Genomic DNA, 55,635 nt, shown 5'->3' with positions numbered 1-55,635 from the left:
ACCGCGTGTCTGGGAGTGTAGGGGGTCGTGCGCGCGGGGGCGGCACGTGCGGCCGGAGCCCGCTGACAGGGGGCGGGGCGGGGAGGGCCTTCGGGCAGCCCGGGGCAGGGCCGAGGACCGCACGGCCGGGATGAGCCGTGCCGGCGGGTCCTCGCCCTCAAGGTTCGCGTCGTCGGCCGCGCACCCGGGCGGTTTGCCGCCGTCACCGGGCCTGCGTACCCGGTCGTCGTTGGCGACGAGGAGCAGGACACGCCCATGGAACGGGTGCGCCCTTCCGCGAGGGCACCCCGGGCCGAGAGCCGGGTGCTCCGCTCCCCCGGTGCGCACCGCGTGTCGCGTGGAACCGGGCCGACGCATCCACCCGGCCGGAGGAATCGGCGTCGGCCCGCACCAGGCGCCTTCCTCCGGGAATGCGGAACCGGATCCCCGACCGGAGCCGAGACGCATCCGTGGGGTCGTCGCCCTCCTCCACTCCGCCCGCGGGCACCACGTCACCCCCGGGTCGGTCCGGCGGGCCGTCCGCGCGTACGCGGGGGCGGCCCGCCGAACCCGATGCCCCGCCGGGTCTTGGCACGCGGGCCGGGGGGAACCATCGTGGAGGAACACACGCACGCCGACCGCTGCGGCCCGAACCCGACGGACACGGAGGACTCCACCCGATGAGCGACGCAGGCGGCCCAGCCGCCGTCGACCGGCACTTCCGCGACACGGTCACCGCCCTGACCCCGGCCCGGCCGCGCCCGACAGCGGCACCGATCACGCCCGACAGCCCGGTCACCGGCGACGACCTGCTGCGGATCTTCACCGCCCAGGCGGGCAGCCGACAGCTCGACTTCACCGCCCGCGAACTGGGCGCCCGGAGACAGGGCTTCTACAGCATCGGATCCGCCGGCCACGAGGGCAACGCCGCGGTCGCCGCCGCACTGCGCCCCACCGACCCCGCGCTCCTGCACTACCGCTCCGGTGCCTTCTTCCTGTACCGCGGCGGCCAACTCCCCGGACAGCAGCCGCTGTGGGACGTCCTGCTCGGCGTCGTCGCCGCCGCGGAGGAACCGATCAGCGGCGGCCGGCACAAGGTGTTCGGCAGCAGACCCGCCGCCGTGATCCCCCAGACCTCGACCATCGCCTCGCACCTGCCGCGGGCGGTGGGCCTGGCGTTCGCCGTCGAACGCGCGGCACAACTCGGGGTGGAGACCGCATGGCCGACCGACGCCGTGGTGGTGTGCAGCTTCGGCGACGCCTCGGCCAACCACTCCACGGCCACGGGCGCGATCAACGCCGCCCTGCACTCGGCCCACCAGGGCATCCCCATGCCCGTCCTGTTCGTGTGCGAGGACAACGGCATCGGGATCAGCGTGCGCACCCCCGCGGAGTGGATCGACAGCGCCTACGGCCACCGGCCGGGCCTGCGCTACTTCGACACCGACGGCAGCGACCCCCTGGACGCGCTGACGACGGCCGCACGCGCCGCGGACTGGGTGCGCACGAACCGGGCGCCCGCGTTCCTGCGGCTGCGGACCGTCCGTCTCATGGGCCACGCCGGGTCCGACGTGGAGACCGCCTACCGGAGCCGGACCGAGATCGCGGCGGGCCTGGAGCACGACCCGCTCGTGGGCACCGCGCGCCGTCTGGTCTCCTCCGGCGTGCTCACCCCCGGGGAGGTCGTCGACCGCTACGACCGCATCCGCGACGAGGTCACCGAACTCGCCGAGAAGGCGTGCGCCCGGCCCAGGCTCCGGTCGGCGGCCGAGGTCGCCGCACCGCTCGCACCGCACAGCCCCCGGGAGGTGCGCGCCGACGCCGCGCGGACCGCGCCGGAGGCCGACCGGCGACGGGCCTTCCGAGGGGCGCCGCCCGAGGACGAGGGGCCGATGACCCTGGCCCAGGCCCTCAACGGCACGCTCGCCGACCTGCTGTGCAGGGACCGCGACGTCCTGGTGTTCGGTGAGGACGTGAGCCGCAAGGGCGGCGTGTACGGCGTCACGAAGGGGCTGCGCAAACGGTTCGGGGCGCGCCGGGTCTTCGACACGCTGCTGGACGAGCAGAGCGTCCTGGGCGCCGCCCTGGGGACGGCCCTGGCGGGCTTCGTGCCGATCCCCGAGATCCAGTACCTGGCCTACGTGCACAACGCCGAGGACCAGATCCGCGGCGAGGCCGCCACACTGTCCTTCTTCTCCCGGGGCCAGTACCGCAACCCGATGGTGGTGCGCATCGCGGGCTACGCCTACCAGAAGGGCTTCGGCGGTCACTTCCACAACGACAACTCGGTGGCCGCGCTGCGGGACATCCCCGGCGTCGTGATCGCCTCGCCCTCCCGGGCCGACGACGCCGCGCACATGCTGCGCACCTGTGTGGCGGCGGCGCGCGAGGACGGCCGGGTCTGCGTCCTCCTCGAACCGATCGCGCTCTACCACACGCGGGACCTGCACGAACCCGGCGACGGCGGATGGCTGGCGCCCTACCCGCGGCCGGAAACCTGGGACGCGCGGCACGCCGGGCTCGGCCGGGCCCGCACCTACGGCGACGGGGCCGACCTGACCCTGGTCACCTTCGCCAACGGGGTGCCCATGTGCCTGCGCGCGGCACGCCGCCTGGCCGAGCGGGGGATCCGCGCCCGGGTGCTGGACCTGCGCTGGCTCGCCCCGCTGCCCGCGGCCGACCTGCGCAGGGAGGCCGAGGCCACGGGCCGTGTGCTGGTCGTCGACGAGACCCGCCGCACGGGGGGCGTGGCCGAGGCGGTGCTGGCCGAACTCGTCGACGCGGGTTTCGGCGGCGCGATGGGCAGGGTGAACAGCATGGACAGCTTCGTCCCCCTGGGTCCGGCCGCCGACCGGGTACTGCTGAGCGAGGAGATGATCGAGGAGGCCGCCGAGCGGTTGGTGTCCGCCGACCGCAGGTGACCCCGCCCCGGGACACGAGGGGCTCCCCGAACGCGGGTGCGGCCGCACCGTGCCCCCGCGCAGGGCACGCGGGGCCCGCCCGGGCCGTCCCGGCGTCGAACGGCCCGGGCGGGGGTGACCGGCCACCGGTGTCACCGGAGTGTCGGCCCACCCGACGGTCCGGGCCCCCGCGGCACGGTACGGACGGACACCGTCACCAGGGCCACCAGGGAACGGGGTCCTCCTCCGGCGGGTCGGTGGGCTCGGGCTCCGGGCGCTCGGGTCCGGGGCGCTCGGGCTCGGGTTCCGGCTCGGACTCGGGCTCGGGCTCGGGTTCCGACTCCTCCTCGGACGGAGCGGACGGCTCGGACGGCTCCGCGGCGGGCGGGGACTCCGGAGACGGCGATGCCGAGGGCTCCCGCTCGTCGTCCTCCGCCGGGGAGGCCGAGGCGGTGGGCACGGCGCTCGGGGCCGGGGAGGCCGGGCCCGTGGCCGGGTCGGAGGGCACCTCCTCCGCCTGCCCCACACGCTGTCGGTCGTCCCCGCCGGTCTCGGGCGGGTTCTGGGAGACGAGGACGAAGACGAGCACTCCGGACATGGCGAGCACGCCCGCGGAGCAGGCGATCGCGGCTTGGAGGAGACGCTGGCGGCGCCGCTCGATACGGCGTGCCTCGCTTCGCCGGAGTCGCTTCGGATGAGGTGTGCGGGTCATCGCGTGCGTCGGCTTCTCTTGGGAGTCGGGGGCGGGCTCTGCCCCGCGGGGCGAAGAGCCCACGAAGTCCGGGCTACCTTACATAAGCAGGGCGTGAACTCGCACGTTACCCCTGGGGAACCCATGCCCTGCGGCACACGGGGGGAAGGACACCGCACGCGGTCGACACCGCGGACGAAACCGCCCCTCCGGGGCGCGGGTTCACTCCAACGCCTCCCTCGCCAGGTCGGCGGCGCCGATCAGACCCGCCTCGTTGCCCAGCGCCGCCGCGGCCACGCTCGCGGTCGGCCGGTAGCCCCGCCCGGTCAGGTTGCGTTCGAAGGCCGTCCGCGCCGGGCCGAGCAGCAGCTCACCGGCCTCCGACACTCCCCCGCCGATGATGAACAGCTCCGGGTCGAACGCGGCCGCCAGGTTGGCCAGGCCGGTCCCCAACCACGTCCCCACGTCCTCCAGGATCTCCACGCACGCCCGGTCGCCCTTGCTCGCCAGCTCGCTGACCAGGGGTCCGGTGATCTGCCTGACGTCGCCGCCCACGGCCTGGTGCAGCATCCGCGCCACGGGGGACTCGGCGCGCACCAGTTCCCGGGCCTCCCGGGTCACGGCGTTCCCGCTCGCGTACTGCTCCCAGCAGCCCCGGTTGCCGCACTCGCACCGGTGGCCTCCCGGTACCACCGCCATGTGGCCGAACTCACCGGCCAGCCCGTAGCGGCCGCGGTGCAGCCGACCGCCGAGGACCACCGCCCCGCCGATCCCGGTGCCCAGGTTCACCACCACGACGTTGTCCACGCCCCGTCCCGCCCCGGCGCGCACCTCCGCCCAGGCCGCGGCGTTGGCGTCGTTCTCCACCACGACCGGCAGACCGAGCCGGGCGGACAGGACGTCCCGCAGCGGCTCCCGGCGCCACGACAGGTGCGGGGCGAACAGGACGTTCGCGCGCTGCTCGTCGACGAACCCCGCGGCGCCCACCCCCACGGCGGCCACCGCGAACTCCCGCACCAGTTCGCGGACGACGCCGACGATCGTCTCCTCGACGACGGCCGGGCTCTTGCTCCGCTCCGGAGTCTCGGTCCGCAGGCGCGCCAGCACGCGCCCCCCGGCCGTGACCACACCTGCGGCCACCTTGGTCCCCCCGATGTCCACCCCGATCGTCAGGGTGTCCTCGGTCCGCGACTCCGCCATACGTTCCACTCCAGTGTCCCGACACGCGACGACCGGGGACCGACCACGCGGCCCCCGGTCATCACAACGCCCCCACGCCCCCGCCTCTGCCCCGCGGCCTGCTTTCTCGGAACGGTCACCCCAGGGGTCGCCGTTCGGGCCGAGGCTCAGCGGAGGCCCGGGGCACGCACCGCCTAGCCCAGCGCCGACCGCACGACGCCGGCCAGGCGCTCGGCCACGGCGGCGGCCTGCTCCTGCTCCGGAGCCTCGACCATCACCCGCACCTTCGGCTCGGTCCCGCTCGGACGGAGCAGTACGCGCCCGCTCCCGCCGAGCTCGGCCTCCGCCTCGCGCACCGCGGCGGCCAGCTCCTCGGAGTCGTGGGTCCGGGACTTGTCCACGCCGGACACGTTGATCAGCACCTGCGGCAGTCGCGTCATCACCTTGGCCAGCTCCGCCAGGCCCAGCTGGCGCCGCGCCATCGCGGCGAGCAGGTGCAGGCCGCACAGGACCCCGTCGCCGGTGGTCGCGTGGTCGAGCAGGATCACGTGCCCGGACTGCTCGCCGCCCAGGGTGAACCCGCCGCGCTTCATCTCCTCCAGGACGTACCGGTCGCCGACCGCGGTCTCCGCAACGGTGATGCCCTCGCGCTCCATCGCCAGTTTGAGCCCGAGGTTGGACATGACCGTCACCACCAGGGTGTCCTCGGCCAGACGACCCGCCTCCTTGGCCTCCACCGCCAGGATCGCGAGGATGTGGTCACCGTCGACCACCCGCCCCCCGGCGTCCACGGCCAGGCAGCGGTCGGCGTCACCGTCGTTGGCGACACCGGCGTCCGCGCCGTGCGTCAGGACCGCCTGCCGGAGCGCCTCCAGGTGCGTGGAGCCGCACCCCTCGTTGATGTTGAGCCCGTCCGGCCGGTCACCGATCGTCACGACCTCGGCGCCCGCACGGCGCAGCGCCTCGGGCGCCACCGCGGACGACGCGCCGTTGGCGCAGTCCACGACGACCTTCAGCCCGTCCAACCGGTGCGGCAGCGACGACAGCACATGCTCGACGTAGCGCTCCACCCCGTCGGTGGCGTCGGTGACCCGCCCGACCCCGTCGCCCTCGGCGGGGGTCGAGGGCACGCCGAGCATGCCCTCGATCTCCTCCTCCAGGGCGTCCTCCAGCTTCTGGCCACCGCGCGCGAAGAACTTGATCCCGTTGTCGGGGGCGGGGTTGTGGCTCGCGGAGAGCATGACGCCGAAGTCCGCGTCCAGCTCCCCGGTCAGGAACGCGACGGCGGGGGTCGGCAGGACGCCGACCCGGACGACGTCCACACCGGTGCTCGCCAGTCCGGCGACCACGGCCGCCTCCAGGAACTCACCCGAGGCCCTCGGGTCCCGGCCCACGACGGCCAGGGGGCGGCGCCCCTCCTCGCGGTCCGCGAGCACGCGGGCCGCCGCGATGGACAGCTCCAGAGCGAGCGAGGCGGTCAGGTCCCGACCGGCGACACCCCGTACACCATCTGTTCCGAACAGCCGTGCCACAGGCCACAGCCCCTTTCGAAAGCGGCGCCGCGTCCGGCGCCGGAGAAGAAGATCGACGTGGCGAGGACGCCACCGAACAAACGAAAAACCCGTACGCCGCCCCCGACTCGGGGACGACGCACGGGTGGAGACTCAGCCGAGCGAGCGTCGGCGCATGAGCACTAGCGCTTGGAGAACTGGGGAGCCTTGCGCGCCTTCTTGAGACCGGCCTTCTTCCGCTCGACCTCGCGGGAGTCGCGGGTCAGGAAGCCGGCCTTCTTCAGGGTCGGGCGGTTGTTCTCCGGGTCCAGCGACGCGAGCGCACGGGCGATGCCGTGGCGCAGCGCACCGGCCTGGCCGCTGGTGCCGCCGCCGTCCAGACGGGCGAAGACGTCGTAGGCGCCGTCGAACCCGAGGGAGACGAACGGCTCCTTGATGGTCTGCTGGTGGACCTTGTCCGGGAAGTACACCTCAAGGGGCTTCCCGTTGACCTTCCACTCACCCGCGCCGGGGGTGATGCGGACGCGGGCGACGGCCTGCTTGCGGCGGCCGGTCCCGGCGCTGGGGCCGGACGCGGTCGGAACGTAGGCGGCGGTCGCCTCGTCGGACTCGCTGGTGTACTCGGAGGGGAACTCCTCCGGGTTCTCCGCGTAGTCCTGGGCGACGTCTTCGATGCCGGTGGGCTCGGACACGGTTCTCCTCGTGCTTCCTGTCAGGTCTCGCGAACGCCTAGGCGGGCTGCTCGATCTTGCTGATTTCGAACGGCACCGGCTGCTGGGCCTGGTGCGGGTGCTCCGGCCCGGCGTACACCTTGAGCTTCTTGGCCATCTGGCGGCCGAGCGACCCCTTGGGCAGCATCCCCTTGACGGCCTTCTCGATGGCCCGCTCGGGGTTCTTCTCCAGCAGGTCGGCGTAGGCGACAGAACGCAGACCGCCCGGGTAGCCGGAGTGCCGGTAGGCACGCTTCTGGGCCAGCTTGTTGCCGGTCAGGGCGACCTTCTCGGCGTTCACGACGATCACGAAGTCGCCGGTGTCGATGTGGGGCGCGTAGTACGGCTTGTGCTTACCCCGGAGGAGCGTGGCAACCTGGCTCGCCATACGCCCGAGCACGAGATCGGTGGCGTCGACTACATGCCACTGACGCTGAACATCGCTTGGTTTGGGGCTGTATGTGCGCACGATCGTTTGCCTTCGCTCTTCAGTCGGCTGCCCCATCCCGCACTGGGATGGTGGACTCGTATTACGAAACGTCACCGCGGGTGCGGGACGTTCTTGGCCGGATGTCCCATGCCAATAAGGACGATCCGGAGGTGAGTGCGCAGACGATGGTGCGTGGATCGGCACCCGACTTCTCCGAGTCTGGGGCCCACGGCAACTCAACGCACAACGACGGAATATCCTACCTGGCCACCATGCGCAGGTCAAAGCCAGCGGCGGGGCAACCCGGCAAGACCACGCCTGGCGGGAAAGCGCCGGCACGGGGTCACATCCGTGACCTCTCCGCCTTTTATTATGCCTGTCGCCGGGAGTGCTTCGTCCTCCGTCCGCCCGCACGTTGGCTACGCTTGCACCGAAAGGCCGTCCTCCGCCCGTATCGACGGGCGTGGACGCGAATCGTGGAGACGCCCGTCACGGTAGCCCCGAGCAGGGATCCAACGGCCGTCCAGTCCCCCCTCTGAGCCTTCGGAGACACCCATCAGTACGCACCCGAACCAGCCGCAGCCCGGTCCCGACGGGTACCCCACCGGCCCGGAGAGCGGTGACGGACAGGACCTGCTCGGCCCCGCTCCGGCCCGGCCCGACGGTCAGCATCCCACATACGGCGGCCCTTCGCCGCACGGCGCGCCCGGCCAGCCGATGCCCCTCCCTCCCCACCCCGACGCGTACGGACAGCCGCACCCGCCGGCCCCGCCGACCGGCCCCCAGCCCGGATTCCCCACCGGGCACCTGGGGCCGAGCGGCCCCCAGGCACCGGCGCAGCACGGCCCGAGCGGCCCCCAAAGACCCGCACAGAACACCCCGAGCGGCCCCCAGACGCCCGGAGCGCCACGACCGTCGGCCCCGGGGGCACCGACCGGCGGCCAGCCGCCGACGGGCCCCGGAGCGCGACAGGCGCACGGCCCCGCTCCGACGGGCGGCCAACCCGGAATGGCACATCTCACTCCCGGCGGCCCGAACCCGGCTCCGGGCGCCCCCGGCCACCAGCCGCCCCAGTACCCGGGCGCGGCCCCGCAGGCCCCCGCCGGAACGCCTCCCGCACCCCAGGACCCGCGGCCCCAGCATCCCGGCACCGGCCAGCCGCCGTTCCCGCCGGGGCAGCCGGGGCAGCCGCCGTTCCCGCCGGGGCACCACGGCCACTCCGCACCGGGCGGCCCCGGGCAGCCTCCGGCGGCCCACCAGGGCACCGGAGGCCAGCCCGCCATGGCACCCCAGGCTCCGCCGCAGGGACCGCCGATCGGACCACCGCCGTACGCCCGGATGCCCGGTGCGCCCGGGCAGGGCCACCAGCCGCCGCCCGCCCCCCAGACTCCGCAACCGCCCGGATTCGCGGACCCCGTGGACACCGCCGGACCCACCCAGCACATCCAGGCGGTCCCCGCCGCTCCCGGCTCGCGCAACGACCGGCCGCTCTACCGCGACGAGGTCCCCGAGGACCCGGGAGCGGACACCGCGCAGTTCGACCTCCAGGACCTGGACGACTACGACGACTACTCCGACCGGCCGTCGGGCCGGTCCCGAGGGGCCGGCGGGGGAAGGACCAGAATCCTGCTCGTCGCGGGCTTCGTCGCGCTGCTCGTCGTCGCCGGCGGCGGCGCCTTCCTCTTCGCCCGGAACGGAGCCTCCTCCGGGGGCTCCTCCGACAGCGGCCCCGAGGGCCCGCTCGCCGCCGAGTCCCTGTTCCCCGAGACGGTCGACATCGGGGACGCCGGCACCTTCACCCGCGTGGCGGCCCAGGACACCGAGGACTGCGCGGCCGCCGCCCACGGCGGCTACGGCACCGTCCTCACCGAGCAGAGCTGCGAACAGGTCGTCCGCGCCTCCTACCTCAGCGACGACGAGACGCGCGCCGTCACGGTCGGGATCGCCACCATGGGAACGGAGGGCGAGGCGGTCACCGCCCAGGGCGAGCAGGACCTGGTCGGCGCCAGCTGGTTCGCCGGACTCGCGGGCGAGGAGGGCAGCAACGCCGAACGCCTCGGCTTCTCCGGCGGCTACGGCAGCAGCGGCCAGTGGGGCAACCACATCGTCTTCTCCCTGGCGGCCAACAGCGACGGCACCGACGCCGACGAGGACTCGGAGGTCGCGACCGAGCTCCAGACGATCGGCGAGGGCTTCCTCGACGAGGCCTTCGGCCTGCTCAGCGGAGGCGGGGACTGACGCACCGGCACAGACGGAGGGCACCCGGGATCCATCCCGGGTGCCCTCCGCGCGTCAGGGGGTTCCCGCCGCGTACGCGGGCTCGGCCGCGGCTCGGGGCGTGCAGAACCGGAACTCTTCGTCGTCGCCCCCGCCGGTCGCTCGTTCCCCGCTCGCGGCTCGGCTCCTCCCGCAGAGCCCGGTACGCCCTGCGCCCATGCGCCCTCGCGGGCTCGGCCGCGGCTCGGGGCGTGCAGAACCGGAACTCTTCGTCGTCGCCCCCGCCGGTCGCTCGTTCCTCGCTCGCGGCTCGGCTCCTCCTGCAGAGCCCGGTACGCCCTGCGCCCATGCGCCCTCGCGGGCTCGGCCGCGGCTCGGGGCGTGCAGAACCGGAACCCTTCGTCGTCGCCCCCGCCGGTCGCTCGTTCCTCGCTCGCGGCTCGGCTCCTCCTGCAGAGCCCGGTACGCCCCTCGCGGTCAGCTCGGCGGTGCCTCCCCGGGCAGCGTCCGTACCCTGCGGGTGGCGGTCGCGCGCCCGGCCAGTTCCTCGTCGGCCGGATAGCGCACCTCCTCCAGGCTGAGCCCCTCGGGACCCACCACGTGCACCGACGAGTCGCGCACTGCGGCGCCCAGAACCTCTCCCGGCCACGTGACCTCCCTGCGGCCGTCCCCGACCGCCAGGAGCGCGCCCACGAGCGCGCGGACCATGTTGTGGCAGAACGCGTCCGCCTGGATCGTCCCGCGCAGCAGGTAGCGGTCCGTGCGCTCCCACTCCAGACGCAGCAGTTCGCGGATGGTGGTGGCGCCCTCCCGCTTCCTGCAGAACGCCGCGAAGTCGTTCTCACCTACCAGGCGCGTCGCGGCCTCGTTCATCCGGTCCGCGTCCAGCGGGTTCCGGTGCCAGAGCACGTACCGCCGCAACAGCGGGTCGACCCCGTAGGGCGCGTCGCTCACCAGGTAGGCGTAGCGCCGGAACAGCGGCGAGAAGCGCGCGTCGAAACCGGGCGGCGCCAACCGCACCCCGGTCACCCGCACGTCCCTGGGCAGCACCCCGGCCAGACGGCGTGCCACCCGCTCCCCCTCGCTCTCCCAGACGGCCGCGGGGACGTCGGCCTGGGCCACCTGTCCCCTGGCGTGCACCCCGGCGTCGGTGCGCCCGGCACAGGTCAGCGAGACCGAGGGCAGCCGCAGTACCCGGGCCAGGGCGGCCTCCAACTCCCCCTGGACCGTGCGCCGGCCTGGCTGGGTCGCCCAACCGGAGAAGTCCGTGCCGTCGTAGGCGATGTCCAGCCGCAGCCGGACCGTCGTGTCGTTGTCGTCCATCGCACCCATCCCGGAGAACACGAGTGCCCGACCCCCACGGGATCGGGCACTCGACGAACGGTAGGCGCCGGGTTCGCACCCGGCAGCGCAGTCACGTCCTACTTGCTCTCGGAGCTCTCCTCGGCGGGGGCCTCGGCAGCCTCCTCGGCCGGAGCCTCGGTGGCCTCGGCGGCGGGGGCCGCGGCCGGAGCGGCCGGGGCGGCGAGCGCCTCGACGAGCTCGATGACCGCCATCGGGGCGTTGTCGCCCTTGCGCGGACCGATCTTGGTGATGCGCGTGTAACCACCGGGGCGGTTCTCGTAGCGCGGACCGATCTCGGTGAACAGCTCGTGCACGACCGACTTGTCCGTGATCTGCGTCAGGACCTGACGGCGGGCGTGGAGGTCACCGCGCTTGCCGAGGGTGATGAGCTTCTCGGCGTAGGGGCGCAGGCGCTTGGCCTTGGCCTCGGTGGTGCGGACACGGCCGTGCTCGAACAGCGCGGTGGCGAGATTCCGCAGGATGTGCCGCTCGTGAGCGGGCCCGGAACCCAGACGGGCGCCCTTGGTAGGCGTGGGCATGGTGTCGTTCTCCTAGTGATGCGGTCCGCGGCCGCACTCGGCCGGGGACCATGTGGGCGACGAAGGTCGGTTAGTACTGCTCCGTCTCGACGAAGGACTGGCCCTCGTCGTCATCGGAGCCGTAGGAGTCAGCCGCGGCGCCGGGGTCGAATCCGGGCGGGGAGTCCTTCAGGGACAGGCCCATGTCGACGAGCTTCTGCTTGACCTCGTCGATGGACTTGGCACCGAAGTTACGGATGTCCAACAGGTCCTGCTCGGAGCGGGCAACCAGCTCGCCGACGCTGTGGATGCCCTCACGCTTGAGGCAGTTGTACGACCGGACCGTGAGGTTGAGGTCCTCGATCGGCAGCGCCAGGTCCGCCGCGAGGGCGGCGTCCGTCGGCGACGGGCCCATGTCGATGCCCTCGGCGTCGACGTTGAGCTCACGCGCCAGGCCGAACAGCTCGACCAGGGTCTTGCCCGCGCTGGCGACCGCGTCCCGGGGACGGATGGCCGGCTTGGTCTCGATGTCGACGATCAGGCGGTCGAAGTCGGTGCGCTGCTCGACACGGGTGGCCTCGACCTTGTAGGTCACACGCAGGACGGGCGAGTAGATGGAGTCGATCGGGATGCGCCCGATCTCCTGGCCCGCCTGCTTGTTCTGCGTCGCCGAGACGTAACCGCGGCCGCGCTCGACCGTCAGCTCCATCTCCAGCTTGCCCTTGCCGTTCAGCGTGGCGATGTGCAGGTCGGGGTTGTGCACCTCGACACCGGCCGGCGGAGCGATGTCCGCGGCGGTCACCACACCGGGCCCCTGCTTGCGCAGGTACATCAGCACCGGCTCGTCGTGCTCGGAGCTGACGACCAGGCCCTTGAGGTTGAGGATCATCTCGGTGACGTCCTCCTTGACACCGGGCACGGTGGTGAACTCGTGCTCGACGCCCTCGATGCGGATGCTGGTGACAGCCGCGCCGGGGATGGAGGACAGCAGGGTGCGCCGAAGCGAGTTGCCGATGGTGTAGCCGAAGCCCGGCTCCAGCGGCTCGATGACGAACTTCGAGCGCAGGTCCGAGATGGCTTCCTCGGTCAGCGTGGGACGCTGTGCGATCAACATGGTCCGTGTCTTCCCTTCCACATGGCCGACCGCTATTTGACGGCCATCGGACGGACACCGCACGGGTCGGCGGTGCCCACTACTCGGATTCCTACCCAGCCCGCGCGGCCCCGACGGGGCCGTGCGGGCCAAACACCGCGTACGCCGTCCGCGCGGTAGGAGTCGCGGCGGCGGCCGGGATCAGACCCGGCGGCGCTTGGGCGGACGGCAGCCGTTGTGCGGAACCGGGGTGACGTCCTGGATGGAGCCGACCTCGAGACCGGTCGCGGTGAGCGAACGGATGGCGGTCTCCCGGCCGGAGCCCGGGCCCTTGACGAAGACGTCCACCTTGCGGACGCCGTGCTCCTGGGCACGGCGCGCGGCGGCCTCGGCGGCCATCTGCGCGGCGTACGGGGTCGACTTACGCGAACCCTTGAAGCCCACCTGTCCGGAGCTGGCCCACGAGATCACGGCACCGGTGGGGTCGGTGATGCTCACGATCGTGTTGTTGAACGTGCTCTTGATGTGAGCGTGACCGTGGACAATGTTCTTCTTTTCCTTGCGGCGCACCTTACGCGCGGCACCCTGCTGACGGCCCTTAGGCGGCATGAGCGAAACTCCCAGAGATCATCGGTCCGTGTATGTCTCGGACGCGGTCGACAGTCCGAGCGGACTACTTCTTACCGGCCTTCTTCTTACCGGCCACGGTCTTCTTCTTGCCCTTGCGGGTACGGGCGTTCGTCTGCGTGCGCTGACCGCGGACCGGGAGGCCACGACGGTGCCGGATGCCCTGGTAGCTACCGATCTCCATCTTGCGACGGATGTCGGCCTGGACCTCACGACGCAGGTCACCCTCGACCTGGTAGTTGGCGTCGATCCACTCGCGCAGCTTGACCAGGTCCTCTTCGGACAGGTTGTAGACGCGCGTGTTCCCGTCGACACCGGTGTTCTTCAGCGTTTCGAGCGCGCGGGTGCGGCCGACCCCGAAGACGTACGTGAGAGCGATCTCGACCCGCTTGTCGCGGGGGAGGTCAACGCCGGCGATACGTGCCATGTGGGCGAGACTCCATCCAATGTGTTGCGGAGGTCTGACCCGTTCCACCCTCCCGTCGCCCAACCGACGAGGCCCCGGCCTCCGACCGGGGGTGGTTCCCGAGCACTCTCGGGAATCGGAACAGGTGTTCGTTCTTGCTGGCCCAGCGGGAAACGCGTTCCCGGCCGGGCGGTCGCGACGCGGAAGCCGCGGCGAGCGAGGGTGTTAGCCCTGACGCTGCTTGTGCCGCGGGTCCGAGCAAATGACCATGATCCGGCGGTTGCGGCGGATCACGCGGCACTTCGCGCAGATCTTCTTCACGCTCGGCTTGACCTTCATGGTGACTCCGAACTCGATGTCACCCGCTCCGGGCCGTACGGCCCGCGACGGGCTACTTGTAGCGGTAAACGATACGCCCGCGCGTGAGGTCGTACGGGCTCAGCTCCACGACGACGCGGTCGTCGGGGAGAATACGGATGTAGTTCATCCGCATCTTGCCGCTGATGTGGGCAAGGACCTGGTGCCCGTTGTCGAGCTCTACCTTGAACATAGCGTTGGGTAGGGACTCGACAACGGAACCCTCGATCTCGATGGCGCCGTCCTTCTTTGCCATGTCCTCCACGCCTCGCTCATCGATTGGTTGATCAGGACAACCCGACGGGTTCCGTTGTGCCCTCGCATGACACGAGGGCCCCGACGACGGTGCAGGAAGCCAACCGTCGTCGACGCCGAAGCACACTGGAAGTTCGGGCCAACTGCGAGAGCGTACGTCGTCGGGAAGACGGGGCACGAAGAAGGCAGACTGACCCAACAGCCCGCGTATGGGCAGTGTCAGTGTATCCCCTCTGGACAAGTGCTCCTAACCGACGGGCAGAGCACCCTACACCGTCACATCCCCGGGGCGAAACGGCCGTCCCGAACCCGGGCCGAAACGAACCGGAGGCCCAGGCAGGCACCGTTCGGGCGCCGGCGGGGTGCTGCACGACGAGGCGAGCCGCCGAGCGAGGAACGAGCGACAGGCGACGCCGAGGAGGAAGCATCCCTGCCTTTCGGGGCGCCCGAACCCGGGCCGAAGCGAACCGGAGGCCCAGGCGGGCACCATCAGGCGGAGCCGTCACCGCCGTGTCCCCGCCCGGCGGCCAGCACCCCCACGGTCACCACAGCCATCACGATCCCCCACGGGCCCAGAACCCACAGGAACCACGGGTAGGTGTTCTGCCCGGTGAGGAAGAGGATGAGCCAGATGACGAAGCACAGGACGTTGACGCCGCCGTAGAGGATCCACGGCACGAGCAGTGCCGGGTCCCGCATGTTGATCGGCGGTGCCACGGCGAACTCGGCGCCCCGGGAGGCGCCGGTCAGGTCCGACAGGTCGCGCTCGGGCAGATCCCGGGTGACCTCCGCCAGCTCACCGACGGTGCGCGCCTTGTAGGCCTGTCCCAGGCGGTCGGTGAACTCCTCCTGGTCCAGCCGCCCCTGGGCGAACTGCTCCTGGAGGAGCTGGGCCACACGGTCGCGCTCCTCGTCGGACGTCCGCATCGACGGAACCGGTTCGGACACCGCGCACACCTCGCTTCTCCCCCGGAGGGCACCGCGCCGCGCACGGCGCGGAAGGCCGCTACCAGGTCGGCTGAACCAACCCCATCTCCGCGATTTTATCGCGGTTGGACTCGCGTGCGGTGAGCACCATCGGGCCCTCCGCGGTGATGGCCACCGAGTGCTCGAAGTGCGCCGCACGCCGACCGTCCTTGGTCACGACGGTCCAGTCGTCGTCGAGCGTGACCACGTCCTGCCTGCCGAGCGTGGTCATCGGCTCGATGGCCAGGCACATCCCCTCGACCAGGCGCTGGCCCTTGCCGCGCCTGCCGTAGTTGAGCACGTGCGGGTCCATGTGCATCTCGGTGCCGATTCCGTGGCCGCCGTACTCACGGACGTTGCCGTAGCCGCCGTGCTTGGAGATGTGGGCGGCGATCGCATGGCCGACGTCGCCCAGGCGCCTGCCCGGGCGCAACTCGGCGATCCCCCTCCACATGGACTCCTCGCACACCTCCATCATCCGGAGGTCCTCCGGACGGCCCTCGCCGACCGCGACGGTGATCGCGGAGTCGCCGTGCCAGCCGTCCAGGATGGCCCCGCAGTCGATCGAGATGATGTCGCCCTCGGCCAGCACCCGCTCGGCGCTGGGGATGCCGTGGACGACCTCCTCGTTGACCGAGGCGCAGATGGAGCCGGGGAAGCCGTGGTAGCCCTTGAACGAGGGGACGGCGCCCGCGTCGCGGATCACCTTCTCCGCGATCGCGTCCAGCTCCAGGGTGGACACTCCGGGCCGCACCGCGGCCCGGAGGGTGTCCAGAGCGCGGGCCACGACCTGGCCCGCCGCCCTCATCTTGGCGATCTGCTCCGGCGTCTTGATCTGCACGTCCGGTTCCGCCCTACGAAACATCAGGAGCCGGCCTTCCCGACCTTCTCCGCGATGGCGGCCTTGGCCCGGGCCGTCACGTCCTCCACCGCACCCACCGCGGCGATGGTGGCCAGCAGCCCCTCCGCCTCGTAGAACTCCACGAGCGGAGCGGTCTGGTCACGGTAGACCTTGAGGCGGTGACGGATCGTCTCCTCGCGGTCGTCCTCGCGCTGGTAGAGCTCGGCACCCTCGGTGTCGCAGCGACCCGCCGTCTTGGGCGCGTCGTACTCCACGTGGTACACCCGGCCGCACTCGGGGCAGGAACGGCGGCCCGAGAGCCGTTTGACGACCTCGTCCTCGTCGACCCTCAGCTCCAGCACGACGTCGAGCCGCGTCCTGAGCTCCCCGAGCATCTCCCGGAGCTTCTCGGCCTGGGGGACGTTGCGGGGGAAACCGTCGAGCAGGAAGCCCGGCTTCGCGTCGTCCTGAGCCAGGCGGTCCTTGACCATGGCGTTCGTGACCTCGTCCGGGACGAGGTCGCCGCGGTCCATGTACTCCTTGGCCTTCTTGCCCAGCTCGGTGCCGCCGCTGACGTTCGCCCGGAAGATGTCGCCCGTGGACACCTTGGGGACCGACAGCTCGGCCGCGAGGATCTGGGCCTGGGTGCCCTTACCGGCCCCAGGAGGTCCCACCAATACTGCACGCATTTATCGCAGAAAACCTTCGTAGTTCCTCTGCTGGAGGTGACTCTCGATCTGCTTCACCGTGTCCAGCCCGACACCGACCATGATCAGGATGCTCGTACCGCCGAAGGCGAAGTTCATCGAGGCGCCGGTGGCGCCCAGAGCCACCATCGGCAGGAGAGCGATCACGCCCAGGTACAGGGAGCCGGGAGTCGTCAGCCGCTTCAACACGTGGTCGAGGTACTCGGCGGTCGGACGCCCCGGTCGGATACCCGGGATGAACCCACCGTACTTCTTCATGTTGTCGGCGACCTCAACGGGGTTGAAGGTAATCGCCACGTAGAAGAACGCGAAGCCGACGATCATGAGGAAGAAGGTGGCCATGTACACGGGATGCGTACCGGTGAGGAAGTAGGTCTGGAGCGTCGTGATGACGACGTTGTCCGATTCCGGACCCACCAGGTTGATGATCATCTGCGGCAGGAACAGCATCGAGGAGGCGAAGATCACGGGGATGATGCCCGCCTGGTTGACCTTCAGCGGGATGTAGGTGGAGCTGCCTCCGTACATCCGGCGGCCCACCATCCGCTTGGCGTACTGCACCGGGATGCGGCGCTGCGCCTGCTCCATGAAGATCACCGCGGTCACCAGTGCCAGGGCCGCGATGCAGATGATGATGAAGGCCCAGACCGAGCGCTCCTCGTACATGCCGATGATCGACGACGGGAGCACCGCGATGACGGTGGTGAAGATCAGCAGCGACATACCGTTGCCGACGCCGCGCTCGGTGATGAGCTCACCGAACCACATGACCAGCATGGTGCCGGCGGTCATCACGAAGACCATGGTGACCAGGGTGATGATGTCCTGGTTGGGCATGTAGGCCTGCACCGGGATGACGCCCTGGAAGAGCAGGTCCGTACGCGCCATGGCCACGATGCTGCTCGACTGCAGGACCGCGAGCATCAGGGTGAGGTAGCGGGTGTACTGGGTGATCTTGGCCTGCCCGGCCTGTCCCTCCTTCTTGAGGGCCTCCAGGCGGGGGATCACCACCGTCAGCAGGTTGATGATGATGCTCGCGGTGATGTAGGGCATGACCCCGAGCGCGAACACCGCCAGACGCAACAGTGCACCGCCGCTGAACAGGTTGACGAGGTCGTACACACCTGTGGCGTCACTACCCTGCAACGCCTCCATCTGGTCCCGGATCGCGGCCGAGTTGATCCCCGGCGCGGGGATGACCGATCCCAGACGGAACAGCGTCAGGATGGACAGTGTGAACAGCAACTTGTTGCGCAGATCGGGCGTGCGGAATGCACGGACGAACGCACCTAGCACGTCTCCTCCTGCGCGATTTCGGCGGCGGAACGGGTTCCAGACATCGCGGCCGATCCTGAATCGTCGTAGATCGTCAGCACGGGGCGCGTCGCCCTGTGCTCGGAAGTATTCACATTACGTCAAGCGGGGGGTGCAAACAGATGGCACTGTAACAGTCATCACCCCCGCGCGGCGGACCGACCGTCATAACGATCGCCACTCACAACGCGCGAGGGCGCCCGCCGGCGGGTCTGTCACGGACCTGCCGGGCGGGCGCCCCTACAAACGCATCGCGGGGAAGACCCCTACAGCTCGGTGACGGAGCCACCGGCGGCGGTGATCTTCTCCTTCGCCGTGGCGGAGAGCGCGTTCACGCTCACCTGCACGGCGACGGTGATCTCACCGGTCCCCAGCACCTTGACGGGCTGGTTCTTGCGAACCGCGCCCTTGGCGACCAGGTCCTCGACCGTGACCGCGCCACCCTCGGGGTAGAGCTCGGTCAGGCGGTCCAGGTTGACGACCTGGTAGGTCGTCTTGAACCGGGCGTTGCTGAAGCCCTTCAGCTTGGGCACCCGCTTGATCAGCGGCATCTGGCCGCCCTCGAAGCCGGGGCGCACCGTGTTACGAGCCTTCGTGCCCTTGGTGCCGCGACCGGCGGTCTTGCCCTTGGACGCCTCGCCGCGGCCCTTGCGGGTCTTGGCCTTGTTGGCACCCGGGGCCGGCCGCAGGTGGTGCAGCTTGAGCAGCTCGTCGGGGTTGTAGTCGCTCATTCGGCAACCTCCTCGACAGAGACGAGGTGCGAGACGATCGTGATCTGCCCGCGAACCTCGGGGCGGTCCTCACGGACGGTGGACTTGCCGATCCGGCCCAGGCCCAGCGACTGGAGGGCAGCGTGCTGCTTCTCCTTGCCGCCGATCTTGGAACGGGTCTGCGTGATCTTGAGCTTGGCCATGGTCAGGCTCCTGCCTTCGCCTCAGCGCGGGCACGCAGGAGCGCGGCCGGGGCGACGTCCTCGATCGGCAGGCCACGGCGGGCGGCGATCTCCTCGGGCTGGTTGAGCCCCTTGAGAGCAGCCACGGTGGCGTGCACGATGTTCAGCGGGTTGGACGACCCGAGCGACTTGCTCAGGATGTCGTGGATGCCGGCGCACTCCAGGACGGCGCGCACGGGACCACCGGCGATAACACCGGTACCCGGGGCGGCCGGACGGAGCAGGACAACGCCCGCGGCGTCCTCACCCTGGACCTGGTGCACGATCGTGCCCTGGACGCGGGGAACGCGGAAGAAGTTCTTCTTCGCCTCCTCGACACCCTTGGCGATCGCGGCCGGGACCTCCTTGGCCTTGCCGTAACCGACACCGACCATGCCGTTGCCGTCACCGACGACGACCAGGGCGGTGAAGGAGAAGCGACGGCCGCCCTTGACGACCTTCGCGACCCGGTTGATGGTCACGACCTTCTCGATGTAGGAGACACCCTTGTCTGCGGCGCCGCCGCGGCGATCGTCACGGCGATCACGCCGCTCGCCACCGGCGCCGCGCCGCGGTGCTGCAGCCATCAGTGGTTCCTCTTCTCGTGGTTGATGTTGCCAAGTACAGAGGTCATCGGCTAGAACTCCAGTCCGCCCTCGCGCGCCGCCTCGGCGAGCTTGGCGATACGGCCGGCGTACTGGTTCCCGCCACGGTCGAAGACGACCTGGGTGACGCCGGCGTCCTTCGCGCGCTGCGCGAGGAGCTGGCCCACCTTGACGGACCTGTCGGACTTGGTGCCCTCAAGCCCGCGAACGTCGGCCTCGACGGACGACGCGGCGGCCAGCGTGTGGCCCTTCGTGTCGTCGATGATCTGCGCGACGATGTGCTTGGAGGAGCGGAACACGGCCAGACGCGGACGCTCGGCGGTGCCCTGCACCTTCTTGCGGACACGGAACTGGCGGCGCGCACGGGAGGTGGCGCGCTTGGCGGTCCGCTTGCGGCTCACGGTGATGCCCATGCCTACTTACCAGCCTTTCCGGCCTTGCGGCGGATGTGCTCACCCTGGTACCGCACGCCCTTGGCCTTGTACGGGTCAGGCCTGCGCAGACCGCGGATGTTCGCGGCGACCTGGCCCACCAGCTGCTTGTCGATGCCCTCGACGTGGAGGAGCGTCGGCTTCTCGACACGGAAGCTGATGCCCTCCGGCGGCTCCACCACGACGGGGTGGCTGTAGCCCAGCGAGAACTCCAGGTTGGAGCCGCGAGCCTGGACGCGGTAACCCACACCGTGGATCTCCAGCGTCTTGGAGTAGCCCTTGGAGACACCCTCGATGAGGTTGGCGATCAGCGCACGGGTCAGACCGTGCAGCGACCGGTTCTCCGGCTTGTCGTCGGGACGCACCACCGTGATGACGCCGTCCTCGTCCCTGGAGACGGTGATCGGCTCGGCGACGGTGTGCTTGAGTTCGCCCTTCGGCCCCTTGACAGTGACGTCTTGCCCGTCAATCGTGACTTCGACGCCCTTGGGGGCCGAGATCGGCAGTCGACCGATACGCGACATGCTTCAATCTCTCCCTGTTACCAGACGTAGGCGAGGACTTCGCCGCCAACGCCACGCTTCTTGGCCTGCTTGTCGGTCATCAGGCCGCCGGACGTCGAAATAATCGCCACACCGAGGCCGCCCAGCACCCGGGGCAGGTTCTCCTTCTTCGCGTACACACGCAGGCCGGGCTTGGAGACCCGGCGGATGCCCGCGATGGAGCGCTCACGGGTGGGGCCGTACTTCAGGTCCAGGACGAGGCTCTTGCCGACGGTGGCCTCCTCGGTCCGCCACCCCTGGATGAAGCCCTCCTGCTGGAGGATCTCGGCGATGTGCGCCTTGATCTTGGAATACGGCATCGTCACGGTGTCGTGGTACGCCGAATTCGCGTTACGCAGACGCGTCAGCATGTCTGCGATCGGGTCGGTCATCGTCATGGCCGACTGGCCCTTCCTCACCGCGGTTTCCGAGTGCGGGCCTTCCCAGGGCCTGTCCCCGCACGGGACGTACCCGTGGAGGTGCACAAACGGACCTACGGCGTGGTCGTGGGCACCGCGATCCCGAAGGGGACTGCCGTGCCCTGATGGTTGTTTGGTACCGGACCGCTTCCCAGGTGTGGGAACGGTCACTACTGTTGAGCCAGCGAGAGGTGGCTCCGGGGGGCGGCCCCGCGGTGCTCTCCCCTGGGGGAGGGCGGTGCGGGGCCGGCCCCACCGGGAACTACCAGCTCGACTTGGCGATACCGGGCAGCTCGCCCCGGTGGGCCATCTCGCGGAAGCAGATGCGGCAGAGGCCGAACTTCCGGTAGACGGCGCGGGGGCGGCCGCACCGCGAGCATCGAGTATACGCGCGAACGGCGAACTTCGGCTTGCGGGCCGCCTTCGCGATCAGGGACTTCTTAGCCATCTTGCGTTACCCCTCAGGCTTCCTTGAACGGGAAACCGAGCCGCTTGAGCAGGCTGCGGCCCTGGTCGTCGTTGGCCGCCGTGGTGACGACCGTGATGTCCATGCCACGCTGCCGGTCGACCTTGTCCGGGTCCACCTCGTGGAACATGACCTGCTCGGTCAGACCGAAGGTGTAGTTCCCGTTCCCGTCGAACTGCTTCGGGGACAGACCGCGGAAGTCCCGGATCCGGGGCAGAGCCAGCGAGAGCAACCGGTCGAGGAACTCCCACATCCGGTCGCCGCGCAGCGTGACGCTGGCGCCGATCGGCTGCCCCTCGCGCAGCTTGAACTGCGCGATGGAGTTCTTCGCGCGGTTGATCCGCGGCTTCTGGCCGGTGATCGCCGACAGGTCGGCGACCGCGCCCTGGATCAGCTTCGCGTCCCGCGCCGCCTCGCCGACACCCATGTTGACCACGATCTTGGTCAGACCGGGGATCTGCATGACGTTGGCGAGCTCGAACTCCTCCCTGAGGGCGGAAGCGATCTCGTTACGGTACTTCTCCTTCAGCCGCGGCATCGGAGGGACCGTGATGTCGTTGGTGACCGTCATCAGATGTCCTTACCAGTGCGGCGGGAGACCCGAACCTTGGTTCCGTCTTCCTCGAAGCGGTAGCCCGCCCGGATGGCCTTGCCGTCCTCCGCGAGCGCAACGTTGCTCACGTGGATCGGGGCCTCCTTGGTGACGACCTCGCCCTGCTGGCCGCCCGCCGGGTTGGCCTTCCTGTGCTTCTTGACCAGGTTGACGCCCTCGACGACGACACGGTCCTCACTCGGGAGGGCCTTGACGACCTTCCCGGTGGCACCCTTGTCCTTGCCGGCGATGACGATGACCTCGTCGCCAGATTTGATCTTCATCGCCTACAGCACCTCCGGCGCCAGCGAAATGATGCGCATGTACTTCTTGTCCCGCAGCTCACGGCCGACCGGGCCGAAGATACGGGTGCCTCGCGGGTCCCCACCGTCCTTGATGAGCACGGCAGCGTTCTCATCGAAGCGGATGTAGGAGCCGTCGGGCCGGCGGCGCTCCTTGACGGTGCGCACGACAACGGCCTTGACGACGTCGCCCTTCTTGACTCCAGCGCCAGGCAGGGCGTCCTTCACCGTGGCGACGATCGTGTCGCCGATCCCGGCGTAGCGCCGACCCGAGCCACCGAGAACACGGATGGTGAGGATCTCCTTGGCACCCGTGTTGTCGGCGACCTTGAGTCGCGACTCCTGCTGAATCACGTCTGCTCCTGATGTGATGCGTGCGGTCCACTGCCGCACGGCTAGGTGGTCTCACCCCTCGCGCCGGCGGCCGACACCGAGTGTCGGCCGCCGACAGGCCGGGGTTACTTAGCCTTCTCCAGGATCTCCACGACGCGCCAACGCTTCGTCGCGGAGAGCGGCCGGGTCTCCATCAAACGGACCCGGTCACCGACGCCACAGGAGTTCGCCTCGTCATGGGCCTTGTACTTGGTCGTCCGACGGATGACCTTGCCGTACAGGGCGTGCTTGACGCGGTCCTCGACCTCGACAACGACGGTCTTGTCCATCTTGTCGCTGACGACGTAGCCCTCGCGCACCTTGCGGTAGTTGCGGGTCGCGGTCTGGTTCTCACTCATTCGGCTGCTTCCTTCGTCTCCTCAGCCGACTCACCAGACAGCGGGACGATGCCCAGCTCGTGCTCCCGCAGGACCGTGTAGATCCGCGCGATCTCGCGCTTCACGGTACGCAGACGGCTGTGGTTGTCGAGCTGGCCGGTGGCGGCCTGGAAGCGGAGGTTGAAGAGCTCGGTCTTCGCTTCCTTGAGCTTCTCGACCAGGTCCTCGACGGACTGGTCGCGCAGCTCGTGGGCAGTCACGGACTTCGCCATCACTCCCCCTCCCGCTTAACAAACTTGCACTTCATCGGGAGCTTGTGCATCGCACGACGCATGGCTTCCTTGGCCACCGCCTCGGGCACGCCCGACAGCTCGAACATCACGCGCCCGGGCTTGACCGGGGCGACCCACCACTCGGGCGAACCCTTACCGGAACCCATGCGGACCTCGGCGGGCTTCTTCGTCAGCGGGCGGTCCGGGAAGATGTTGATCCACACCTTGCCGCCACGCTTGATGTGCCGCGTCATGGCGATACGAGCCGCCTCGATCTGGCGGTTCGTCACGTAGGCCGCGTCCAGCGCCTGGATGCCGTACTCACCGAAGGTCACCGAGGTGCCGCCCTTGGCCTTGCCACGAAGGTCCGGGTGGTGCTGCTTACGGTACTTGACCTTACGAGGAATAAGCACTGGTCAGCTCCCCTCGGTCTTCGCGGACTCAGCCGGGGCCTTGGACTCGGCGCCCTGCTGGCCGCCGCCACCGCCGCCACGACGGCGGCGCTGCGGACGCTCACGGCGCTGACCGCCACCGCCACCGCCGGCGGAACGCTGGGCGGCCTGGGCCGCCTCGCGCTCGGCGCGGGTCGCGGGCGCGTCGCCCTTGTAGATCCAGACCTTCACGCCGATGCGGCCGAAGGTCGTGCGGGCCTCGAAGAAGCCGTAGTCGATGTCGGCGCGCAGCGTGTGCAGCGGGACCCGACCCTCACGGTAGAACTCCGAGCGGGACATCTCGGCCCCGCCCAGACGGCCACCGCACTGGATACGGATGCCCTTGGCACCGCTCTTGACGGCGCTCTGCATGGCCTTGCGCATCGCGCGGCGGAAGGCCACGCGACTGCTCAGCTGCTCGGCGACGCCCTGGGCGACGAGCTGGGCGTCGGTCTCGGGGTTCTTGACCTCGAAGACGTTCAGCTGGACCTGCTTGCCGGTCAGCTTCTCCAGCTTCGTGCGGATCTTGTCGGCCTCCACGCCGCGGCGGCCGATGACGATGCCCGGCCGGGCGGTGTAGACGTCGACGCGGACGCGGTCACGGGTGCGCTCGATCTCGACCTTGGAGATGCCGGCGCGCTCCATGTCGCCGGTCAGCATCCGGCGGATCGCCACGTCTTCCTTGACGTAGTCCTTGTAGGCCTTGTCCGCGTACCAGCGGCTCTTGAAGTCGGTGGTGACACCGAGGCGGAACCCGTGCGGGTTAACCTTCTGCCCCACTATCGGGTCCTTTCCTTCGTCTTGGACGAGGCGCCCGAGTTCTCAGCGACGACCACGGTGATGTGGCTCGTGCGCTTGGTCACCCGGAAAGCGCGGCCGAAACCCCGCGGGCGAATGCGCTTCAGGGTCGGACCCTCGTCCACCCACGCGCGCTCGACCACCAGCGTCTCACGGTCCAGCTTGTCATTGTGCTCAGCGTTGGCGATGGCACTGGCCAGTACCTTGCCAACAGGCTCGCTCGCCGACTGGGGCGCGAACCGGAGCACCGCCTGTGCCTCGTCAGCGGGCAACCCGCGAATAAGGTCCACCACCCGGCGGGCCTTCCGGGGCGTAACACGGACGAACCGTGCCTGAGCCCTCGTTCCCATCGCTTTTCCCTCGCTCACGGAAATTCATCTCCACTCACCGTGGAGAAATGGTTCTTACTCCTGCTGCAACCGCTAACGGCGGCTACGGCGGTCTTCCTTGACGTGGCTGCGGAAAGTACGCGTGGGAGCGAACTCGCCGAGCTTGTGGCCGACCATCGACTCGGACACGAACACGGGGACGTGCTTGCGGCCGTCGTGGACGGCGATCGTGTGACCGATCATCTCCGGGATGATCATGGACCGCCGGGACCACGTCTTGATGACGTTCTTGGTCCCCTTCTCGTTCTGCGCTTCCACCTTCTTGATCAGGTGGTCGTCGACGAAGGGACCCTTCTTAAGGCTACGTGGCATCAGACGTGCTCCTTACCGCTTCTTCTTACCGCTACGCCGACGCCGCACGATGAGCTTGTCGCTGGCCTTGTTCTTGGCCCGGGTCCGGCCTTCCTTCTTACCCCAGGGGCTGACCGGGTGCCGACCACCGGAGGTCTTGCCCTCACCACCGCCGTGCGGGTGGTCGACCGGGTTCATGACCACACCGCGGACGGTCGGGCGCTTGCCCTTCCACCGCGAACGGCCGGCCTTGCCCCAGTTGATGTTGGACTGCTCGGCGTTGCCGACCTGTCCGACGGTCGCGCGGCAGGTGATCTCCACCATGCGCATCTCACCGGAGGGCATACGCAGCGTGGCGTAGCGTCCCTCCTTGGCGAGGAGCTGGATCTGGGATCCCGCGGAGCGGCCGAGCTTGGCACCGCCACCGGGCTTGAGCTCCACCGCGTGCACGAACGTACCCGTGGGGATGTTGCGCAGCGGGAGGCAGTTGCCCGGCTTGATGTCCGACTGCGGACCGTTCTCGACGCGGTCGCCCTGCTTGAGGCCGGCGGGCGCCAGGATGTAGCGCTTCTCACCGTCCACGTAGTGCAGCAGGGCGATGCGGGCCGTGCGGTTCGGGTCGTACTCGATGTGCGCGACCTTGGCCGGCACGCCGTCCTTGTCGTGGCGACGGAAGTCGATCACACGGTAGGCCCGCTTGTGACCGCCGCCCTGGTGGCGAGCGGTGATGCGGCCGTGGCCGTTGCGCCCGCCCTTGGAGTGCAGCGGACGGACCAGGGACTTCTCCGGCTCCGAGCGCGTGATCTCGACGAAGTCGCTCACGCTGGAACCGCGACGACCCGGTGTCGTCGGCTTGTACTTACGAATGCCCATCTTCTTCGCGCATTCCTTTACGTGTTACTTGATGTGTAGCGGTCAGACCCGGAAGGTCAGACACCGAAGATGTCGATCCGGTCGCCCTCGGCGACACTGACGATCGCGCGCTTGGTGTCGGGACGCTTCCCGTAACCGAAGCGGGTGCGCTTGCGCTTGCCCTTGCGGTTGATCGTGTTCACGCTCGTGACCTTCACGTCGAAGATCTTCTCGACCGCGATCTTGATCTGGGTCTTGTTGGCGTCCGGGCGAACGATGAACGTGTACTTGTTCTCGTCCATGAGCCCGTAGCTCTTCTCGGAGATCACCGGCTCGACGATGATGTCCCGGTGGTCGGCGATCCTCACTGGTCGTCCTCCTCGGACTGCGCGGCCTTGGCACCGGCCGCGTGGGCCAGGAACTCGGCGTAGCCCGCCTCGGTGAAGACCACGTCGTCCGAGTAGAGGACGTCGTAGGTGTTCACCTGGTCCGCGTCGAGGATGTGGACTTCCTCGAGGTTGCGCAGGGCGCGCCGGTTGTGCTCGTCCTCGCGGGCCAGAACGACCAGGACCTTGTCGGACTCGGTCACCTGACGCAGCGCCTTGAGGGCCGTCTGCGTGAGCTTGGTGTCGGCGTCCTCGGCCACGAACGAGCTGAGGACGTGGATACGCCCGTGACGCGCCCGGTCGGAGAGGGCTCCGCGCAGGGCGGCGGCCTTCATCTTCTTCGGGGTGCGCTGGGAGTAGTCCCGCGGCTGGGGGCCGTGGACCGTGCCACCGCCGGCGTACTGCGGCGCCCGGATGGAGCCCTGACGGGCCCGGCCGGTGCCCTTCTGCCGGTAGGGCTTCTTGCCACCGCCGCGGACGTCGCCGCGGGTCTTGGTGGCGTGGGTGCCCTGGCGGCCGGCGGCCAGCTGGCCGTTCACGACCTGGTGGATCAGCGGGATGCTGACCTGCTGGGCGAAGACGCTGTCCGGCAGCTCCACGCTGCCCTTGGCGCCACCCTCGGGGTTCTTGACCTCGATCTGGGCCATGGCTTACTTGTCCCCCTTCACAGCGGTGCGGACGAGCACCAGACCGCCGTTGGGACCGGGAACAGCACCCTTGACCAGGATGAGGCCCTTCTCCGCATCCACGGAGTGGACGGTCAGGTTCTGGACGGTCTTGCGCACGTTGCCCATGCGCCCAGCCATCCTCATGCCCTTGAAAACGCGGCCGGGCGTGGCGCAGCCGCCGATGGAACCGGGAGAGCGGTGCTTGCGCTGCGTGCCGTGCGTGGCGGAGAGACCACGGAAACCGTGGCGCTTCATCACACCGGCGAAGCCCTTGCCCTTGCTCTTACCCGTGACGTCGACCCTCTGGCCGCTCTCGAAGCTGTCCGCGGAGACCTCCTGGCCGAGCTGGTACTCGGAGGCGTCCTCGGTGCGGACCTCGACGTAGTGCCGGCGCGGGGTCAGGTCGTGCGCGCGCAGGTAGTCGCCGAGCGGCTTGTTCACCTTGCGCGGGTTGATCTGCCCGTAGCCGAGCTGGATAGCGGAGTAGCCATCGGTGTCCGGAGTCCGGATGCGGCTCACGACGCACGGACCGGCCTTCAGAACCGTCACGGGCACGATCTTGCCCGCGTCGTCGAAGACCTGGGTCATGCCGAGCTTCTCGCCCAGAACTCCCTTGATCTGCTTGGTGGCCATGTCTGTGCGTCCTTAAAGCTTGATCTCGATGTCAACGCCCGCCGGCAGGTCGAGCCGCATGAGCGAGTCGACGGTCTTCGGCGTGGGGTCGATGATGTCGATCAGCCGCTTGTGCGTGCGCATCTCGAAGTGCTCGCGCGAGTCCTTGTACTTGTGCGGCGACTTGATGACGCAGTAAACGTTCTTCTCCGTCGGCAGCGGCACCGGGCCCGCGACCTGTGCACCAGTTCGCGTCACAGTCTCGACGATCTTCTTCGCCGAGCTGTCGATGACCTCGTGGTCATAGGCCTTTAGCCGAATGCGGATCTTCTGTCCCGCCATGTGGCCTGTTCGTCCTTCGCTTCAGTGTCCGTAACGGTGTCTGTCCCGGTCACAGACGCCCAGGCCCCGGCGGAGACCGCCGTGTACCGTGAGCCCCTATTCCCTTGAGAAACCGCAACAGGGCTTGCCCCTGCGGTGCGTCACCGTCACAGAGCCCGATGACGTCTTTGGTGGTGCGGTGGTCGGGCCGTGCGAACACGGCCCGACCACCGCGTCGGGGTGGCGGTTCGCCACCCCAACCTGGGTACTACTTGATGATCTTCGTGACGCGACCGGCGCCCACGGTCCGACCACCCTCGCGGATGGCGAACTTCAGACCGTCCTCCATGGCGACCGGCTGGATCAGCTGGACGGTCATCTCGGTGTTGTCACCGGGCATGACCATCTCGGTGCCCTCCGGCAGCGTCACGACGCCGGTGACGTCGGTCGTGCGGAAGTAGAACTGCGGGCGGTAGTTGTTGAAGAACGGCGTGTGGCGGCCACCCTCGTCCTTGGACAGGATGACGACCTGGGCCTCGAACTCCGTGTGCGGGGTGGTCGTGCCCGGCTTGATGACGACCTGGCCGCGCTCGACGTCCTCACGCTTGATGCCGCGCAGGAGCAGGCCGACGTTGTCGCCCGCCTGGCCCTGGTCGAGCAGCTTGCGGAACATCTCGACACCGGTGACCGTGGTGGTCTGCTTCTCTTCCTTGATGCCCACGATGTCAACGGTCTCGTTGACGTTGATGATGCCGCGCTCGATACGACCGGTGACGACGGTGCCGCGACCGGTGATCGAGAAGACGTCCTCGATGGGCATGAGGAACGGCTTGTCGGTGTCACGCTCGGGCTCGGGGATGAAGCTGTCCACGGTGCCCATGAGCTCCAGGACGGACTGCGCCCAGGTGGCGTCGCCCTCGAGGGCCTTGAGCGCGGAGACCTTGGTGACCGGAACGTCGTCACCGGGGAACTCGTACTCGCTGAGCAGCTCGCGGACCTCGAGCTCGACGAGCTCGAAGATCTCCTCGTCGTCCACCATGTCGGCCTTGTTCAGGGCGACGACGATGGCGGGGACGCCGACCTGGCGGGCCAGGAGCACGTGCTCCTTGGTCTGCGGCATCGGGCCGTCGGTGGCGGCCACGACCAGGATCGCGCCGTCCATCTGGGCCGCACCCGTGATCATGTTCTTCACGTAGTCGGCGTGGCCCGGGCAGTCGACGTGGGCGTAGTGACGCGCCTCGGTCTGGTACTCGACGTGGGCGACGGAGATGGTGATACCGCGCTCGCGCTCCTCAGGAGCGTTGTCGATGTCCTCGAACGGGGTGAACGGGTTCAGCTCCGGGTACGCGTCGTGCAGCACCTTGGTGATGGCCGCGGTCAGCGTGGTCTTGCCGTGGTCAATGTGACCGATGGTGCCGATGTTGACGTGCGGCTTAGTCCGCTCGAACTTTTCCTTCGCCACTGGATGTCTCCTAGACGTACAGAGCTATCTGGTGCCCGCTCCCGCGGCCGCGGGAGCGAGCTGGTTACGTGTCCGCGGGCGATTACTCGCCGCGAACCTTCGCCACAATTTCTTGGGCGACAGCGGACGGAACCTCCGCGTAGGAGTCGAACACCATCGAGTAGTTGGCTCGACCCTGCGTGCGGCTACGAAGGTCACCCACGTAGCCGAACATCTCGGAGAGAGGAACCTGGGCCTTGACGACGCGGACGCCGGAACGCTCGTCCATGGACTGGATCTGTCCACGGCGGGAGTTCAGGTCACCGATGACGTCACCCATGTAGTCCTCCGGAGTGGTGACCTCGACGGCCATGACCGGCTCCAGGAGCGTGGGCTTCGCGAGCCTGACGGCCTCCTTGAAGGCCATCGAGCCGGCGGTCTTGAAGGCCATCTCGGAGGAGTCGACCTCGTGGTACTGGCCGTCCGTCAGCGTCACCTTGATGCCGACCAGCGGGTAGTGCGCGAGCACACCCAGCTCGGCGGCCTCCTGGCAGCCCGCGTCGACCGACGGGATGTACTCCCGCGGGATGCGGCCACCGGTGACCGAGTTGACGAACTCGTAGCCGGACGCGTCGCCGCTCTCGGTCTCGAGGGGCTCGAGGTTGATCTTGACCTTGGCGAACTGGCCCGAACCACCGGTCTGCTTCTTGTGCGTGTAGACGTGCCCCTCGACCTTCTTGCGAATGGTCTCGCGGTACGCCACCTGCGGCTTGCCGATGTTCGCCTCGACCTTGAACTCGTCGCGCATGCGGTTGACGAGCACCTCGAGGTGCAGCTCACCCATGCCGGAGATCACGGTCTGACCGGTCTGCTCGTCCGAGGCCACCTGGAAGGAGGGGTCCTCGTCGGCCAGACGCTGGATCGCGATGCCCAGCTTCTCCTGGTCGCTCTTGGTCTTGGGCTCGATGGCCACCTCGATGACCGGAGCCGGGAACGACATGGACTCCAGGACGATCGGAGCCGACTGCTCGCACAGCGTCTCACCGGTCGTGGTGTCCTTCAGACCCATGACGGCGACGATGTCGCCGGCACCGGCCTGGGAGATCTCCTCACGCTTGTTGGAGTGCATGCGGTAGATCTTGCCGATGCGCTCCTTGCGGCCCTTGAGGCTGTTGAGCACCTGGGTGCCCTGCTCCAGGACGCCGGAGTAGACGCGCACGTAGGTCAGCTTGCCCAGGTGCGGGTCGCTCATGATCTTGAAGACCAGGGCGGACATGGGCTCGTCGACGCTCGGCTTGCGGGCGAGCTTGGTCTCCTCGCTCTCGTCCTTGGGGTCGTGGCCCTCGATGGCCTCGACGTCCAGGGGCGAGGGGAGGTAGTCCGTGACCGCGTCGAGCAGGGGCTGGACGCCCTTGTTCTTGAACGCGGTGCCGCACAGCACCGGCACCGCGGTACCGGCGATGGTGGCGCGACGGATCGCGGGAACGAGCTGCTCCACGGTGGGCTCCTGGCCCTCCAGGTACAGCTCCATGATCTCGTCGTCGGCCTCGGCCAGCGTCTCGATGAACTGGTCGCGCGCCTCGCGGGCGGCGTCCGCGTGGGTGTCCGGGATGTCGATCGTGTCGTACATCTCGCCCAGCGCGGCCTCTTCGTTCCAGACGTAGGCCTTCATCCGGACGAGGTCGATGACGCCCTTGAAGTCGCTCTCGGCACCGATGTTGAGCTGGATCGGCATCGCGTTGGCGCCCAGGCGCTCGCGGAACATGTCCACGCAGCGCTGGAACTCGGCGCCGATCTTGTCCATCTTGTTGACGAAGCAGATACGCGGAACGCCGTAGCGGTCAGCCTGACGCCAGACCTGCTCGGACTGGGGCTCCACGCCCTCCTTGGCGTCGAACACGGCGACCGCACCGTCGAGGACACGCAGCGACCGCTCGACCTCGACCGTGAAGTCGACGTGGCCGGGCGTGTCGATGATGTTGATGGTGTGGTCGGCCCAGTGGGTGGTGGTAGCAGCCGAGGTAATGGTGATACCCCGCTCCTGCTCCTCCTTCATCCAGTCCATCGTGGCGGCGCCGTCGTGGACCTCACCCACCTTGTGGGTGACACCGGTGTAGTACAGGATGCGCTCGGTCGTCGTGGTTTTACCCGCGTCGATGTGGGCCATGATGCCGATGTTTCGCACCTTGGCCAGGTCAAGCAAAGTCTTAGCCATGAGGCTCGTCGTCCCTCGGTCTGTTCCGATCCAGCCGCTTTACCAGCGGTAGTGAGCGAAGGCCTTGTTCGACTCGGCCATCTTGTGCGTGTCCTCACGCTTCTTGACGGCCGCGCCGAGACCGTTGCTGGCGTCGACCAGCTCGTTCATCAGACGCTCGGTCATGGTCTTCTCGCGGCGCTGACGCGAGTAGGAGACCAGCCAGCGCAGGGCCAGCGTGGTGGACCGGGAGGCGCGAACCTCGACCGGCACCTGGTAGGTCGCGCCACCGACACGGCGGCTGCGGACCTCGAGCGCGGGCTTGACGTTGTCCAGGGCGCGCTTGAGAACGACGAGCGGGTCCTGGCCGGTCTTCTCGCGAGCACCCTCCAGGGCGTCGTAGACGACGCGCTGGGCGATGGAGCGCTTGCCGTCGAGCAGCACCTTGTTGATCAGCTGCGTGACGAGCGGCGAGCCGTAGACCGGGTCGGTGATGAGCTGGCGCTTCGGCGCCGGGCCCTTGCGCGGCATGCTTACTTCTCCTTCTTGGCGCCGTAGTGGCTACGCGCCTGCTTGCGGCCCCGGACACCCTGGGTGTCGAGCGAGCCGCGGACAATTCGGTAGCGGACGCCCGGCAGGTCCTTCACACGACCACCACGGACGAGCACGATGCTGTGCTCCTGGAGGTTGTGACCGATGCCGGGAATGTAGGCAGTCACCTCGATGCCGCTGCTCAGCTTCACGCGAGCGACCTTGCGCAGAGCGGAGTTGGGCTTCTTCGGCGTAGTGGTGTAGACACGCGTGCACACACCACGACGCTGCGGACTCCCCTTCAGCGCCGGGGTCTTGTTCTTTGCGACCTTGTCCTGTCGGCCCTTACGGACCAGCTGCTGGATGGTGGGCACCGCGTCTCCGTCTTCCTCGTGACCTACGCCGGTTCTCGTAGCCGATATCGCTATTGACCTGCTGAATTTCCCGAACCTCCCCGACCCCCGATGTCGGGCGTGTCGCGCTTGTTCTCGCGCAGGGCGAAGCCAAACACACCCGGCCGGAGGCCGTTGATGGAAGGGGGTTCACATGAGCGGCACGCCAGTACCGAACCTCGGGAGGGTCCAAGCCGCTCCCGGTCGGGCGAAAGGCGCCGCACACACACGTGTGACCCGTCGACTCACGGGCACAATCACACAGGCTACCGCCCGCCGTGTACACGGTCAAAACGGTGTGCGACATGGCGAGTTTCTATCCTCGCGTAGCCGTGGGTCCCCTCTAGTCTACGCGCTTCACGGCTCGTTTCGTCCCGGGTTTCCATGCTGGATGGGGATGCCGTCGCCCACACACGGACGGCCGCCCTCCCGAAACGGGGTCCGGAAGGGCGGCCGATGTGCTAGAGGACGAAGAGAAGAGCGACGGAGATCACCGTGACCAGGATCCCGATCACCGCGAACGCCGTCCCGACGGCGATCAGGCCCAGCCCGTCGAGCTCACCGTTGGATCGGCGGATCGCCCGCTTGGCCTTCGGCCCGGTGACGAACAGCGCCACGGCGGCGGTGGCCAGGCCGATGCCGGGCAGCAGCGAGGCCAGCCCCAGCCACAGGGTGAGCAGGGCCCCCCGGTCGGTGTCGGCGAGGAACTCGATGCTGTCGTAGCCGGGGTAGGCGTCACCCACCTCGCCGCCGGGCGGGCGGTCGTCGAAACCGGGGAAGTCGCCGGCGATCGGGTCGCGCCGCCGCCGCTGCCTCGACTGCTCCACCGGCATCCCGTAGTCGGCGGGGGTGAACCCGTCGTCGTACTCGGACTCCGCCTCCGCACCCTGCGGTCCGGCCGCCTCCCCCGGAACGGGCCCCAGGTCCGAGGGCATCCCCGGAGCGGCCCCGCGGGGATCGTCGTCGTAGCCCTCCGCCGGGTCCTCGTCGTACCCGGTGTCGTGGTAGCGGGAGTCGTACGTCTGCTCGGCGTACGCGTCGTCCGCGTAACCGGAGTCGTCGTAGCCGTCCCCGTACTCCGGCGTCCCGTAGCGGTCGGCGCCCGACCCGGGGTCGTCGAACGGGAGGGCGTCGAACATCTGCGTGGCACCGTCCGGCTGCCGTTCCTCCCCGCGGACATCCTCCTCGTCCCAGGAGCGCGCCCGGGTCTGCATGTCGGCGATCGCTCCGAGCGGGTCGTCGGAGCCGGGAACGGAGGAGGAGGGGACACCGCTGTCCGGCGCCTCGGGGTCCGCGCCCCAGTCCCGGAACTCCGGTTCGGCGGGGCCGTTCTCACGGCGGCGCCGCTCGGCCTCGCGCACGGAGTCGGGCAGGCGGGAGTCGTCGCGGTCGAACACCCACGTGTTGCCGGTGCCGCCGCCCTGCGGTGCCTGTTCGGCCGGTGCCGGGGCGGGCGAGAGCTCGTCGTCGTAACCGTCCGCGGAACGGCCGGTCCACGGTTCGGGGGTCCCCGCACCGTTCCAGGTCCCGTCCCCGTCCCGGGCCGGTGCCCAGGTCTCGAGGTCGTCGGTGCGCTCGTCCCACTGCCGGGTGGCGTCCGGCGCGCCGGAACGGGCGTCCGCGCCCCAGGAGTCGGAGCCGAGTTCGTCGTCGGCCCAGGAGTCCGCGCGGGGTGCCAGGGGGTCCGGGCCGTCCGGCGGGGACATCGGGGAACCGGCCCCGAGCCCGTCGCCGACCGGGGCCCCGGGGACCCAGGGCTCGTCCGCCGGAGGGGTGTCGGAGGACCACGACTCGTTGACACGGTCGAGGGAGGAGTCGGGGGTCCAGGTCCCACCCGCCGCGGGGGTGGCGGTGTCGGTGGACCACGGCTCGCCACTGCCTCGGCCCGGGTCACCAGACGACCAGGGCTCGCTGTCAGCGGGGGCGAGGGGATCCGCCGGCGCGGCGGCGCCCGGCGACCACGCCGCGTCCGCCGAGGGGGACACGGGGTCGGGAGACCACGGCCGCTCGTCGCGGCCGGCCGGAGGCTCGTCGTACGACGGCGAGACGGGCTCGGGGGACAGCGGATCCGCCGACACGGCGGCACCCGGCGACCACGCCGCGTCGTCCCGATCACCCGGATCACCGGCGCCCCACGGCTCACCGGCCGGGGAAGGCGCGGACTCGGCCGCCCACGGCTCCTCCTCCCGGCCACCCGAGCCGCCGGTACCCCACGGAGCATCGGCCTCGGGAGCCGCAGGATCAAAGGCGGCGGAAGCCGAGGAAGCCCCGGCGCCCGACGACCACGGCGCATCACCCCGGTCACCCGGGTCGCCGGCGGCCCAGGACACGTCATTCCGGTCACCGGTGTCCCACGGCTCGTCGTACGACGGCGAGACGGGCTCGGGGGACAGCGGATCCGCCGACACGGCGGCACCCGGCGACCACGCCGCGTCGTCCCGGTCACCCGGATCACCGGCGCCCCACGGCTCACCGGCCGGGGAAGGCGCGGACTCGGCCGCCCACGGCTCCTCCTCCCGGCCACCCGAGCCGCCGGTACCCCACGGCTCGTCGAACGACGGCACGGCGGGATCAGCGGCGGAAGCCGAGGAAGCCCCGGCACGCGGTGACCAGGGCTCGTCGGCCGGGGCGTCATCGGGCTCGGGCGACCAGGCGGTACCGGTCACCGGCTCGGCCGACCAGGTGTCCGTGGACGCCTCACCCGGGACGGCGTCCGTCTCCGGCGGAAGCGGAACCTGCGCGCTCGCGGCGATCCCCGGGAAGTTGGGCTCCTCCTGCTCCGGATCGCCCGGGATCCGGGTCAGCGGCTCGTACGCCGAGGCGCCCGCGCCGGGGTAGGACAGGGCGCCGGCGGTCGGAGGGGGCGGCTGGGGCGGCCCGCCCAGCGCCTCCGGGTACGGCTCGACCATGGGGGGCCGTGACGAACTCAGCCCCGCGTAGCCCCCGCTGTCCGGGAAGACCGTGTCACCGGTCCCCTCCTCCTCCATCGGGTCCTGGTACTCCGACTGCGTGCGGTAGCGGTTCTCACTCGGCTTGAACCACGAGTCCGACTCTCGCGCGTCCGAGTCCCGTCCGCCCCCGTTTTCAGTCACTGTGCGCCTGCTCTCCCGACAGCGCCGAAGCGCCCTCTCCCCGTCCACACCGCGATGTGCGGACCCACGACGTGAAACGGCGGCGGCACCACCCCCGTGGGTAGGTGGTGGACCGCCGCCGTCCGTTCAGTCAACCGCTCTTACCGGTTGTAGGGCCCGAAGTCGTACTCCTCCAGCGGGACGGCCTCGCCCGAACCCTGTCCGAAGGTGTACTCGCTGGGCTCCTCGTACCCGGAGACCGAGTACATCGAGGCCTTGGCCTCCTCGGTCGGCTCCACCCGGATGTTGCGGTACTGCGGAATACCGGTACCGGCCGGGATGAGCTTACCGATGATGACGTTCTCCTTGAGGCCGAGGAGCGGGTCGCTCTTGCCGTGGATCGCGTTCTCGGTGAGCACCCGGGTGGTCTCCTGGAAGGAGGCCGCCGACAGCCAGGACTCCGTGGCCAGCGAGGCCTTGGTGATGCCGAGCAGCACCGGACGTCCGGCCGCGGGCTGTCCGCCCTCGGAGACGACCCGGCGGTTGATCCGCTCGAACTTCGGCCGCTCGACCATCTCACCCGGCAGCAGCTCGGTGTCACCCGACTCGAGGATGTTCACCCGCTTGAGCATCTGGCGGACGATGATCTCGATGTGCTTGTCGTGGATGGACACACCCTGCGACTTGTAGACCTCCTGGACCTCCGACACGAGGTGCTGCTGCACCGCGCGCGGGCCCTGGATGCGGAGGACCTCGTGCGGGTTGATCGCACCCTGGATCAGCTGCTGGCCGACCGAGACGTGGTCGTCGTCGCTGACCAGGAGCTGGGCGCGCATCGGCACCGGGTAGGCGATCTCGTCCGAGCCGTCGTCCGGGATGACGACGATCTTACGGCTCTTCTCCGTGTCGTCGATCCGGATCCGGCCCTCCACCTCGGAGATCGGGGCCACACCCTTGGGGATGCGGGCCTCGAAGAGCTCCTGGACACGGGGCAGACCGTGGGTGATGTCCTGACCGGCCGAACCACCCATGTGGAAGGTCCGCATGGTCAGCTGGGTGCCGGGCTCACCGATGGACTGGGCCGCGATGATACCGATCGCCTCACCGACGTCCACCGGCTTGCCGGTCGCCATGGAGCGGCCGTAGCAGGTGGAGCACACGCCGATCTTCGCCTCACAGGTCAGCGACGAGCGGATGCGCACGCGGGTCAGACCCGCGGCGACCAGCTTGTCGATGTTCTGCTCGGAGGTGTCGGCGAGCGCGGGCAGGACGAGGTTGCCGTCCGCGCCCACGGTGTCCTCGGCGAGGGTACGGCCGAAACCGGTGTTCTCGACGTTGTGCTTGCGCACGACGACGCCGGCGGCGTTCTTCTCACCGATCTCGTGCCAGAGCGAGCGGTCGGTGCCGCAGTCGACCTCGCGGACGATGACGTCCTGCGCGACGTCCACCAGACGACGGGTCAGGTAACCCGAGTCGGCGGTACGCAGCGCGGTGTCGGCCAGACCCTTGCGCTGACCGTGCGTGGAGATGAAGTACTCCAGGACGGACAGGCCCTCGCGGTAGGAGGACTTGATCGGGCGCGGGATCGTCTCGCCCTTGGTGTTGGAGACCAGACCGCGGATACCGGCGATCTGACGCACCTGCATCGGGTTACCGCGGGCACCGGACTGGACCATCATCCACACCGGGTTGTCGGCGGGGAAGTTGTCCTCCATGTTCCGGGCGACCTCGGCGGTGGCCTGGGTCCACACCTCGGTGAGCTCCTGACGGCGCTCGTCGTCGGTGATCAGACCTCGGTCGTACTCGCGCTGGATCTTGTCGGCCTTGCGCTCGTAGCCCTCGAGGATCTCCGTCTTGGCCGGCGGCGCGACGACGTCCTCGATACCGATGGTCAGGCCGGACCGGGTGGCCCAGCGGTAACCGGCGTCCTTCAGGGCGTCCAGGGTCGTGGCGACCTGGACCTTGGGGTAGTTCTCGGCCAGGTCGTTGACCAGGGCCGAGACCTGCTTCTTGCCCACCTGGAAGTTGACGTACGGGTAGTCGACCGGGGTGGCCTCGTTGAAGAGGTACCGGCCCAGCGTCGTCTCCAGGACGTAGACGTCGCCCTGCTGCCAGCCCTCCGGCGGGGTCCAGTCCTTGGGCGCGGGAGCGCCGTCGGCGATCCGCAGGCGGATCTTCGCCTGGAGGTCGAGGTCCCCGATGTCGTAGGCCATGATCGCCTCGGCCGGGGAGCGGAACGCCCGCCCCTCGCCGCTGGCACCGGCCCGCTCCGTCGTCAGGTAGTACAGACCGATGATCATGTCCTGGGTGGGCATGGTCACGGGCTTGCCGTCGGACGGCTTGAGGATGTTGTTCGTGGCCAGCATCAGCAGCCGCGCCTCGGCCTGGGCCTCGGCGGACAGCGGCAGGTGCACGGCCATCTGGTCACCGTCGAAGTCGGCGTTGAACGCCGTGCACACGAGCGGGTGGATCTGGATGGCCTTGCCCTCGACCAGCTGCGGCTCGAAGGCCTGGATGCCCAGGCGGTGCAGCGTCGGAGCGCGGTTGAGCAGCACCGGGTGCTCGGTGATGACCTCTTCGAGGACGTCCCACACGACGGGGCGGGACCGCTCCACCATGCGCTTGGCGCTCTTGATGTTCTGCGCGTGGTTCAGGTCGACCAGGCGCTTCATCACGAACGGCTTGAACAGTTCCAGGGCCATCTGCTTGGGCAGACCGCACTGGTGCAGCTTCAGCTGCGGGCCGACGACGATGACCGAGCGGCCGGAGTAGTCGACGCGCTTACCGAGCAGGTTCTGCCGGAAGCGGCCCTGCTTGCCCTTGAGCATGTCGGACAGCGACTTGAGCGGGCGGTTGCCCGGCCCGGTGACCGGACGGCCGCGGCGGCCGTTGTCGAACAGGGCGTCGACGGCCTCCTGGAGCATCCGCTTCTCGTTGTTGACGATGATCTCGGGCGCGCCGAGGTCGAGCAGTCGCTTGAGGCGGTTGTTCCGGTTGATCACCCGGCGGTACAGGTCGTTGAGGTCGGAGGTCGCGAAGCGGCCACCGTCCAGCTGCACCATCGGACGCAGGTCCGGCGGGATGACCGGAATGCAGTCGAGCACCATGCCCATGGGGCTGTTGGTGGTGTTGAGGAACGCCGAGACGACCTTGAGCCGCTTGAGGGCGCGGGCCTTCTTCTGGCCCTTGCCGGTGCGGATGGTCTCGCGGAGCTTCTCCGCCTCCTGGTCCAGCTCGAAGTTGGAGAGCCGGTCCTGGATGGCCTGGGCGCCCATGCCGCCGCGGAAGTACTTCCCGAAGCGGTCCCGCATCTCGCGGTAGAGCATCTCGTCGCCCTCGAGGTCCTGGACCTTGAGGTTCTTGAAGCGGTTCCAGACCTCGTCGAGGCGGTCGATCTCGCGCTGGGCGCGGTCGCGCAGCTGGCGCATCTCGCGCTCGGCGCCCTCGCGCACCTTGCGGCGGGCGTCGCCCTTGGCACCCTGCTCCTCAAGCTCGGCCAGGTCGGCCTCGAGCTTGCGGTGGCGCTCCTCGATCGTGGAGTCGCGGCGCTGCTCCAGGTGCTGCTTCTCGACCGAGATCCGCGCCTCCAGGGACTGGAGGTCGCGCTCACGGGCCTCGGTGTCCACCCACGTGACCATGTAGGCGGCGAAGTAGATGATCTTCTCGAGATCCTTCGGCGCCAGGTCCAGCAGGTAGCCCAGGCGGGAGGGCACACCCTTGAAGTACCAGATGTGCGTGACGGGCGCGGCCAGCTCGATGTGGCCCATCCGCTCACGGCGCACCTTGGCGCGGGTCACCTCGACGCCGCAGCGCTCACAGATGATGCCCTTGAAGCGGACGCGCTTGTACTTGCCGCAGTAGCACTCCCAGTCCCGGGTCGGACCGAAGATCTTCTCGCAGAAGAGTCCGTCCTTCTCCGGCTTGAGGGTCCGGTAGTTGATGGTTTCGGGCTTCTTGACCTCGCCGTGCGACCACTGGCGGATGTCGTCGGCCGTGGCCAGGCCAATGCGCAGCTCGTCGAAGAAGTTGACGTCGAGCACTTAATTCGTCCCCTGCTCTCGAAGAATGCGGAAGTTAGACCTCTTCGACACTGCTCGGCTCGCGCCGACCCAGGTCGATTCCCAGTTCTTCCGCCGCGCGGAAGACGTCCTCGTCGCTGTCCCGCATCTCGATGGACATACCGTCACTGGACAGCACCTCCACGTTCAGACAGAGCGACTGCATCTCCTTGATGAGCACCTTGAAGGACTCAGGGATGCCCGGCTCGGGGATGTTCTCGCCCTTGACGATGGCCTCGTAGACCTTGACCCGGCCCACCACGTCGTCGGACTTGATGGTGAGCAGCTCCTGGAGCGCGTAGGCGGCGCCGTAGGCCTCCAGCGCCCAGACCTCCATCTCACCGAAGCGCTGACCGCCGAACTGCGCCTTACCGCCCAGCGGCTGCTGGGTGATCATCGAGTACGGGCCGGTGGAGCGCGCGTGGATCTTGTCGTCCACGAGGTGGTGGAGCTTCAGGATGTACTTGTAGCCGACGGAGATCGGCTCGGCGAACGGCTCACCGGTGCGGCCGTCGAACAGCCGCGCCTTGCCGTCCTTGTTGATCAGGCGGTTGCCGTCCTTGTTGGGACGGACCGACTGGATCAGACCGCTGAGCTCGTCACCGTGCAGGCCGTCGAAGACCGGGGTCGCCACGTTGGAGTCGGGCTCGGACTCGGAGGCCCCGATGGAGTCGAGCGACTGCTTCCACGGTTCGTCGAGCCCCTCGACCGACCAGCCGTTCTTGGCCAACCAGCCCAGGTGCACCTCCAGGACCTGGCCGACGTTCATGCGGCCGGGGACGCCCAGCGGGTTGAGGATGATGTCGACCGGCGTGCCGTCCTCCAGGAAGGGCATGTCCTCCTGGGGCAGGATCTTGGCGATGACGCCCTTGTTGCCGTGCCGGCCGGCGAGCTTGTCGCCGTCGGTGATCTTGCGCTTCTGGGCGACGTAGACGCGGACCATCTCGTTGACGCCCGGGGCGAGCTCGTCGCCGTCCTCGCGGCTGAACACGCGGACGCCGATGACCTTGCCGGTCTCGCCGTGCGGGACCTTCAGGGAGGTGTCGCGGACCTCGCGGGCCTTCTCACCGAAGATGGCGCGCAGCAGGCGCTCCTCCGGGGTCAGCTCGGTCTCACCCTTGGGGGTCACCTTGCCGACGAGGATGTCGCCGTCGACGACCTCGGCACCGATGCGGATGATGCCCCGGTCGTCGAGGTCGGCCAGGACCTCCTCGCTGACGTTGGGGATCTCGCGAGTGATCTCCTCCGGGCCCAGCTTGGTGTCACGGGCGTCGACCTCGTGCTCCTCGATGTGGATCGAGGAGAGGACGTCGTCCTGCACCAGACGCTGGGAGAGGATGATCGCGTCCTCGTAGTTGTGGCCCTCCCAGGACATGTACGCCACGAGCAGGTTCTTGCCCAGCGACATCTCACCCTGGTCGGTGGACGGACCGTCCGCCAGGACCTGGGTCTCCTCGACCCGCTGCCCCTCGTGCACGATCGGCCGCTGGTTGAAGCAGGTGCCCTGGTTGGAGCGCTGGAACTTGCCCAGGCGGTAGGTCTTGCGGGTACCGTCGTCAGCCATCACCGTGACGTAGTCGGCGGTGACGTCCTCGACCACGCCGGCCTTCTCCGCGAGGATGACCTCACCGGCGTCGGTGGCGGCGCGGTACTCCATGCCGGTGCCGACGTAGGGGGCCTCGGCCCGCAGCAGCGGCACGGCCTGGCGCTGCATGTTGGAGCCCATGAGCGCGCGGTTGGCGTCGTCGTGCTCCAGGAACGGGATCATGGCGGTGGCGACCGACACCATCTGGCGCGGCGACACGTCCATGTAGTCGACCTCGTCCGAGCGGACCTGCTCGAACTCCTCGCCCTTGCGGCGCACCAGGACGTGGGACTCGGCGAAGGTGCCGTCGGGGTTCATCGGCGTATTGGCCTGGCCGATGACGTACCGGTCCTCCTCGTCCGCGGTGAGGTAGTCGACCTCGTCGGTGATGCGGCCGTCGGCCACGCGGCGGTACGGGGTCTCGACGAACCCGAAGGAGTTGACCCGGCCGTAGGCGGCCAGGGAGCCGATCAGACCGATGTTGGGACCCTCGGGGGTCTCGATCGGGCACATACGGCCGTAGTGGGAGGCGTGGACGTCACGGACCTCGAAGCCCGCGCGCTCACGGGACAGACCGCCCGGACCCAGCGCGGAGAGGCGGCGCTTGTGGGTCAGACCCGCCAGCGGGTTGGTCTGGTCCATGAACTGGGACAGCTGCGAGGTGCCGAAGAACTCCTTGATGGAGGCCACGACGGGGCGGATGTTGATCAGGGTCTGCGGCGTGATCGCCTCGACGTCCTGCGTGGTCATCCGCTCGCGGACGACGCGCTCCATGCGGGCCAGGCCCAGGCGGACCTGGTTCTGGATGAGCTCGCCGACCGTGCGCAGGCGCCGGTTGCCGAAGTGGTCGATGTCGTCGGTCTCGACCGGACGGACGCCGATGGCCGTCTCCCGCTCGACCTCACCCGCGTGCAGGCGCACGAGGTAGTCGATGGTGGAGACGATGTCCTCTTCGGTGAGGGTGCCCTGGGTGTAGTCGGTCTCCAGACCGAGCTTCTTGTTGATCTTGTAGCGGCCGACCTTGGCGAGGTCGTAGCGCTTGGGGTTGAAGTAGAGGTTCTCCAACAGCGCCTGGGCCGACTCCTTCGTGGGCGGCTCCCCCGGACGCAGCTTGCGGTAGATGTCCAGCAGCGCGTCGTCGGTGCCCGCCGTCGGGTCCTTCTCCAGCGTGTTGCGGATGGACTCGTACTGGCCGAAGCGCTCGAGGATCTGGTCGGTGGTCCAGCCCAGCGCCTTGAGCAGGACGGTGACGCCCTGCTTGCGCTTGCGGTCGATACGCACACCGACGAAGTCGCGCTTGTCGACCTCGAACTCCAGCCAGGCGCCGCGGGACGGGATGACCTTGCAGCCGAAGAGGTCCTTGTCCGAGCTCTTGTCGACCGACCGGTCGAAGTACACGCCCGGGGAGCGGACCAGCTGGGACACGACGACGCGCTCGGTGCCGTTGATGATGAAGGTGCCCTTGGCGGTCATGAGCGGGAAGTCGCCCATGAACACCGTCTGGCTCTTGATCTCACCGGTGTCGTTGTTGATGAACTCCGCCGTGACGAACATCGGGGCGGAGAAGGTCATGTCCTTGTCCTTGCACTCCTCTTCGGAGTACTTGGGCGGCTCGAACCGATGGTCGCGGAACGACAGCGACATCGTGCCCGAGAAGTCCTCGATCGGACTGATCTCCTCGAAGATCTCTTCGAGACCGGACTGCTCCGGAACGTCCTTGCGGCCAGCGTTTCGGGCCGTCTCGACCCGGGTCTTCCACTTCTCGTTGCCCAGCAGCCAGTCGAACGACTCGGTCTGCAGGGCGAGCAGGTTCGGGACCTCGAGGGGTTCCTGAATACGGGCGAACGAAACGCGGTGCGGACCAAGGGCGTTAGCGGAGGCGTTGCGCGAGGCTGCCAACAGGGGTCCTTCCGAAGGCTTGTGGCGGTTGAAGCGCGCACGCCAGACGATCCGTCACGGGAGGACCGCCGCAACACGGTTGAGACGGTCACATCGAGCGGGAACGGGCTACCGTGTTCCAGACGAAAACGGGATGGCGGAAGCCGTACACCGACACAGGGATCACCAAAGGGCAGCGCAAAAGAGCAGTGTAGCCGAACACCACACCGCTGTCCACTCACGGTCCACGGCGCCACTCACGACACCGGCAGGATCACCCGTGGCGGGCGATCCGTCAAGCCCGGACACCGTCCCAGGAGCGGAACCCGATCCCGGATTCCGTCCGCGGGGACCCACCGGGACCGCTGGGTGGTCCAGCGCGCCCGCCCCGGCCCAGGGGGGTTGCGAGCCGTCGGACACCCGGAAGGGTTCCCCCACCCGGGTCGGGTAAACACTCTCCCCCGGGCCCGTCAAGAATCCCGGGACGGGAGATTATCGCGTCAGCGGGACAGTTCGCACACGCGGATCCCGGCCCCGCAGCCGACGACCGGTACAGCTTCGCACACCTGACACCCCGGACGGGATGGGACACGGCGCCGGAGTCCGCGAACAGGACCTTCGTCCCCTACGGGACGCATCCCGGACAGACGACGGCGCGGCCGCCCCTCCCGGAGGAGGAACGGCCGCGCCGCGGGTACCAGCGGGCCCGTACGGCCCGCGTGGGACTACTTGAGGGTGACGGTGGCGCCGGCGCCCTCAAGGGCGGCCTTGGCCTTGTCAGCGGCCTCCTTGTTGACGCCCTCGAGCAGCGGCTTCGGGGCGTTGTCGACCAGGTCCTTGGCCTCCTTGAGACCCAGGCTCGTGAGGCCGCGGACCTCCTTGATGACCTGGATCTTCTTGTCACCGGCGGACTCGAGGACGACGTCGAACTCGTCCTTCTCCTCGACGGCCTCGGCCGGAGCGCCGGGGGCGCCCGGAGCGGCGACGACGGCGGCCGGGGCAGCGGCCTCGACGTCGAACTTGTCCTCGAACAGCTTCACGAACTCGGACAGCTCGAGGAGGGTCATCTCCTCGAACGCGGCCAGCAGGTCCTCGTTGCTGAGCTTCGCCATGATGCGATCTCTCTTTCTCTACGGACACGCGCGCCCGTCGGCGCCACGTGCGAGCCATGCGGCGGGCGACGTCGGCACCCGCCGGAAATCAGGTTGTCTAGGCCGCTTCCTCGGAGCGCTTGTCCGCCAGGGCCTGTGCGAGACGCACGGCCTTGGTCGGGAGCGCCTGGAAGACGGCGGCGGCCTGGCCCTGCTTGGCCTTGAGCGCACCGGCCATCTTCGAGAGAAGCACCTCGCGGGACTCCAGGTCGGCCAGCTTGGTGACCTCGTCGGCGCTCATCGACTTGCCGTCGATGACGCCGCCCTTGATCACCAGGGGCTCGTTCGCCTTCGCGAAGTCACGCAGGCTCTTGGCCACCTCGACCACGTCGCCGCGGATGAAGGCGACGGCGGTGGGGCCGTCGAGCAGGTCCTTGACCTTCTCGTCGACTCCGGCCTCGCTCACGGCGATCTTGGTCAGCGTGTTCTTCACGACGCGGAAACGCGCGTTCTGGCCGAGGCTGCGGCGGAGCTCGTTGAGCCCGGCCACAGTGAGTCCCCGGTATTCCGCCAGCACGGCGCCGTTCGACTCACGAAGCTCCTCCGTGAGTTCGGCGACCGCGGCGGCCTTGTCCGGCCTCGCCATGGGACTCCTTCCAACAGTGAACGCTGGTTGGTTCCCAAGGACTCACGCGATCGGCGTCAGCACGAGAAAAAGCCCCGAGCGCGAGGCGCACGGGGCACGACCGCGTCCGCGGGGCGTGGAGACGCACCCGGAACGGGAAAGCTCTGGTGACACCTGCGCGGGCGCCCATCGCGAATGGGTCCTTAGGTCACCCGTTCGGGTGACGACCAGCGGTCTTCGGCAAGTACCCATGCTACAGGACCGGAAGGGGTGCGGAGAACGGATTCGGGGCGACCGACCGCCGCCCGACGTGAGGCGCGTCACGCAACCCCGCGAAATGGGACAACGTCTCAGTAACAAGAGTTGCCTCGTGCCCGAGATGTCATACACACGTGGCAACATGACCCGCTGAAGGCCCGCTCCCTTCCTCGCACACCATCTCCCTCATGAAAAAGGTATTCACCCCCATGAAGACCCGTGTGCCGGCTTTCTTCGCCGTCGGTGCCCTGACCCTGTCCCTCGCCGCCTGCGGTGGCGACCAGTCCGCCGAACCGGAGGAGACCACCGACGCGGCCGCGGAGGAGAGCGGGGGCGGGGGCGTCATGAGCCTCCTCTCCGACCTCGCCTCGAACACCGAGTCGGTCGACAACTACACGCTCGACATGACGGTCGGCATGACCGACCCCGAGGTCGGCGAGACGAGCATGGACTTCACCTACGAGATCATGAGCGACCCGCAGGCGGCCCAGGTCACCATCGTCATGCCGGAGATCGGTGAGATGATGCTGGGCCTGGAGGAGCTCAGCGGAGAGAGCTCGGGCATGACCGCTGAGGAGCTCGGCACCTCGATCGTCATCGTCCCCGCCGAGGGCGAGGCCCTGGTGTCCAACCACAACGGCAACCTCCAGGCCGACACGGCCTGGGTCCGCGGCGCCAGCGGCATGGACTCGATGCCGGCCGCCGAGGACATGTTCGACGCCTCGCAGCTCTCGGACGTCGCGGGCGCGATCGCCGGGATCGAGACCGTCGAGGAGGCCGGGACCGAGGAGATCAGCGGGGTCGAGACCACCCGCGTCGACGGCACGTTCACGCCCGAGCAGATCGACGCCCTCCCGGAGGAGCAGGCGGGCGCCCTGAACGATCTGATCGGCGGCTCCGTCGAAGGCGCCATGGAGACGTCCATCTGGATCTCCGGGGACGGCTTCCCGATGCGCATCGACTTCAGCGACGACGTCACCGACCTCTCGATGGTCTTCTCCGCGCTGGGCGAGACCTCCTTCGAGATGCCCTCCGAGGACCAGATCACCGACATGTAGTCGGTGATCTCGGGCCCTCCGCCGCACTGCGGACCGTGTCCGGACGCCCTCCGGGCAGGGATGCTCCGTCCCCGGCGGCGGCCGAACGGCACCCCCTCGGGTGACCGTTCCAGGACACAGGTCCTCGTCTGCGGTCCTCCACACGGCGACGGCCCCCGGATCCCTGACGGGAACCGGGGGCCGTTCGACGTGTCTGGCAGGCCGGGCGCGACCTAGGCGTCGAGCGGGATGCTCGGGCCCATGGACGTGCTGACCACGGCCTTCTTGATGTAGCGGCCCTTGGCGGCGGACGGCTTGAGGCGGTTCACCTCGTCGATGGCGGCCTGGTAGTTCTCCAGCAGCTTGGCCTCGTCGAAGGAGGCCTTGCCGATGATGAAGTGCAGGTTGCCGTGGCGGTCGACGCGGAACTCGATCTTGCCGCCCTTGATGTCGGTCACGGCCTTGGCCACGTCCGGGGTGACCGTGCCCGTCTTGGGGTTGGGCATGAGACCACGCGGACCGAGCACGCGGCCGAGGCGGCCGACCTTGCCCATGAGGTCCGGGGTGGCGACGACGGCGTCGAAGTCGAGGAAGCCGTTCTGGACCTCCTGGACGAGGTCGTCGTCACCGACGTAGTCGGCGCCAGCGGCGCGAGCCTGCTCCGCACGCTCACCGGTCGCGAAGACCAGGACCCGGGCGGTCTTACCGGTGCCGTTGGGCAGGTTCACGGTGCCGCGGACCATCTGGTCGGCCTTGCGCGGGTCGACGCCCAGACGCAGGGCGACCTCGACGGTCGCGTCGAACTTCACGCTGGAGGTCTCCTTGGCGAGCTTCACGGCCTCGGCGGGGCTGTGGAGCTTGTCACGGTTCACCAGCTCGCTGGCTTTGCGGTGGTTCTTGCTGCGCTTCACGCTGTTCTCCTGTGGAACGTGTGGTCGTTGGGCCAGCGCCTGGCCCTGCCACGGTCGGATCTTGACGGCGAGCACCCCACGCGGCCCGGGCTGCGGCCCGGAACCCCGGTGCGGGGGCTACTTGACCTCGATGCCCATCGAGCGGGCGGTGCCGGCGACGATCTTGGCGGCGGCCTCGACGTCGTCGGTGTTGAGGTCGGGCAGCTTGGTCTGCGCGATCTCGCGGACCTGCTCGGCGGTGATCGAACCAGCCGTGCTGCGACCCGGGTCGGTGGCGGCCTTGTCCAGGCCGGCGGCCTTGAGGATCAGCTTCGGCGCCGGGGGCGTCTTGGTGATGAAGCTGAAGGAGCGGTCCTCGTAGATGGAGATCTCTACGGGGATGACGTTGCCGCGCTGGGCCTCCGTAGCAGCGTTGTACTGCTTGCAGAAGTCCATGATGTTGACGCCGTGCGGACCGAGGGCGGTACCGACGGGCGGCGCCGGGGTGGCCTGACCGGCGGGGAGCTGCACCTTGACGAGTGCGGCCAGTTTCTTCTTCGGAGGCATGTCGGGTCCTTTGCCTGATGTGCGGTGTGTGCTGGTCCCCGCCCTGCCGTGGGCGGAGCACAAGAGTGGGTCCGCCCAGAGACGGACCCACCAAGTCTACGTCGGCCGGGCCACTGCCCGGACGGTTCAGATCTTGGCGACCTGGTTGAAGGACAGCTCGACCGGGGTCTCACGGCCGAAGATCGACACGAGCACCTTGAGCTTCTGGGTGTCCGGGTTGATCTCGCTGACCGTGGCGGGCAGCGTCGCGAAGGGGCCCTCCATGACGGTGACGGACTCGCCGACCTCGTAGGCCACGTCCGAGCGCGCCTCGCCGATACCGGCGGCGGCCTTGGCCTTGCGCTCCTCCTCCGGCTCCTCCTCGGGCTCGGGCGCCAGGAGCTTGGCGACCTCGGTGAGGCTGAGCGGCGCGGGCTTGTTGGACAGGCCGACGAAGCCGGTCACGCCCGGGGTGTTGCGGATGGCCGACCAGGACTCGTCGGTCAGGTCCATGCGGACGAGAACGTAGCCGGGGAGGACCTTCTCGGTCACCTGCTGGCGCTTGCCGCTCTTGACCTCGGTCACCTCGTGCTCGGGCACCTCGACCTGGAAGATGTAGTCCTCCATGTTGAGCGACTGGGTGCGGCTCTCGACGTTGGCCTTGACCCGCTTCTCGTACCCGGCGTAGGTGTGCACGACGTACCAGTCGCCGGGAAGCAGGACCAGCTCGTTCCGGAACTCCTCGACGGGGTCGAGCTTGGGGAGCTCGGGCTCCTGCTCGGCCTCCTCGTCGGCCTCGTCGGCCTCGTCGGCCTCGTCGGCGTCACCGGTGAGCTCCGGGCTGTCGGTGTCGGCCTGCTCGGCCGCGTCCTCGGACAGCTCGCCCGCCAGGCCGGTCTCTTCCTCCGACGACTGACCCGGCTCCTCTTCGGGGAAGTCGTCAGGGGTCAGTGGGGACTCGGACACGGCTGCTCTTTCTCTCGTCGGATGCGCTACTGCGGGCCGACGCGCACCACGGCGGTCGACGTCGGGCCCAGTCCTGCCAGCTTACGGTCTCCGCGCGCGGGATGGGACCAGGCACGGGTGGGCGGGGACGGCGGGCGCGTCACGATCGTGGTGCCCGAGCCGGGCGGGTACCGCGGCTCAGTCGCCCCTGCTGCGCAGGAGGCCCATGGCGCCGAGGATGACGGCGACGCCGCCGGTGGCGATGCTGGTCCACAGGGGCAGGGCCTGGAACTCGCCCTCGGGGCTGAATCCGGCGTAGAGCCAGGTGACGAGCTCGGCGAAGACGAAGTCGAGGAGTGAGACGTAGCTCAGGACGAGAACGACGAACACCAGGACGACGATGGTGTACGTGACCAGCTCGCGACGCGTGGGCCAGCGGACCTTGCGGAGCTCTCCGACGACCTGCTTGGTGAAGGTCACAGGACCGGTACGACGCTTGGGCTCCTTGTCGGGCTTGGCGTCGGCGTCAGTCTGGGTCACCTGGGGTCCTTAGGGTCGCGGGCTGCTGGTCATCCCCGTAGTTCCGTACGCCTCGCGGGGCGCGGCGGCCCGAAGGCCGCCACACCGCGCGTTCGTGCAGGGCAGGAGGGACTCGAACCCCCAACCGCCGGTTTTGGAGACCGGTGCTCTGCCAATTGAGCCACTGCCCTTGAGCGGAAACTGCGTTCCCCACCATAGCCGGTCCGGACCGGGTCCGCACCCCACTCGTACGCGGGGCCGCCCCGTCCGTGGCCGGTCGGCGCGAACGAGTGTACGCCCTGGGCGCACCGGAGACCAAACCGCGCCCCTCCGGGCACCCCCGGCGCACCGACGCCGTGACCGTCCTGTACCCTCTTCCACCGCCTCGGCCGAGGTCACGTGACACCATGGAGACATGACTGAGCGACCGCGAGTCTCTGCACGTATCAGCGCTATCTCCGAGTCGGCCACGCTCGCCGTCGACGCGAGGGCCAAGGCCATGAGGACTGAGGGGCGCCCCGTCATCGGCTTCGGGGCCGGGGAGCCGGACTTCCCGACCCCCGACTACATCGTCGAGGCCGCCGTCGCGGCGGCCCGCGAGCCGCGCTTCCACCACTACACCCCGGCCGGTGGGCTTCCCGAGCTGAAGAGGGCCATCGTCGAGAAGACCGCCCGGGACTCCGGGTACCGGGTCGAGCCCTCCCAGGTCCTGGTGACCAACGGCGGCAAGCAGGCCATCTACGAGGCCTTCGCCGCCCTCCTGGACCCGGGGGACGAGGTCGTCGTCGTGGCCCCGTACTGGACCACCTACCCCGAGTCCATCAAGCTCGCGGGCGGCGTCCCGGTCTTCGTCACCACCGACGAGAGCACCGGGTACCTGGCCGACGTCGAGCAGCTGGAGGCCGCGCGCACCGAGCGCACCAAGGTCCTGGTGTTCGTCTCCCCGTCCAACCCGACGGGCGCCGTCCACCCGCGCGAGCAGGTCCGCGCGATCGGCCGGTGGGCGCTCGAACACGACCTGTGGGTGCTGACCGACGAGATCTACCAGCACCTCGTCTACGGCGACGCCGAGTTCACCTCGATCCCCGTCGAGGTGCCCGAGCTGGCCGACCGCACCGTCATCGTCAACGGCGTGGCCAAGACCTACGCCATGACCGGCTGGCGCGTGGGGTGGCTCATCGGCCCCGAGGACGTGGTCAAGGCCGCGACCAACCTCCAGTCGCACGCCACCTCCAACGTCGCCAACGTCTCGCAGGCCGCCGCGGTCGCCGCCGTCTCCGGCGACCTGTCCGCCGTCGAGACGATGCGCGCGTCCTTCGACCGCCGCCGCAGGACCATCGTCCGGATGCTCAACGAGATCGACGGCGTGGTCTGCCCGGAGCCGCAGGGCGCCTTCTACGCCTACCCGTCCGTCAAGGGCGTCCTCGGCAAGGAGATCCGCGGCCGGCGGCCGGGCACCTCCGCCGAGCTGGCCGAGCTCATCCTGGAGGAGGCCGAGGTCGCGGTCGTACCCGGTGAGGCCTTCGGCACCCCCGGCTACCTCCGGCTGTCCTACGCGCTCAGCGACGAGGACCTCGTCGAGGGTGTGAGCCGTGTCCAGAAGCTGCTGGCCGAGGCCAGGTAGGGGCTGTGCCCTGCTTGGTCCTTCGGGTTCGCTCCGGACCGTGTCAGGGCGTCAGGGGAGGCGGGGATCCCGCATCCCCGTCCTCGCCTGAGGCCCGTTCCCCGCTGGCGGCCCGACTCGTCCGGCCCCGCCCCGGCGGCGCCTGAACGGCGGGGGCGCCCCCGCCGTTCAGGCGCCGTTTCCCGACCGGAATCCCGGTCCCGCTACCACGTGTGCGCGGTTTGCGGCAGCATTGCGTCATGGAGACACCGACCAGCGCCCGCCGGTTGGACCGGCTGCCCAAGGCACACCTGCACCTGCACTTCACCGGATCGATGCGGCACACGACCCTCGTGGAGCTCGCCGGGGAACACGGGATCCACCTCCCCCAGGCCCTGGTCGAGGAGTGGCCGCCCCGACTGCGCGCCACGGACGAACGCGGCTGGTTCCGTTTCCAGCGCCTCTACGACATCGCCCGCTCCGTCCTGCGCAGGCCCGAGGACGTCTACCGGCTGCTGCGCGAGGCGGCCGAGGACGAGCGGGCCGCGGGGTCGGGGTGGTTGGAGATCCAGGTGGACCCGAGCGGGTACGCCGCCCTCTTCGACGGCCTGACCGCCACCCTGGAGCTCATCCTGGACGCCGCGCGCGCCGCCGAGCGGGACACGGGGGTCCCGATCGGCCTGATGGTGGCCGCCAACCGCACACGCCACCCGATGGACGCCCGGGCGCTGGCCCGGCTGGCCCGGCAGTACGCGGGTCGGGGCGTGGTGTCCTTCGGCCTGAACAACGACGAGCGGCGGGGACGGGCGCGCGAGTTCGAGGCCGCCTTCCGGATCGCGCGGCGCGCGGGGCTGCTGTCGGCGCCGCACGGCGGCGAACTCCTGGGACCGCGGAGTGTCCGGGAGTGCCTGGACGACCTCAACGCCGACCGGGTCGGCCACGGCGTGCGCGCGGTGGAGGACCCGCACCTGGTGGAGCGGATCGCCACCCAGGGCGTGACGCTGGAGATCTGCCCCACCTCGAACGTCGGGCTGGGGGTGTTCGAGCGGTTGGAGCACCTGCCGCTGCGCAGGCTCTTCGAGTCGGGGGTGCAGATCGCGCTGGGCACCGACGACCCGCTGCTGTTCGGTCCGCGCCTGGTCGAGCAGTACCGGATCGCGCGTGAGGTGTTCCGCTTCGGGGACGCGGAGCTCGCCGAACTGGCACGGATGTCGGTGCGGGGGTCGGGGGCTCCGGACGCCGTGCGCAAGGACCTCCTGGCGGGGATCGACGCGTGGCTGGCGACGGCGCCGGAGGGCGATCCGGCCTGAGCCGGGGCCTGCCCGCGCGGAGGCGGTTCAGCCCAGGAGCAGCCAGGCGCCCTGGCCGAGCATGGCCGCGCCCGCGACGAAGAACAGGACCGCGGCACCCACCCTGACCGCCCGTTCGGGGAGCTTCCTTCCGAGGACCGCGCCGAGCACGATGGCGACGGCGTCCGCCGCGACCATGCCGATCGTCGAGCCGATCCAGACCGCCAGCCAGTGGTACTGGGTGCCGACCGTGATGGTGGCGAGCATGGTCTTGTCCCCGAGCTCGGCAGTGAGGAACACCACGAAGACGGTGAGCAGGCCGGAACGGATCCGCCGGGACGCGGCGCGCTCCTCGTCCCTGGCGGTCATCTCGTCCCCGCGCAGGGTCCAGAAGCCGAAGACGAGGAAGGCGATTCCGGCCGTGAAGGTCAGCCAGTCGGTGGGGATGCTGGCTCCCAGGACCTCGGCCAGCAGGACGCTGCCGGCGTGGACGACGGCGGTGGCCGCGGTGATGCCGAGGATGACCGTGAGGGCACGGTAGCGGGTCGCCAGGGACATCGCCACCAGTTGGGTCTTGTCACCCATCTCCGCGACGAGAATGGCGACGGTACTCACCGCCAGACCCGTGAGAAATGCCGTCACGCGCTCTCCTCCATCCGAGGTTTTCGGGCAGAAGGAAGCAGCGGACACCCCTTCAACCCGGTCGTTTCCTACCGGGTCAAAGGTCTCGTCCGCCCTGTTCGACCACTGGGCCGCGATTGCCGGGCCCCTGCTCTGGCGGGCTCGCACGACCGGACCGCCGGGCGGCCAGTGTGTCGATCGTGCGCATTGGGGACTACTCCCCTTCGACACCCACGACTTTAGCAAAACAAAGGGAAATAGCAATTCATTCGCCCGGCGAATTTGTTTATCAGGGCATCCTGAAAAACAAGTTCGCCGCGCCCAACTCAAGAATTGGGCGCGGCGTCAAACATGTCGTGGGCGGGCCGAGGCGCAGCGGAGGCCCACGCCGGACAGCAGCTAGAGATCGACACCGACCATGACGGGTTCGTTGACCAGGCGCACGCCGAACACGGCCTGGACCCCGGCCCGCACCTCGCGGGCCAGGTCCAGCAGGTCGCGCGTGGTCGCGCCGCCCGGGTTGGTCAGCGCCAGCGTGTGCTTGCCCGAGATCCGGGCGGGGCCGCGGCCGTACCCCTTCGTGAACCCGGCCCGGTCGATCAGCCAGGCGGCGGAGAGTTTGACGTTGCCGTCGCCGTCCGGGTGCCCGGGGACCTCGACGTCGGGGCCGAGCCGCCCGGCGGCGCGGTCGCGCACGGCCGCGAACTCCTCGGCGGTCACCACGGGGTTGGTGAAGAAGGACCCCGCGCTGCGCGTGTCGGGGTCGTCGGGGTCCAGGACCATGCCCTTGCCCGCGCGCAGGGCCAGAACGGTCTCCCGTGCCTTGGCCAGGGGCACCCGGGCGCCCGCCTCGGCCCCCAGGGTCCGGGCCACCTCGGCGTAGCGGACGGGTCGGCTCAGCTCGGACCTGCGCAGCTCGAAGACCACCTCGCACACGACGAAGCGGTCCTGGCCCTTGAACACGCTGTCGCGGTAGGTGAAGCCGCACTCGGTGTTGGTCATGGTGCGCCGCTCGCCCGTGCGCCGGTCGTGGACGAGCACCTCACGCACGGTCTGGCTGACGTCCTGCCCGTAGGCGCCCACGTTCTGGATGGGGGTGGACCCCACCCGGCCGGGGATCCCGGACAGGAACTCGACACCGCTGAGCCCCTCGGTGACCGTACGCTCCACCAGCGGGTCCCATTCGACGCCCGCCTCCGCGCGCAGCAGCACGACGTCCTCGCCGGTCTCCGGGTCGCGCCCGGCCTCGGCGAGGGAGACCCCGCGCGAGTCGACGTGCACGACGGTGCCCGCGAAGCCGTCGTCGGCGACGACCAGGTTGCTGCCGCCGCCCAGGACCAGGAGCGGCTCGCCGTCCCGGTCCGCGGCGGTGACCGCCTCCACCAGCGCGTCGGTGGTACGGGCGACGAGGAAGGTCTTGGCCGGGCCGCCCAGCCCGAGCGTGGTGTGGTCGGAGAGCAGGGCTCCGGAGAGTGTGGACACGGGTTCTACCTCACTGCTTCACTGCTGCCGCGACGCGGTGGCCGAAGGCCGGAGCGGGGCCCGGCGTTCAGGCCAGGCGGACGACGGCGGTGGACTTGGCCAGGACCTTGGCGCCGCCGGAACGCGCCGTCAGGAGCACGTTCACGGTACCGTCGTCGTTCTTGGCCCTCACCTTGCCGCCGACCGTGATCTCGGCGCCCTCGTCGTCGTCGGGGACCACGACGGGCGCGGAGAAGCGCACGGAGTAGTCCACGACGCAGCCGGGGTCCCCGGTCCAGTCGGTGAGCACCCGGCCCGCCTCCGCCATCGTGAACATGCCGTGCGCGATCACGTCGGGCAGGCCGACGGACTTGGCGAAGCGCTCGTTCCAGTGGATGGGGTTGAAGTCCCCCGAGGCGCCCGCGTAGCGGACCAGGTCCAGGCGGCGGACCCGGAAGGTCTGCTCGGGGAGTTCGGTGCCGACCTCGACGTCGGCGTGGCGCAGGCTCACGGTCGCGTTCCTCACGTTCCTGGTCGTCGGAAGGGTGGCGTTCACTCGCCGCGCACGACGAGCATCATGCCCGCCGTGACGACGTGTTCGCCCTCGGCCGCCGTGGCCACGGTCTCCAGCGTGAGCATCCCGTTGCCGCCGAGGGTCTTGACGTCGGTGATCCGGGTGACGGCGGTCAGGACGTCGCCCGCGCGCAGGGGACGGCTGTAGTGGAAGCTCTGGTCGCCGTGGACGACGCGGGAGAAGTCCACCCCCAGGTCGGGGTCGGCGACGGCGTGCGCGGAACCGGCCATGCCCAGGATGACGGGGAAGGTGGGCGGTGCGATCACGTCGGGGTACCCGGCGGCCTTGGCCGCCGCGGGGTCGACGTAGACCGGGTTGGGGTCGTTGATCGCCTCGGCGAACTCACGGATCTTGCCGCGGGTCACCTCGTAGGGCTCCGGAGCCGGGTACTCCCGGCCGACGTACTCGGCGTTGATCGCCACGGTCTCCCTCTCCTGGTCCTCCTGCCCGGGAAGGGCCCCGGACACACGAACAGCCCGGCGAGCGGATCGCTCGCCGGGCCGGAAGTCTAAGTCGAACGGAGCCACCGCTCACACGCACCTGCGGGCGGGCGACGGCACGCGGCGGGACTCAGCGGGTCTCGCGGTGCTCGTTGTGCTTGCGGCAGTTCGGGCAGAACTTCTTGATCGCGAGACGGTCGGGGGTGTTCCGACGGTTCTTGCGCGTGATGTAGTTCCGGTGATTGCACTCCTGGCAGGCCAGGGTGATCTTCGGCCTCACGTCGGTGGCAGCCACTTCGGAGTGCCTTTCTCGCTGGAGACGGTACTAGGTTTTGCAGTGAACACTGCAAAGGGCCCGCTTCGACCCCTGAGTAGGGCCTCAGGGGTCAGCGGGTTGGTAGCGGAGGCCGGACTTGAACCGACGACACAGCGATTATGAGCCGCTTGCTCTACCGACTGAGCTACTCCGCCCCGATCGGTGGGGACGGTCATCGCTGACCGCTCCCGGTACCAGGCCGGCAGT

The 55,635-nt window shown here is 69.3% G+C and carries 59 protein-coding genes, 2 tRNA genes and 1 pseudogene; 5 read left to right on the top strand and 57 right to left on the bottom strand.

Annotated elements, in window-relative coordinates:
* Positions 1-659 precede the first annotated feature (659 nt).
* Positions 660-2,900: a thiamine pyrophosphate-dependent enzyme gene (locus ACTVAJ_RS13300; protein ID WP_470388422.1), complete on the top strand. Its 2,241-nt coding sequence runs from the start codon at positions 660-662 to the stop codon at positions 2,898-2,900.
* 193 nt (positions 2,901-3,093) lie between these two features.
* Here ACTVAJ_RS13300 and ACTVAJ_RS13295 read toward each other — a convergent pair whose 3' ends face one another.
* The 5 genes from ACTVAJ_RS13295 to rplM form a co-directional block, all read right to left on the bottom strand.
* Entirely contained in the window at positions 3,094-3,591 is a 498-nt protein-coding gene (locus ACTVAJ_RS13295) for a hypothetical protein (protein ID WP_470388421.1), read from the bottom strand.
* 201 nt (positions 3,592-3,792) lie between these two features.
* Positions 3,793-4,770 carry an ROK family glucokinase gene (locus tag ACTVAJ_RS13290; RefSeq protein WP_470388420.1) on the bottom strand — a complete coding sequence of 326 codons (978 nt, stop codon included), beginning with the start codon at positions 4,768-4,770 and terminating at the stop codon, positions 3,793-3,795.
* A gap of 173 nt (positions 4,771-4,943) precedes the next feature.
* Complete coding sequence (gene glmM / locus ACTVAJ_RS13285; RefSeq protein WP_470388419.1) at positions 4,944-6,281, bottom strand: phosphoglucosamine mutase; 1,338 nt, start codon at positions 6,279-6,281, stop codon at positions 4,944-4,946.
* 161 nt (positions 6,282-6,442) lie between these two features.
* On the bottom strand, positions 6,443-6,952 hold the full coding sequence (rpsI, locus tag ACTVAJ_RS13280) for a 30S ribosomal protein S9 (RefSeq protein WP_470388418.1): 510 nt from the start codon (positions 6,950-6,952) through the stop codon (positions 6,443-6,445).
* A 37-nt stretch (positions 6,953-6,989) separates the two neighbouring features.
* Positions 6,990-7,439, bottom strand: a complete 450-nt coding sequence (gene rplM, locus ACTVAJ_RS13275; protein WP_358565357.1) for a 50S ribosomal protein L13 — start codon at positions 7,437-7,439, stop codon at positions 6,990-6,992.
* A 969-nt stretch (positions 7,440-8,408) separates the two neighbouring features.
* Between rplM and ACTVAJ_RS13270 the strand changes: the two genes are divergently transcribed.
* Positions 8,409-9,638 (top strand): hypothetical protein, encoded by a 1,230-nt coding sequence (locus ACTVAJ_RS13270; RefSeq protein WP_470388417.1) that lies wholly within the window; start codon positions 8,409-8,411, stop codon positions 9,636-9,638.
* Between the two features lie 456 nt (positions 9,639-10,094).
* On the opposite strand, the gene truA is transcribed toward ACTVAJ_RS13270, so the two are convergent.
* From truA to rplJ, 41 genes are all read right to left on the bottom strand, one after another.
* The gene (truA, locus tag ACTVAJ_RS13265) at positions 10,095-10,940 is read right to left on the bottom strand and encodes a tRNA pseudouridine(38-40) synthase TruA (protein ID WP_470388416.1); all 846 of its coding nucleotides are present in this window, start codon (positions 10,938-10,940) and stop codon (positions 10,095-10,097) included.
* A gap of 98 nt (positions 10,941-11,038) precedes the next feature.
* Positions 11,039-11,500: a 50S ribosomal protein L17 gene (gene rplQ / locus ACTVAJ_RS13260; RefSeq protein ID WP_470388415.1), complete on the bottom strand. Its 462-nt coding sequence runs from the start codon at positions 11,498-11,500 to the stop codon at positions 11,039-11,041.
* A 70-nt stretch (positions 11,501-11,570) separates the two neighbouring features.
* Positions 11,571-12,593, bottom strand: a complete 1,023-nt coding sequence (locus ACTVAJ_RS13255; RefSeq protein WP_470388414.1) for a DNA-directed RNA polymerase subunit alpha — start codon at positions 12,591-12,593, stop codon at positions 11,571-11,573.
* Positions 12,594-12,773: 180 nt separating this feature from the next.
* On the bottom strand, positions 12,774-13,181 hold the full coding sequence (rpsK, locus tag ACTVAJ_RS13250) for a 30S ribosomal protein S11 (protein ID WP_017598561.1): 408 nt from the start codon (positions 13,179-13,181) through the stop codon (positions 12,774-12,776).
* Positions 13,182-13,245: 64 nt separating this feature from the next.
* On the bottom strand, positions 13,246-13,626 hold the full coding sequence (gene rpsM / locus ACTVAJ_RS13245) for a 30S ribosomal protein S13 (protein ID WP_017598560.1): 381 nt from the start codon (positions 13,624-13,626) through the stop codon (positions 13,246-13,248).
* A gap of 204 nt (positions 13,627-13,830) precedes the next feature.
* Positions 13,831-13,944, bottom strand: a complete 114-nt coding sequence (gene rpmJ / locus ACTVAJ_RS13240; RefSeq protein WP_082206327.1) for a 50S ribosomal protein L36 — start codon at positions 13,942-13,944, stop codon at positions 13,831-13,833.
* Between the two features lie 52 nt (positions 13,945-13,996).
* A complete protein-coding gene (gene infA / locus ACTVAJ_RS13235; RefSeq protein WP_013156135.1) occupies positions 13,997-14,218 on the bottom strand; it encodes a translation initiation factor IF-1 in 222 nt (73 codons plus the stop codon).
* A gap of 488 nt (positions 14,219-14,706) precedes the next feature.
* Entirely contained in the window at positions 14,707-15,165 is a 459-nt protein-coding gene (locus ACTVAJ_RS13230; protein ID WP_470388413.1) for a DUF1707 SHOCT-like domain-containing protein, read from the bottom strand.
* A gap of 58 nt (positions 15,166-15,223) precedes the next feature.
* Positions 15,224-16,048, bottom strand: a complete 825-nt coding sequence (gene map, locus ACTVAJ_RS13225; RefSeq protein ID WP_470388412.1) for a type I methionyl aminopeptidase — start codon at positions 16,046-16,048, stop codon at positions 15,224-15,226.
* Entirely contained in the window at positions 16,048-16,713 is a 666-nt protein-coding gene (locus tag ACTVAJ_RS13220; RefSeq protein ID WP_470388411.1) for an adenylate kinase, read from the bottom strand. The genes map and ACTVAJ_RS13220 overlap by 1 nt, the downstream gene beginning before the upstream one ends.
* A complete protein-coding gene (secY, locus tag ACTVAJ_RS13215) occupies positions 16,714-18,027 on the bottom strand; it encodes a preprotein translocase subunit SecY (RefSeq protein WP_470388410.1) in 1,314 nt (437 codons plus the stop codon).
* Between the two features lie 284 nt (positions 18,028-18,311).
* Entirely contained in the window at positions 18,312-18,776 is a 465-nt protein-coding gene (gene rplO / locus ACTVAJ_RS13210; RefSeq protein ID WP_470388409.1) for a 50S ribosomal protein L15, read from the bottom strand.
* The gene (gene rpmD / locus ACTVAJ_RS13205; RefSeq protein WP_017598554.1) at positions 18,773-18,958 is read right to left on the bottom strand and encodes a 50S ribosomal protein L30; all 186 of its coding nucleotides are present in this window, start codon (positions 18,956-18,958) and stop codon (positions 18,773-18,775) included. The genes rplO and rpmD overlap by 4 nt, the downstream gene beginning before the upstream one ends.
* A gap of 2 nt (positions 18,959-18,960) precedes the next feature.
* Positions 18,961-19,563: a 30S ribosomal protein S5 gene (gene rpsE / locus ACTVAJ_RS13200; protein ID WP_470388408.1), complete on the bottom strand. Its 603-nt coding sequence runs from the start codon at positions 19,561-19,563 to the stop codon at positions 18,961-18,963.
* Positions 19,564-19,613: 50 nt separating this feature from the next.
* Positions 19,614-19,994 carry a 50S ribosomal protein L18 gene (gene rplR / locus ACTVAJ_RS13195; protein ID WP_470388407.1) on the bottom strand — a complete coding sequence of 127 codons (381 nt, stop codon included), beginning with the start codon at positions 19,992-19,994 and terminating at the stop codon, positions 19,614-19,616.
* 2 nt (positions 19,995-19,996) lie between these two features.
* The gene (rplF, locus tag ACTVAJ_RS13190; protein WP_470388406.1) at positions 19,997-20,536 is read right to left on the bottom strand and encodes a 50S ribosomal protein L6; all 540 of its coding nucleotides are present in this window, start codon (positions 20,534-20,536) and stop codon (positions 19,997-19,999) included.
* Positions 20,537-20,553: 17 nt separating this feature from the next.
* Complete coding sequence (rpsH, locus tag ACTVAJ_RS13185) at positions 20,554-20,952, bottom strand: 30S ribosomal protein S8 (RefSeq protein ID WP_470388405.1); 399 nt, start codon at positions 20,950-20,952, stop codon at positions 20,554-20,556.
* Between the two features lie 283 nt (positions 20,953-21,235).
* Positions 21,236-21,421 (bottom strand): type Z 30S ribosomal protein S14, encoded by a 186-nt coding sequence (locus ACTVAJ_RS13180; RefSeq protein WP_017598549.1) that lies wholly within the window; start codon positions 21,419-21,421, stop codon positions 21,236-21,238.
* Between the two features lie 13 nt (positions 21,422-21,434).
* Complete coding sequence (gene rplE / locus ACTVAJ_RS13175; protein WP_470388404.1) at positions 21,435-22,010, bottom strand: 50S ribosomal protein L5; 576 nt, start codon at positions 22,008-22,010, stop codon at positions 21,435-21,437.
* The gene (gene rplX, locus ACTVAJ_RS13170) at positions 22,010-22,315 is read right to left on the bottom strand and encodes a 50S ribosomal protein L24 (protein ID WP_470388403.1); all 306 of its coding nucleotides are present in this window, start codon (positions 22,313-22,315) and stop codon (positions 22,010-22,012) included. Before rplX ends, rplE begins: the two co-directional genes overlap by 1 nt.
* Positions 22,316-22,318: 3 nt before the next feature.
* On the bottom strand, positions 22,319-22,687 hold the full coding sequence (gene rplN / locus ACTVAJ_RS13165; RefSeq protein ID WP_013156121.1) for a 50S ribosomal protein L14: 369 nt from the start codon (positions 22,685-22,687) through the stop codon (positions 22,319-22,321).
* A 104-nt stretch (positions 22,688-22,791) separates the two neighbouring features.
* Positions 22,792-23,064 carry a 30S ribosomal protein S17 gene (gene rpsQ, locus ACTVAJ_RS13160; protein ID WP_017598546.1) on the bottom strand — a complete coding sequence of 91 codons (273 nt, stop codon included), beginning with the start codon at positions 23,062-23,064 and terminating at the stop codon, positions 22,792-22,794.
* Entirely contained in the window at positions 23,061-23,315 is a 255-nt protein-coding gene (gene rpmC, locus ACTVAJ_RS13155) for a 50S ribosomal protein L29 (protein WP_017598545.1), read from the bottom strand. Before rpmC ends, rpsQ begins: the two co-directional genes overlap by 4 nt.
* Positions 23,315-23,728: a 50S ribosomal protein L16 gene (gene rplP, locus ACTVAJ_RS13150; RefSeq protein ID WP_017598544.1), complete on the bottom strand. Its 414-nt coding sequence runs from the start codon at positions 23,726-23,728 to the stop codon at positions 23,315-23,317. Before rplP ends, rpmC begins: the two co-directional genes overlap by 1 nt.
* A 3-nt stretch (positions 23,729-23,731) precedes the next feature.
* Complete coding sequence (gene rpsC, locus ACTVAJ_RS13145) at positions 23,732-24,526, bottom strand: 30S ribosomal protein S3 (protein WP_470388402.1); 795 nt, start codon at positions 24,524-24,526, stop codon at positions 23,732-23,734.
* Positions 24,526-24,894, bottom strand: coding sequence for a 50S ribosomal protein L22 (rplV, locus tag ACTVAJ_RS13140; RefSeq protein ID WP_017598542.1), 369 nt, complete (start codon positions 24,892-24,894; stop codon positions 24,526-24,528). Before rplV ends, rpsC begins: the two co-directional genes overlap by 1 nt.
* A gap of 72 nt (positions 24,895-24,966) precedes the next feature.
* Positions 24,967-25,245 carry a 30S ribosomal protein S19 gene (rpsS, locus tag ACTVAJ_RS13135; protein WP_470388401.1) on the bottom strand — a complete coding sequence of 93 codons (279 nt, stop codon included), beginning with the start codon at positions 25,243-25,245 and terminating at the stop codon, positions 24,967-24,969.
* A gap of 12 nt (positions 25,246-25,257) precedes the next feature.
* The gene (gene rplB, locus ACTVAJ_RS13130; RefSeq protein WP_017598540.1) at positions 25,258-26,097 is read right to left on the bottom strand and encodes a 50S ribosomal protein L2; all 840 of its coding nucleotides are present in this window, start codon (positions 26,095-26,097) and stop codon (positions 25,258-25,260) included.
* 56 nt (positions 26,098-26,153) lie between these two features.
* Complete coding sequence (gene rplW / locus ACTVAJ_RS13125; protein ID WP_017598539.1) at positions 26,154-26,444, bottom strand: 50S ribosomal protein L23; 291 nt, start codon at positions 26,442-26,444, stop codon at positions 26,154-26,156.
* Positions 26,441-27,109 (bottom strand): 50S ribosomal protein L4, encoded by a 669-nt coding sequence (gene rplD, locus ACTVAJ_RS13120; protein ID WP_470388400.1) that lies wholly within the window; start codon positions 27,107-27,109, stop codon positions 26,441-26,443. Before rplD ends, rplW begins: the two co-directional genes overlap by 4 nt.
* Positions 27,110-27,112: 3 nt before the next feature.
* Positions 27,113-27,763 (bottom strand): 50S ribosomal protein L3, encoded by a 651-nt coding sequence (gene rplC, locus ACTVAJ_RS13115; protein WP_470388399.1) that lies wholly within the window; start codon positions 27,761-27,763, stop codon positions 27,113-27,115.
* 12 nt (positions 27,764-27,775) lie between these two features.
* The gene (gene rpsJ / locus ACTVAJ_RS13110) at positions 27,776-28,084 is read right to left on the bottom strand and encodes a 30S ribosomal protein S10 (RefSeq protein WP_017598536.1); all 309 of its coding nucleotides are present in this window, start codon (positions 28,082-28,084) and stop codon (positions 27,776-27,778) included.
* A gap of 247 nt (positions 28,085-28,331) precedes the next feature.
* Positions 28,332-29,525, bottom strand: a complete 1,194-nt coding sequence (tuf, locus tag ACTVAJ_RS13105) for an elongation factor Tu (RefSeq protein ID WP_470388398.1) — start codon at positions 29,523-29,525, stop codon at positions 28,332-28,334.
* A gap of 82 nt (positions 29,526-29,607) precedes the next feature.
* The gene (fusA, locus tag ACTVAJ_RS13100) at positions 29,608-31,719 is read right to left on the bottom strand and encodes an elongation factor G (RefSeq protein ID WP_470388397.1); all 2,112 of its coding nucleotides are present in this window, start codon (positions 31,717-31,719) and stop codon (positions 29,608-29,610) included.
* 39 nt (positions 31,720-31,758) lie between these two features.
* The gene (rpsG, locus tag ACTVAJ_RS13095; protein WP_017598533.1) at positions 31,759-32,229 is read right to left on the bottom strand and encodes a 30S ribosomal protein S7; all 471 of its coding nucleotides are present in this window, start codon (positions 32,227-32,229) and stop codon (positions 31,759-31,761) included.
* A 2-nt stretch (positions 32,230-32,231) separates the two neighbouring features.
* Positions 32,232-32,603, bottom strand: a complete 372-nt coding sequence (gene rpsL, locus ACTVAJ_RS13090) for a 30S ribosomal protein S12 (RefSeq protein ID WP_014912437.1) — start codon at positions 32,601-32,603, stop codon at positions 32,232-32,234.
* Between the two features lie 479 nt (positions 32,604-33,082).
* The gene (locus tag ACTVAJ_RS13085) at positions 33,083-35,713 is read right to left on the bottom strand and encodes a DNA polymerase III subunit gamma/tau domain-containing protein (RefSeq protein ID WP_470388396.1); all 2,631 of its coding nucleotides are present in this window, start codon (positions 35,711-35,713) and stop codon (positions 33,083-33,085) included.
* Between the two features lie 140 nt (positions 35,714-35,853).
* Positions 35,854-39,732, bottom strand: a complete 3,879-nt coding sequence (locus ACTVAJ_RS13080) for a DNA-directed RNA polymerase subunit beta' (RefSeq protein WP_470388395.1) — start codon at positions 39,730-39,732, stop codon at positions 35,854-35,856.
* Between the two features lie 34 nt (positions 39,733-39,766).
* A complete protein-coding gene (gene rpoB, locus ACTVAJ_RS13075; RefSeq protein ID WP_470388394.1) occupies positions 39,767-43,234 on the bottom strand; it encodes a DNA-directed RNA polymerase subunit beta in 3,468 nt (1,155 codons plus the stop codon).
* 704 nt (positions 43,235-43,938) lie between these two features.
* On the bottom strand, positions 43,939-44,325 hold the full coding sequence (gene rplL, locus ACTVAJ_RS13070) for a 50S ribosomal protein L7/L12 (protein WP_470388393.1): 387 nt from the start codon (positions 44,323-44,325) through the stop codon (positions 43,939-43,941).
* 97 nt (positions 44,326-44,422) lie between these two features.
* On the bottom strand, positions 44,423-44,950 hold the full coding sequence (gene rplJ / locus ACTVAJ_RS13065) for a 50S ribosomal protein L10 (protein ID WP_470388392.1): 528 nt from the start codon (positions 44,948-44,950) through the stop codon (positions 44,423-44,425).
* A gap of 446 nt (positions 44,951-45,396) precedes the next feature.
* Between rplJ and ACTVAJ_RS13060 the strand changes: the two genes are divergently transcribed.
* Positions 45,397-46,245 (top strand): SCO4651 family lipoprotein, encoded by an 849-nt coding sequence (locus ACTVAJ_RS13060; protein WP_470388391.1) that lies wholly within the window; start codon positions 45,397-45,399, stop codon positions 46,243-46,245.
* Positions 46,246-46,457: 212 nt separating this feature from the next.
* Here ACTVAJ_RS13060 and rplA read toward each other — a convergent pair whose 3' ends face one another.
* From rplA to ACTVAJ_RS13035, 5 genes and pseudogenes are all read right to left on the bottom strand, one after another.
* A complete protein-coding gene (gene rplA / locus ACTVAJ_RS13055; RefSeq protein ID WP_470388390.1) occupies positions 46,458-47,135 on the bottom strand; it encodes a 50S ribosomal protein L1 in 678 nt (225 codons plus the stop codon).
* Between the two features lie 117 nt (positions 47,136-47,252).
* Positions 47,253-47,681: a 50S ribosomal protein L11 gene (rplK, locus tag ACTVAJ_RS13050; protein WP_470388389.1), complete on the bottom strand. Its 429-nt coding sequence runs from the start codon at positions 47,679-47,681 to the stop codon at positions 47,253-47,255.
* Positions 47,682-47,807: 126 nt separating this feature from the next.
* The gene (nusG, locus tag ACTVAJ_RS13045) at positions 47,808-48,626 is read right to left on the bottom strand and encodes a transcription termination/antitermination protein NusG (RefSeq protein ID WP_470388388.1); all 819 of its coding nucleotides are present in this window, start codon (positions 48,624-48,626) and stop codon (positions 47,808-47,810) included.
* Positions 48,627-48,911: 285 nt separating this feature from the next.
* Positions 48,912-49,145 (bottom strand): annotated as a pseudogene (secE, locus tag ACTVAJ_RS13040) (preprotein translocase subunit SecE); the annotation flags it as partial.
* Positions 49,146-49,242: 97 nt separating this feature from the next.
* A tRNA-Trp gene (locus tag ACTVAJ_RS13035) sits at positions 49,243-49,315 on the bottom strand.
* Between the two features lie 224 nt (positions 49,316-49,539).
* Here ACTVAJ_RS13035 and ACTVAJ_RS13030 point away from each other — a divergent pair.
* Both ACTVAJ_RS13030 and ACTVAJ_RS13025 read left to right on the top strand, forming a co-directional pair.
* Complete coding sequence (locus tag ACTVAJ_RS13030; RefSeq protein WP_470388387.1) at positions 49,540-50,748, top strand: pyridoxal phosphate-dependent aminotransferase; 1,209 nt, start codon at positions 49,540-49,542, stop codon at positions 50,746-50,748.
* 239 nt (positions 50,749-50,987) lie between these two features.
* Positions 50,988-52,037, top strand: a complete 1,050-nt coding sequence (locus tag ACTVAJ_RS13025; RefSeq protein WP_470388386.1) for an adenosine deaminase — start codon at positions 50,988-50,990, stop codon at positions 52,035-52,037.
* A gap of 27 nt (positions 52,038-52,064) precedes the next feature.
* On the opposite strand, the gene ACTVAJ_RS13020 is transcribed toward ACTVAJ_RS13025, so the two are convergent.
* From ACTVAJ_RS13020 to ACTVAJ_RS12995, 6 genes are all read right to left on the bottom strand, one after another.
* On the bottom strand, positions 52,065-52,658 hold the full coding sequence (locus ACTVAJ_RS13020) for a TMEM165/GDT1 family protein (protein WP_470388385.1): 594 nt from the start codon (positions 52,656-52,658) through the stop codon (positions 52,065-52,067).
* Between the two features lie 378 nt (positions 52,659-53,036).
* Positions 53,037-54,119, bottom strand: coding sequence for a UDP-N-acetylmuramate dehydrogenase (locus ACTVAJ_RS13015; protein ID WP_470388384.1), 1,083 nt, complete (start codon positions 54,117-54,119; stop codon positions 53,037-53,039).
* Positions 54,120-54,186: 67 nt separating this feature from the next.
* Positions 54,187-54,609: a MaoC family dehydratase gene (locus tag ACTVAJ_RS13010; protein ID WP_470388383.1), complete on the bottom strand. Its 423-nt coding sequence runs from the start codon at positions 54,607-54,609 to the stop codon at positions 54,187-54,189.
* Between the two features lie 41 nt (positions 54,610-54,650).
* Positions 54,651-55,094, bottom strand: coding sequence for a MaoC family dehydratase N-terminal domain-containing protein (locus ACTVAJ_RS13005; RefSeq protein ID WP_470388495.1), 444 nt, complete (start codon positions 55,092-55,094; stop codon positions 54,651-54,653).
* A gap of 148 nt (positions 55,095-55,242) precedes the next feature.
* Complete coding sequence (gene rpmG / locus ACTVAJ_RS13000; protein WP_013156089.1) at positions 55,243-55,407, bottom strand: 50S ribosomal protein L33; 165 nt, start codon at positions 55,405-55,407, stop codon at positions 55,243-55,245.
* A gap of 100 nt (positions 55,408-55,507) precedes the next feature.
* Positions 55,508-55,583: transfer RNA gene (locus ACTVAJ_RS12995), tRNA-Met, on the bottom strand.
* Positions 55,584-55,635: the final 52 nt, after the last annotated feature.

It is taken from the genome of Nocardiopsis sp. KDC1DS13DA1 (assembly GCF_055632325.1).
This window is presented reverse-complemented; position numbering and strand designations above follow the sequence as displayed.

What these genes read in the sequence shown, in the direction of transcription:
- ACTVAJ_RS13300 (WP_470388422.1), top strand. Translation starts at nt 660, where the DNA reads ATGAGCGACGCAGGCGGCCCAGCCGCCGTCGACCGGCACTTCCGCGAC.
- ACTVAJ_RS13295 (WP_470388421.1), bottom strand. Translation starts at nt 3,591, where the DNA reads ATGACCCGCACACCTCATCCGAAGCGACTCCGGCGAAGCGAGGCACGC.
- ACTVAJ_RS13290 (WP_470388420.1), bottom strand. Translation starts at nt 4,770, where the DNA reads ATGGCGGAGTCGCGGACCGAGGACACCCTGACGATCGGGGTGGACATC.
- ACTVAJ_RS13270 (WP_470388417.1), top strand. Translation starts at nt 8,409, where the DNA reads ATGGCACATCTCACTCCCGGCGGCCCGAACCCGGCTCCGGGCGCCCCC.
- truA (WP_470388416.1), bottom strand. Translation starts at nt 10,940, where the DNA reads ATGGACGACAACGACACGACGGTCCGGCTGCGGCTGGACATCGCCTAC.
- rplQ (WP_470388415.1), bottom strand. Translation starts at nt 11,500, where the DNA reads ATGCCCACGCCTACCAAGGGCGCCCGTCTGGGTTCCGGGCCCGCTCAC.
- ACTVAJ_RS13255 (WP_470388414.1), bottom strand. Translation starts at nt 12,593, where the DNA reads ATGTTGATCGCACAGCGTCCCACGCTGACCGAGGAAGCCATCTCGGAC.
- rpsK (WP_017598561.1), bottom strand. Translation starts at nt 13,181, where the DNA reads ATGCCGCCTAAGGGCCGTCAGCAGGGTGCCGCGCGTAAGGTGCGCCGC.
- rpsM (WP_017598560.1), bottom strand. Translation starts at nt 13,626, where the DNA reads ATGGCACGTATCGCCGGCGTTGACCTCCCCCGCGACAAGCGGGTCGAG.
- rpmJ (WP_082206327.1), bottom strand. Translation starts at nt 13,944, where the DNA reads ATGAAGGTCAAGCCGAGCGTGAAGAAGATCTGCGCGAAGTGCCGCGTG.
- infA (WP_013156135.1), bottom strand. Translation starts at nt 14,218, where the DNA reads ATGGCAAAGAAGGACGGCGCCATCGAGATCGAGGGTTCCGTTGTCGAG.
- map (WP_470388412.1), bottom strand. Translation starts at nt 16,048, where the DNA reads ATGTTTCGTAGGGCGGAACCGGACGTGCAGATCAAGACGCCGGAGCAG.
- ACTVAJ_RS13220 (WP_470388411.1), bottom strand. Translation starts at nt 16,713, where the DNA reads ATGCGTGCAGTATTGGTGGGACCTCCTGGGGCCGGTAAGGGCACCCAG.
- rplO (WP_470388409.1), bottom strand. Translation starts at nt 18,776, where the DNA reads ATGAGCGACTACAACCCCGACGAGCTGCTCAAGCTGCACCACCTGCGG.
- rpmD (WP_017598554.1), bottom strand. Translation starts at nt 18,958, where the DNA reads ATGGCCAAGCTCAAGATCACGCAGACCCGTTCCAAGATCGGCGGCAAG.
- rpsE (WP_470388408.1), bottom strand. Translation starts at nt 19,563, where the DNA reads ATGGCTGCAGCACCGCGGCGCGGCGCCGGTGGCGAGCGGCGTGATCGC.
- rplR (WP_470388407.1), bottom strand. Translation starts at nt 19,994, where the DNA reads ATGGGCATCACCGTGAGCCGCAAGCGGACCGCCAAGCGCGCCACCTCC.
- rplF (WP_470388406.1), bottom strand. Translation starts at nt 20,536, where the DNA reads ATGTCGCGTATCGGTCGACTGCCGATCTCGGCCCCCAAGGGCGTCGAA.
- rpsH (WP_470388405.1), bottom strand. Translation starts at nt 20,952, where the DNA reads ATGACGATGACCGACCCGATCGCAGACATGCTGACGCGTCTGCGTAAC.
- ACTVAJ_RS13180 (WP_017598549.1), bottom strand. Translation starts at nt 21,421, where the DNA reads ATGGCTAAGAAGTCCCTGATCGCGAAGGCGGCCCGCAAGCCGAAGTTC.
- rplE (WP_470388404.1), bottom strand. Translation starts at nt 22,010, where the DNA reads ATGACGGTCACCAACGACATCACGGTCCCTCCGATGCCGCGGCTGAAG.
- rplX (WP_470388403.1), bottom strand. Translation starts at nt 22,315, where the DNA reads ATGAAGATCAAATCTGGCGACGAGGTCATCGTCATCGCCGGCAAGGAC.
- rpsQ (WP_017598546.1), bottom strand. Translation starts at nt 23,064, where the DNA reads ATGAGTGAGAACCAGACCGCGACCCGCAACTACCGCAAGGTGCGCGAG.
- rpmC (WP_017598545.1), bottom strand. Translation starts at nt 23,315, where the DNA reads ATGGCGAAGTCCGTGACTGCCCACGAGCTGCGCGACCAGTCCGTCGAG.
- rplV (WP_017598542.1), bottom strand. Translation starts at nt 24,894, where the DNA reads ATGGGAACGAGGGCTCAGGCACGGTTCGTCCGTGTTACGCCCCGGAAG.
- rpsS (WP_470388401.1), bottom strand. Translation starts at nt 25,245, where the DNA reads ATGCCACGTAGCCTTAAGAAGGGTCCCTTCGTCGACGACCACCTGATC.
- rplB (WP_017598540.1), bottom strand. Translation starts at nt 26,097, where the DNA reads ATGGGCATTCGTAAGTACAAGCCGACGACACCGGGTCGTCGCGGTTCC.
- rplD (WP_470388400.1), bottom strand. Translation starts at nt 27,109, where the DNA reads ATGGCCCAGATCGAGGTCAAGAACCCCGAGGGTGGCGCCAAGGGCAGC.
- rplC (WP_470388399.1), bottom strand. Translation starts at nt 27,763, where the DNA reads ATGGCCACCAAGCAGATCAAGGGAGTTCTGGGCGAGAAGCTCGGCATG.
- rpsJ (WP_017598536.1), bottom strand. Translation starts at nt 28,084, where the DNA reads ATGGCGGGACAGAAGATCCGCATTCGGCTAAAGGCCTATGACCACGAG.
- fusA (WP_470388397.1), bottom strand. Translation starts at nt 31,719, where the DNA reads ATGGCTAAGACTTTGCTTGACCTGGCCAAGGTGCGAAACATCGGCATC.
- rpsG (WP_017598533.1), bottom strand. Translation starts at nt 32,229, where the DNA reads ATGCCGCGCAAGGGCCCGGCGCCGAAGCGCCAGCTCATCACCGACCCG.
- rplL (WP_470388393.1), bottom strand. Translation starts at nt 44,325, where the DNA reads ATGGCGAAGCTCAGCAACGAGGACCTGCTGGCCGCGTTCGAGGAGATG.
- rplJ (WP_470388392.1), bottom strand. Translation starts at nt 44,950, where the DNA reads ATGGCGAGGCCGGACAAGGCCGCCGCGGTCGCCGAACTCACGGAGGAG.
- ACTVAJ_RS13060 (WP_470388391.1), top strand. Translation starts at nt 45,397, where the DNA reads ATGAAGACCCGTGTGCCGGCTTTCTTCGCCGTCGGTGCCCTGACCCTG.
- rplK (WP_470388389.1), bottom strand. Translation starts at nt 47,681, where the DNA reads ATGCCTCCGAAGAAGAAACTGGCCGCACTCGTCAAGGTGCAGCTCCCC.
- ACTVAJ_RS13030 (WP_470388387.1), top strand. Translation starts at nt 49,540, where the DNA reads ATGACTGAGCGACCGCGAGTCTCTGCACGTATCAGCGCTATCTCCGAG.
- ACTVAJ_RS13025 (WP_470388386.1), top strand. Translation starts at nt 50,988, where the DNA reads ATGGAGACACCGACCAGCGCCCGCCGGTTGGACCGGCTGCCCAAGGCA.